We start from the raw sequence: 57,671 nt of genomic DNA, 5'->3' as shown, positions 1-57,671 counted from the left end.
CGGCAATCGATAGACGGTCCGCAACAGGTCGCGCCCCTTCTCCGCCATGACGACTACGCGAGCCGAGGCATCGACGATCCGTTCCATCACGTCGCGCTGCGCGGCATTCGGTTCGGCCAGGACAGTGTGGAGTGTGGTGACGACGGGCATGGTCAAGCGCGAGAGCAGCGCCATGATATGACTCCCGGCCTCGCCACCGAAGATGCCGAATTCGTGCTGAAGGGAGACGACGTCGAAGCGGCCTTCGTTCAGGAAATCGGCTGCACGCGCATAGTCTTCGAGCCGCTGGTCGGAAATCTGGCAGTGCACGGGGAACGGATAGTCGTAGCCGTCGCCATGGTCGTTCATGGCCACGATGGATGTGTCGATATCGGAGGATGCGATCGCCTGCTGCAGATCGGTGGTGAAGGTCGCGATCCCGCAGCGGCGGGGCAGCGAGTTGCCAATGAAGGCGATGCGTTTGGTCGGGCTCATGATCGTGCCTCCGTGGACGGAATCGGGAATACTGCGAATGCTGGAGGCGGCCCGGTCGGCGGTGAAACCGTCTCGCGGAACCTGGGCATGCCGTCGCCGTCGACACGATGCAGAAGGTCGCGGCTAGGTGTTGCCGCGTCATAGGCGACGAGACAGGACAGGCCGGCTTTGCCCGGCACGATGCGCACGCTCTGACCCTCGATGAAGCAGCCTTGGCCAATGCCGATTTGCAGAGCGCCGATCGTGGCGTCGCCGGCGATGGTGACCAGCCAGGTCTCGCATCGGACATCGAGGTCCCAGATCGATCCGGCAGGCAGGTCGATCCGCTCGAAGACGAAATACGGATTGACGACGAGCACGGTCCGACCATCGCTCAGGCGCCCGGCCGGCGCGGCGCGTTGCGCGGGTCCGCGATGAGCTGCCGCGACGCCCTGCTCGATATGAAGTTCACGAGCGCGGCCATAGTCGAACAAACGGAATGTCGTGTCGCTGCGCTGCTGGATCTCGGCCAGCACGAGGCCTGGACCGATCGCGTGGATCGTCCCGGCGGGAACGGCGATGACCTCGCCCGCAGCCGGCTTGTGCCAAGCGACAAGCCGGGCGATCGCGCCATCGGCAATGGCGACCCGCAGTTGCTCGGGGGTGACGGCCGCCGTGAGCCCGACTCCCACCATAGCGTCAGGGGCCGCGGACAGGATGTACCAGGCTTCCGTCTTGCCGCGCGGCAGCCCCATCCCATGGGCGGCGGCATCGTCCGGATGCACCTGGATCGACAGGGGCTCCTGCGTGAACAGGAGTTTGAGCAGTAAGGCGGGCTCCGGCGCGTGTTTATCGCAGCGCTGGAACCAGAGTTCGCCGATCGGAACGCTGGGATGCCCCGTCCCGCTCCAGGGGAGGAGGTCGGTCGACCCCCAGGGCTTGGGGATCAGCTCGATGCAGGCTTGTTCGAGCGCCATTGCGGGCTCCTGGTTCATGCGGCCGGACATGACGACGGGTTGTCGCGCGCGGGCCTTGGGTAGCGGCGGTTCACGGGGCGTCGGCGCAAGCAACCGCGTATCGCGAGCGGCATCGGTTGGCTGGCGCGCATCAGGAGGACGCCAGCCGTGCTCCCGGTTTTGAAGCAATCTTCCGAACGATCGAGCCGTTCGACGCGGCATCGAAGCGCGCGATGGCCAAGATGAGGCGTCAAATGCGCCCGCGGCGGGATACAGCATGCCGGATCAGCGGTGGCCAGCGCGCGGATCCCTCGCCGGTGTCGTCTTAATAAGCGCTGAGGTCAGCCTCCAACGCGCTGGCCAGTTCGCCCGGGCTCACCGCGAACACCTGGGAGTTGCCAAACGAAGAGAGCGACGGTGTGTGCAGCATGGTGGCGATCTGGCGATAGGCCAGAAACGAGGTGGCTGGAATCTCCTCCTCGTCGACCACCACGCGGTAGGTGCCGGCAGGCTGCATATGGTCTATCGCGCTCAGCCTGAACGGCTTCCTGAACGTGACCGTGGTTTGCCGGCTGCGAATGTTCACGTCAGCTCTTCTTCTTCGGCTTTCCTGCAAGTTCGAGCGTCATCGGAAGGCCCTTTGCCGATACGGGCACGGCCGCCGCTTCTTTCTTCTTCTTGGGCTTCTTGGCTTCTCGATTGCCGCGCGTCTGTCCCTTGGCCATACAAATCTCCTCTTGCTGAGCAGGGAGGCGTCATAAACGCCACCATTTCCGCGCTGCTCACGCGGAATGGTTCATGATCGACGGACGATGTCGCTGCGTACGGTTGTCGCCGTTGCGATCGTCTCAGGTCTTGGACATGCCGAGCGTTTCGGCGCAGGCCTTGGCGACGGCCGAGTCCGGTGACGTGCTACCGATCATCGTGGCCCAGCCTCCCTTGGCGATGAAATCGCCCTGGCTCCATGAACTGATCTTCTTCAGTTCGGCGAGGGCTGCATCGACATTGGGTTGCTTCTGAAAATTGCTCACGCAGATCGGAGACAAGGCCGCGACAACGGCATTCTCGGCTCTCAGCTTCGCCACGCGTTCGCTCGACGAAGCCGTCGACCACCCACCCCAGGTAAAGCCGAGAACGGCAAGGGCAACAGCACCGCCAACGGCACCCCAGATGGCAGGTTTGGTTTGAGAGGGGATTTTCATGGAAAATCCTTCCGATTTGCGGAATGAAAATCTTCCGTGAAAGAATGTATCATAGAATTAGAAAATAATCCTGTTTATTTATCTCACGAAGGCGAGATCGAATATTATTTCTTCTCCACGATTTACGTACCTTCCCGATGCCTGAAATTTCAGTTCAGTTGCAAGGAAGTCGGATCATACGGTTCCCAAGCCTTGCTCACTCGAGATGACGCGCTTGACCGCCTGCCGCGTCCGTTGTCTCCGCGAACTGAAGGCACAGCCGGCAGATGCCTCGAAGAGACGTTTCCACGTCGTCGGCGAGCAAGGGGCCCTTGATATCTGCCAACGGACTGGAAACTTGCGACAGTTCGCCGAGGACGAGGATCGCCATCGGCAGACGGCGGCGAAGGCGCCGAAGCGCATACTTCACGTGAGCGGCATTGTGGGGGCCGATATAGCAAAGGCAGATCAAAGCCGGTCCGCGCGCGGCAAGGCGCTCCATACCGGGAGCCAGCAGCGCGGTGGGAGGCAACGCCTCCGCCGCCAATCCATGCTTCTCCAGGATCTGGCCCAGCATGAGCGCGGCTGCCTCATCGAGTTGCGATCGCGCGCCGATGCAGATCACTCCACCTCCGTCTCGAAACGTGTCCTTCAGCTCAGCCGCGGTGAGTACGGGCAGATCGGACGCACCTTCCTGTTCGTTGGTCTGTTCAACCGCCGCCTCGGTCTCGGCGTCTGCGGCGCCGGCGCCGCGCGAAGGGCGACCGTCGTCATGGTCGGACAAGTCCTCGAGGACCTCGCGAATTGTCGCAAGGATCTGGTTTCGCCTGGGAGCATCGAGAACGCCGCGCGCCTCGTCTGCTGCGGCGAGCCGCAAGCCTTCGAGCGCGACCTCGTCATAATAAGCGGATAGCGAGCGCTCTTTCAGAACCTCCTCAGCCTTGTCGGCTGCTTCCGCGGGGTCTCCCGCGAGGATCCGCTGATAGAAGATCTCCGGCGCCGACAGTGCGGGTCTGTCCCCCAGCATCACGTCCAGAAATTCCAGTCTTTCGACATGCCGGCCAAGGACCACGAGACACACGGTCAAAGGGGTTGCCAGGACCAGCCCGATAGGACCCCATAACCAAGTCCAGAATGTTGCCGCGACTACGATGGCGATCGGCGAGAGCCCGGTGGAGCGGCCATAGGCCAAAGGTTCGATCACATGCCCGACGAGTGGCTCGGCGATCACGAACAAGGCCGCCGTCCACACGAGCATCATCCAACCGGGATCGACCGATGCGGCGATCACCATCGGAAAAACGGCCGAGAGGACGGCGCCAAGATAGGGAATGAACCGCAGGATCGCCGCCAGAATTCCCCAAAGCAAGGCGCTGGGAACGCCGATGGCGGCAAGGCCGCAACCAATCACAACACCGAAGCCGGCGTTGACGATGAGCTGCGTCAGAAACAGCCGGCTGAGGCGCTTGCCAGCGTCATCGAACGCGGCCGTAGTCTTCTGCAGATCGTAAGTCCCGGTCAATCGGATGAACCGGTTTCGAAGGTCCTCGCGCTTCAAGAGGATGAAGACCACGAAGATCAGCACGATTCCGGTTGTGGTCAGAGGGTGGATCAGCGGAGCCAGAAAGGCCTGCAGCGTTTCGATAGCGCCGGGTTCCGGTTGATGCACCTCGACGGGGATTGGGCGTCCGTCCCGTGCAGGGCCAGGCGTTTCGCTTGGGACTGGAGATTCCGCCTTGGGACGGTCGAGTTCCTTGCTCAGATCTTGCAGGACATCCGCGGCGCGGCTCAAAACCCCGCTTCCGGCCCCCGAGCCTTTCAAAGCGGCAATCTTGGCGCGGATGGTGCTCTGATAGGTTGGTAGCTCGCTCGCCAATTGAGTTGCCTGGCCAACCATCGCCATCGTCAAGGCCGCCAAGGTCGCGAACGCAATCAAGACGACGACAAAAACCGCCAACGCCCGTGGGGCACGCAGCTTCTGCAGACCTTTGACCAGCGGCGCCAGGACGAAGCTGAACAGGATCGCGAGCGCCACAGGGACGAAAACCTCGCGCCCGAAATAAAGCGCGGCGACGATGAAGACTCCGATGGCTACATTCGAGACGACGTCAGCAGGCGACCTTGTCGATGGAGCTGCGACGGTATGGGTGACCTCAATCGCGGGCATCGATCGGTTTCCTTCAATCTGGACGCCAGCATGAAGCGGTCGACGGAATGGCGACCGCCGGGAGAAGCTAGTTCTTTGGCGATTGCGGCCCTGCGGCGTCGCCGGGAGGCACCGACCATGTCGCCGTCCACGTCTCGCTCAAGGTGCGATTTCGCGCTCTCAAGAACATGCGAAGCTCTGCCGACTGGCCGTCCGGCAGCGTCGCGTCGACGATGGCGCGCACACCTTTCAACGGGGCGTTGAACGTCAGGATCTTCGTGGTGATCGCGCCGGCCGTCGTCGTCGCAACGAGTTCGAGGCGATCGGGTTCGCTCTGATAGTAGGCGAGATCGCCGCCGGCGAAGTCGACGATGAAGCGCTTCGTGCCCTTGCCCTCGGCAACGCCGTCCTCGATATCCGAGCCGTTGAAGGTCTGCTGCACCTGCGCGTAGGGGTGCAGGTGCCAGGTCGTCGACAATGCCGAGATGCGGTAGCGGAACTCCGCCGCCTGCCCGCTGGGCAGCGGAGCGTTCGGCGTCCAACAGGCGACGATATTGTCGAAAGCCTCGTTCACCGTCGGGATTTCGATGAGGTCGATCCTCCCTTCGCCCCAGTCGCCCTGTGGCTGGACCCAGTAGCCCGGCCGGGCATCATAACGCGCTTCCAGATCCTGGTAGCTGCCAAAGTCGCGGTCGCGCTGCATCAGGCCGAAGCCGCGCGGGTTCTTGTCTCCGAAACTCGATATGCGTAGCGCCTTGGGATTGCGAATGGGCCGCCAGATCCATTCCCCGCTGCCGGATTGCAGCGTCAGCCCGTCCGAATCGTGGATCTCGGGGCGGAAATCGGTTCTCTGCGCGAGATCACCCTCGCCGGCCTGGAACATTGAGGTCAGCGGTGCGATGCCGATCCGCTCAATCGCCCGGCGTGGGATGATCGTAGCCGTCACATCCATATCGGTGACGCGGCCCGGGCGGACGACATAGCGAAAGGCGCCGGCGACCGATGGCGAATCGAGCAAGGCATAGATGACGAGCTCGGTCGTGTCACGCGACGGCTCCTCCACCCAGAGCGCCCGCATGAACGGGAACTCCTCGGGACCCTCACCGCCGACATTCAAGGCAAGCGAGCGCGCCGAGAGTCCGTAGCGGTGACCGCGGCCGATCAGCCGGAAATAGCTCGCGCCCAGGAATGAGACGACCTCGTCCTGCACTTTCGGGTCGTTCAGGTTGGTCGTCACGGCAAACCCCGCGAAACCCAGCGCGGGGGAAAGGCTCTTAGGCACGGGGACCTTGCCGTATTCGAACAGACTGGTCGTGAACGGGATAGGAATCGCGTTGCCGTGGTTGATGACGTGAACCTGGACTGGCTTGTTGTGCAGGAAGCCGAGATGGAACGGCAGCAGGCGGAAATCCGAGCCGCCCTCGCGCCAGAAGGCCTTGTCGCGGCGAAAGCGGATTTCACGATAGCTGTCATAGGTCAGGTTCGAGAGCTCGGCCGGGATCTTCGCGCTCTCGGCATCGAAAGGCTGCTTTGCCAACGCCATCGCCTGCTGGACGACATCGTCATAGCCAAAGCCTTTCGCGGAGCCCGCTGTCGCCTGGGCCTGTACGCAACGGTTCGCCAGCATGCAGGCACCGGAGAGCAAAGCGATCATCGCGCGGCGAGACGGTGCGGACAAACTTCCCCCAACCCAAAAAGCCGCAGCCGACATGGTATCGGGCGAGCAAGTTTTGAACGCTCCCCGCTTGTTTGAGTTCCGGGGCGCTCGAAGGCGCCATCACCAACCGGATGATCGCCTCATCGCCGCGGACACTGAAACGATCGAAATCAGGAGTTCCGCCCGCTAGACTTCCGCCTGCCAAATGACATCCGCAGTCTGCGCCACGAGCAGAAGCCCGCCTGAAACCCGTTATTCCCGGAATCCCGGTGCCCACCCCGCCGCTGCGGGCGGGACAAACGGCGCAATTCTTTGCAATGCGAGGCAACAAGAGCTCACGTCGGCAGTTGGCTGAGAGTCACTCTCGAAAGCACATGATGTCGAAACTAGTCGTCCTGATCGTTGAAGACGAGCCTCTCCTCCGGATGGACGCCGTCGACTTCATCGAGGAGGCTGGTTTCGAGGTGGTCGAGGCTGTCCATGCCGAGGAAGCAATCGCGACCCTCAAAGCCCGCCACGACATAGCCATCGTATTCACCGACATCGAGATGCCGGGGTCCATGGATGGCATGAAGCTGGCGCATGTCGTGCGACTGGGCTGGCCGCCCATCCTCATCGTCGTCGCAAGCGGTCGCGTCATGCCGCACGAAGGCGAGCTGCCCGAGAACGTTCAGTATATCAGGAAGCCATACCGGGCAGCCGAAGTCATCGCAGCCTTCCGGTCGACGGCCTGATCAGTCGGCAATGAGCGCGTCGATGGGGCCGCGAAGCGAGAAGACCACTCCGGCCGGCTGATAGTCCATGGCGGCTGCCCCGCTGAAATATCCCGCCAAAGCGCGCTCGATCATGCGCGATCCGAAGCCGCGGCGGGTTGGCGGCTCGACCAGTGGTCCGCCGCTCTCACGCCACTCGAATGCGAACTGACCGTCTTCAACCGACCAGGTTATGTCGATCCGTCCGCCATCCTGCCTGAGAGCGCCGTATTTCGCGGCATTGGTCGCCAGCTCATGGAGCGCGAGCGCCATCGCCAGGGCAGTCTTGGACGAGAGTTCCACCGGCGGCCCGTCGATGCGGAAGCGCGACAGGTCGCTTTGCCCTTTCAGAGACTCTTCGACGAGATATGCCAGGCTCGCCCTCGCCCAGACGGTCTGGGTCAGGATGTCCTGTGCCGAGGCCATCGTGTTCAGCCTTGCGATGAAGGCCTCCTTGAGCGCATCCACCTCGGGACCACCACGGATCGTCTGATTGGCGATCGCCTGAATCATGGCGACGGTGTTCTTCATCCGATGCTTAAGTTCAAGCGCGAGCAGACGCTGGCGTTGCTCGCCCTCCTTGATGGCCGTGATATCTCGCGACACGGACAGGATCGCCTCGGGTTTTCCATCCGGGCCTAGGATCGGGCCAACTTGGACGTCCCAGAACCGTGGATTGCCGGCGGCCGTATTGGCAGCGCCCTGAAAGCGATAGCTGCGACCAGCACGCGCTTCCTCGATCGCGAACTTGGCTTCGGCGTTGCCCTGGTCAGCCCAGAAATCTGGCCAGGGGCAGCCCTTGATAGCATTGAAGTCGCTGACTTCCATGATGCGCTGGCCGCCTTCGCTCATGAAGGAGAGCTTGCCGTCGAGGTCTATGACCTTGATGCAATCGTCCGACGCCGCCAGCAGGCTGCGCATGAAACGGGCGTCCCGAAGTTCCGGCGTCGGCAAAATGTCCCCGATCTCGTTCCCGTCCAGGGAGCGTTCCCGTTTATGCCATCAAGCCCGCTCATCTATTGCTCTCTGATGGTAGAGTGCGAAGGGCACAGAGAAGAAGCGCCCGCCCGTCGACCTGCTCCAGCAGTGTTATGCGAATCTTAGCCTGGAGGGGACGTTGCCCTGTGGTTAGCACCCCCGGTATGGACAAGACCTTCTGCTCGTTCTCCCTGAAAACAGCCAAAATACGTCCAACTTCAGCGGAAAGCTCAAGGCGGATTTGAGAATGTGCCCCTGAATCGATGACGAGCGCCCGCATTGCGCCGTTGAAGAGCAAGATTCGCTTGCTCTGATCAATGATGAAGGCTGGCTCACTCATCAAATCGATGACGCGTTGCCACAGTCCCTTCTGCTTCTGCACCCGGCTCGCTTGAGATTGTTGAGCATACCACTCGACAGCGGCAACGCGCAGTCGCGCGGTCGCATTGCCTGCCCCGTCGCCAACGAGTTGAGCGACCAATGTCGGAAGCCGCTCCTCTCGCTGGCGCGCCATTTGCTCGAGCGCCCGCCAGAATGCAGGTTCTAGCTTGAAGGCACGGCGACGGCCGGCGATTGTCAGCAGGCGAAAACGTTGTTCGAGAACACTGTTCGGACCCGTCTTCTCCTCGGCATTATCCATCAGCGTTCGGTCAATGCCTCATGCCTGGCCCGATTGATAGGCTTGAGCAAGTAGGTGAGAACAGTCTTTTCGCCTGTGATGATATCGACATCCGCAGTCATGCCTGGGATGACAGAATGATTAGATCGCCCGAATTTTAATTTAGTCTCGTCACTTCGAACAAGAACGACGTAGAAAGTTTCCTTTGAATTCGCATCATAGATACTGTCGGCAGAGACCTGCTCAACGATGCCGTTCAAGCCACCATATTGGTAGAAATCGTAGGCCGAGATTTTGATCAAAGCCTTTTGTCCGGCTACAATGAAGGCGATATCGGACGGTTTGACCCGTGCCTCGATCAGCAGCTTCCCATCGGATGGCACGATGTCGAGCAATCGCTCGCCTGGATTGACATAGGCACCCACGGTATTCACTGCCAGAGAGTTCACGACGCCATCGACGGATGAGCGGATATCCGTACGGCGGACGCGCTCTTCCGCACCCCGAAGGGTTTCCTGCACCACAGACCATTCCGCTTTACGAGCCGTCAACTCGGCCAGGGCTTCACGCTGGAATTGCGAGGTTTGCTCGGCGACCTGCAAGCCGGCCTCTCGTAACGCCGCCTCCAGCTTTGCCGATGTTTCCTTGGCTCCACTCAACTGCCCCTTCAGCTCAACCACCTGCCGCTGCGTGCGGATGAGCTCGAGTTGGGAGACCATGTTCCTGCTCGCCATTGGCGCGATGATGGCGAGTTCCTTTTCGGCAAGCACGAGCGATTCTGTGAAACGCTGAATCTGCGCCGTGACTTCTCCCACTTCTCGCTTGCGTTGCTCCAGTCGTTCCTTGAAGCTCTCAATACGTGCGCGGGTATTCTCCTGCCGAGCGGTTAGCAGCTTACGCTCGTTCTGACAGATGGCAGGCACTGCCTCTTCGATATCCTTCGGGCATTCAAATGGCGATTCCGGACCAGCAGTCTCTGTCTCAAGACGCGCAATCTGTGCCCGCAGCGCTCGTCCTTGCGCCTCCGCCTCACCTGCCTTCGCCGCATTTGGCGTATCATCGAGCCGGATCAGGAGCTCGCCTTGGGCAACCCGTTGCCCCTGACGCACGAAGATATCGCGAACCACTCCTGCCTCTGAACTTTGAATGACCTGCGTGCGTGCCGACGGAATGACCTTTCCGGACCCGCGGGTGATTTCTTCGACATGGGAGAAATTCGCCCACACGAGCCCCGCCACGAGGAACGCGCCGATCAGCCGGATCGCCTGTGAGGCCAACCGCGGCGGCCGATCGCGCATACGAAAACTCCGCTTCTCCTTTCCGATGCGAAGCCAGGGAACGGAGCGCAGCCTTTCGCGGCCAAGGATCGACGTCACGTGGATAGCGCTCCCGCGCATGATGACAGGCCCAGCTACGCCGGCCCCAATTCAGCTACCACAAAGGCGGCAACAAGACGAGAAAACTCACTGCGGACATCAAGATTTAACGTAAACGACTTCTCGTTACTGAAATTTACCGAAATTTGCAGGACATTAGCTACGGATCTTGTGGCCTATAGACGTTACGAGAACCACCCAAGAGCGACCTATGACATCCTCCCCTTCCGAGCACGCTGCGCGCGACGAACACAATGGAATGCCCGGCCTCAAGATCTGGGGTGGCATCCTGGCGACCAGCATCGCGGCTAGCGTCGTCGCATCCGGTTCGGCTCTGGCTCTTGGAACACCCCTGCCGCCATGGCTGCCCCTCGGCCTCGGATCGGCCTCCGCGATCGCGCTGGCCGGAACCATGCGCTCCCTGGCCCGGCTGCTTCGGCAGATGAAGGCTGCGAGCCGGGTCCTTGCAGGCGACGGCTCCGCCGCGACCAGTCGTGCAGGCATCGCCGATGATCTGGTAGCGGAAGCGCAGAAGGCAAATGACGAAATCGGCAAATATCGCCTGGAGGTCGAGCGCCTGCAGGATATCGATCCCGTCACCGGGCTTGGCAACCGGAGATGGCTGCAGATCCGGGCCATGCAGGAATTCAGCCGCGCCCAGCGCGAGGACAATGCACTTTCTCTTATCCTGTTGAAGATCGACGGCTACGACATGCTCAAAGCGCAAGGGGTCGGAAGCGCCGTTGAAACTATCGAGCTCCATGTCGCCGACACCCTGAAGAGCTTCGTTCGGCCCTATGATATCGTAGCGCGGGTTTCGGCCTCGGAGTTCTGCGTTCTGCTGCTCGGTGCCACCACGCCCACCGCGATCAGCATCGCACATCGGCTGAAGAATGCCGTTGCCGCTCAGCCGCCGTTGCTGCTTGGCCAGGCCATGCCCGAAATTGCGGTCGCCGCCGTCGAACGATTGCCCAGTGAAACAAATTTCGACGAATTGCTGGATCGGGCCCGCGCCTTTGAGTCCCCGGTTCGCCAGAAGAGTTAGACTCGACACGCCGTTCCGCCCGGCCCCAAGATGCGCAGCTATATTTTACGGGCCTGTCAACGAGCTCGAAAACCAGCGGATGCGCATACGGAAATCGGTGCTCCACCGTGGGCTACGGACGAGAACGCGTTTCTCGAAAGGGATATGTTCAACGAGCAGATCCAACGCTCGAGCTGTCGCCATACATGATCCTGGTTGAGACCATCACAGGTTCAGGCGATGCGGCTATCCGGATCGGCTTAGTTCTTTGCTCGGTCCTGCCGCCGGCTAAAGCTTGAAGGCAGGAAGCCTGGCGTATTTGCCCCGCCATCCAGTTTTGCGGATCTGCCGCTTTCCACTTCATGCACGGCCTTGAACGCAGCCCCGCACCGCCAAGATTCCAAACGGCCCCCGAAGGAACGAGGAATCGGTGGCTCCAAAAACCTGGACGGCACTCGGGAAACCGCATCGCGTGCTGAAGCAATTACTGACCCCTTCTGAATAACTCCATTTATGATGAATTTTTGATATAAAAGTTTCTGCAGATTGCACTTCATTTCTTGCCATTGAATTTATAGAATATAATACGAGTATAAATTCCGGCACCTGCATAAATTTTTATCTGATTATTTCAGCTGATTCAGCTGAATAGCCCGCATCATCCCTCCCTGTTCGGGAGTTGCGATGATGGCCTGGGTAGAACGGCACCTGAAAAACTTGATCAAGGGCGGCTTCGCGGCTCTGTCGATCGCCGCGATCATGGCCTCGAACGCGGCCTTGGCGAGCACCGCCGCCGAGCAGCGTGTCGACCTGACATCGCCAAAGCTCTCGCTGCCATTTTTCGCTGCGGCGTTCCCTGTCGATGGCATGCCGCCCGGGTTGCCTGTGCCACCGTCGGGGGATGCAGGCGCGGCCGGTCTGAGCGCTGGATTTGGCGTTTCCAGTCTTCTGTCCGTCTCCCTTCCTCTCGCCGAGACCGCAACCGAGGCATCGTCCTCGGCCGCAACTTATTGGAAGCGCCTCGGTACAACCTCGTTCCCTTCGGGCAAACGCGATCGCAGTAAGCTCGCGGTACCCCGCGACGTTTTGGGATCGGTCACGCTTCTGATCGCCAACGCGCCATTGACGCAGCGTTGGCGCGCGGTCCTGCAGGAACGGGCGGATTCCTATTTTGAAGGCGAGTGCCAAGCCGAATGGGCCACTTGCGGATCCAGGTTGCGGCAGCAGTTGATCGAGACCGTCGCCGTGGCCCGGCAACAAGACGATCAGGCCGCGATCCGATCGATCAACGCAGCCGTCAACGCTCGACTGAAATACCGCAGTGACTTGGACAACTATGGCGTACCAGACTATTGGGCCACGGCTGGGGAACTGCTTCAGCGCGGTGCGGGCGACTGCAAAGGATACGCCATTCTCAAGATGTGGATGCTGCGCGCCGCCGGTTTCGACCGTTCACAGCTTCGGCTGCAGCTCGTCAAAATTCCGGCTACAGGCCAGGATCATGCCATCTTGGTGGTAAACACCGCAGCAGGGCAGATCGTGCTCGACAACATCGCTCCGGGAGCGCGGAACGACACCGACGTGAAAGAGTACAAGCCGCTACTCTCTTTCATCGCGGGGGAGACTTACATTCACGGCATGAGCCGAAAAGCGTCCTCCTCCTGATCTATCGATCGCATCATCGCTCACCTGGCGAGAATCCGATCTGCCTTCCTTGCGTCGATTTCGCAGCTCCATCTGTCCGCCCGGCATACGGCTGCGGCGAGCTGGCGTTTCCGCACCGCGCTCGACGGCCGACGCAAAGCCATAACATCGGCCGATGCTTTTAGAAGCCATGCTCACCCAAGCGTGCCTGCCTTAGTTGTTAAGCATCCGTAAATTTTCCGCCCCACTGTTATATCATATTATACGGAAACTATTGCCTCGCGATAGAAAACCGGCAAAGCGTATGACCAAGCGTAAGGGCGAGTGGGTGGCATCATGACCGAAGGTCTTGGCGATAGCGGCTTTGAAGGGCTTGTCGAGGCTGCGCAAGGGGCAGCCGTTGGCGTTTCCGATCTTGGTGGCCGCGTCCAGCTGGCGCAGGCTACGACGCAAGCGGAGCCAAGGCCGGCTGACCAGCCGGTATCGCCTCCCACTCAAGTCTCCCCGCCCCCCGTCGCACCGCCTCCCGCGGTGCATTTCGATGCTGCAACTTCAAAGGTCGTCCGCCTTCCCCAGGGAACATCGCTCGAGAACATCGAGATCGCCGGCAAGGACATCGTCCTGAAGCAGGCCGATGGTCGTTCGATTGTGATCGACAATGGCGTTTCGAACGTCCCGACCTTGATGGTAGGCGATGTTGAAGTGCCCGTTGAGACGCTGGCAGCTGTTTTCAGCAGTCAAGGGATCGTCGCCGCCGCAGGCCCCTCGGGCGCACAGGCCTCCAATGTTGGCAGCTCCGGCGGCAACTTTTCGGTCCCAAATGGCAATGTTGGTAGCTTCTTCGGTCTTACGGACCTGCTCCCCCCGACGGACCTGCAGTTTCCCACCCTTGAGCAACGCGAAATCGGCAGCGTGCGCAGGCTTAGCGTTGGTCCGAGCGCACTATCGTCGACCGCTAGCGTAACGCTTTCGGAAGCGGCGCTCTCAAGTGGATCCGACAGCGCCCGTCCGGACGAAATCGGGCGTGCCGCTCTCTCCTTCAACACCGGCTCGCTGCCGGTATCCGGTGTCCATTTTGCTCCCGATCTTGGTTCGTTGCAGACGGAGATAAACGGCCTTCCGGGCGCGGATATCGTTTGGGTTCGACTGTCGGATACCGCCATCGTCGGCCGGGTCGGAGGCGTCGATACCGTCCTGCTCCAGATCGAGCCTGTTTCCGGGCAGGCAACTGGAACGGCGGAGATCGTTATTACAGCCACTTTGCTGGGACCGCTGCCGCATGCACCGGGCGGTGGGCTTCAGACGGTTGATCTTGGCTCGATTAACGTCGTCGTCCAGACGGGGGCTGGGACTGCCCAGGGCAGCGTGCAGATCGCTGTGACGGACGACGGCCCGTCGATCGCGGCGGTGGCCGGCAATGCGCCGGCGCTGACGGTCGACGAGACCACGCTGGGGAGCGATGCGACGGCGAGCTTCGCCGGCGCCTTCACGCCGAGCTTCGGCGCCGACGGCCAGGGCACGGTGACCTATGCGCTGGGCGTCAATGCCGGTGCGAGCGGCCTCGTCGACACCGCGACCGGCCAGGCCGTGGTGCTGGTGATGAACGGCACGACGGTCGAGGGCCGCGCCGGGGCCGGCGGTCCGGTGGTGTTCACCGTGACGGTCGCCGCCAATGGCGACGTGACGCTCGACCAGCAGCGCGCCGTGGTCCATCCGACCGCGAACCCGAACGAGCCGGCGACCCTGTCGGCCGCCAGCCTGGTGACGCTGACCGCGACCATCACCGACAAGGACGGCGACAGCAACGCCGCCACGCTCGACATCGGCGGCAATCTCAGCTTCCTCGACGACGGCCCGTCGATCGCGGCGGTGGCCGGCAATGCGCCGGCGCTGACGGTCGACGAGACGACGCTCGGGAGCGATGCGACGGCGAGCTTCGCCGGCGCCTTCACGCCAAGCTTCGGCGCCGACGGCCAGGGCACGGTGACCTATGCGCTGGGCGTCAATGCCGGTGCGAGCGGCCTCGTCGACACCGCGACCGGCCAGGCCGTGGTGCTGGTGATGAACGGCACGACGGTCGAGGGCCGCGCCGGGGCCGGCGGTCCGGTGGTGTTCACCGTGACGGTCGCCGCCAATGGCGACGTGACGCTCGACCAGCAGCGCGCCGTGGTCCATCCGACCGCGAACCCGAACGAGCCGGCGACCCTGTCGGTCGCCAGCCTGGTGACGCTGACCGCGACCATCACCGACAAGGACGGCGACAGCAACGCCGCCACGCTCGATATCGGCGGCAATCTCAGCTTCCTCGACGACGGCCCGTCGATCGCGGCGGTGGCCGGCAACGCGCCGGCGCTGACGGTCGACGAGACGACGCTGGGGAGCGATGCGACGGCGAGCTTCGCCGGCGCCTTCACGCCAAGCTTCGGCGCCGACGGCCAGGGCACGGTGACCTATGCGCTGGGCGTCAATGCCGGCGCGAGCGGCCTCGTCGACACCGCGACCGGCCAGGCCGTGGTGCTGGTGATGAACGGCACGACGGTCGAGGGCCGCGCCGGGGCCGGCGGTCCGGTGGTGTTCACCGTGACGGTCGCCGCCAATGGCGACGTGACGCTCGACCAGCAGCGCGCCGTGGTCCATCCGACCGCGAACCCGAACGAGCCGGCGACCCTGTCGGCCGCCAGCCTGGTGACGCTGACCGCGACCATCACCGACAAGGACGGCGACAGCAACGCCGCCACGCTCGATATCGGCGGCAATCTCAGCTTCCTCGACGACGGCCCGTCGATCGCGGCGGTGGCCGGCAATGCGCCGGCGCTGACGGTCGACGAGACCACGCTCGGGAGCGATGCGACGGCGAGCTTCGCCGGCGCCTTCACGCCGGGCTTCGGCGCCGACGGCCAGGGCACGGTGACCTATGCGCTGGGCGTCAATGCCGGTGCGAGCGGCCTCGTCGACACCGCGACCGGCCAGGCCGTGGTGCTGGTGATGAACGGCACGACGGTCGAGGGCCGCGCCGGGGCCGGCGGTCCGGTGGTGTTCACCGTGACGGTCGCCGCCAATGGCGACGTGACGCTCGACCAGCAGCGCGCCGTGGTCCATCCGACCGCGAACCCGAACGAGCCGGCGACCCTGTCGGTCGCCAGCCTGGTGACGCTGACCGCGACCATCACCGACAAGGACGGCGACAGCAACGCCGCCACGCTCGATATCGGCGGCAATCTCAGCTTCCTCGACGACGGCCCGTCGATCGCGGCGGTGGCCGGCAACGCGCCGGCGCTGACGGTCGACGAGACCACGCTCGGGAGCGATGCGACGGCGAGCTTCGCCGGCGCCTTCACGCCAAGCTTCGGCGCCGACGGCCAGGGCACGGTGACCTATGCGCTGGGCGTCAATGCCGGTGCGAGCGGCCTCGTCGACACCGCGACCGGCCAGGCCGTGGTGCTGGTGATGAACGGCACGACGGTCGAGGGCCGCGCCGGGGCCGGCGGTCCGGTGGTGTTCACCGTGACGGTCGCCGCCAATGGCGACGTGACGCTCGACCAGCAGCGCGCCGTGGTCCATCCGACCGCGAACCCGAACGAGCCGGCGACCCTGTCGGCCGCCAGCCTGGTGACGCTGACCGCGACCATCACCGACAAGGACGGCGACAGCAACGCCGCCACGCTCGACATCGGCGGCAATCTCAGCTTCCTCGACGACGGCCCGTCGATCGCGGCGGTGGCCGGCAATGCGCCGGCGCTGACGGTCGACGAGACGACGCTCGGGAGCGATGCGACGGCGAGCTTCGCCGGCGCCTTCACGCCAAGCTTCGGCGCCGACGGCCAGGGCACGGTGACCTATGCGCTGGGCGTCAATGCCGGTGCGAGCGGCCTCGTCGACACCGCGACCGGCCAGGCCGTGGTGCTGGTGATGAACGGCACGACGGTCGAGGGCCGCGCCGGGGCCGGCGGTCCGGTGGTGTTCACCGTGACGGTCGCCGCCAATGGCGACGTGACGCTCGACCAGCAGCGCGCCGTGGTCCATCCGACCGCGAACCCGAACGAGCCGGCGACCCTGTCGGCCGCCAGCCTGGTGACGCTGACCGCGACCATCACCGACAAGGACGGCGACAGCAACGCCGCCACGCTCGATATCGGCGGCAATCTCAGCTTCCTCGACGACGGCCCGTCGATCGCGGCGGTGGCCGGCAACGCGCCGGCGCTGACGGTCGACGAGACGACGCTGGGGAGCGATGCGACGGCGAGCTTCGCCGGCGCCTTCACGCCGGGCTTCGGCGCCGACGGCCAGGGCACGGTGACCTATGCGCTGGGCGTCAATGCCGGCGCGAGCGGCCTCGTCGACACCGCGACCGGCCAGGCCGTGGTGCTGGTGATGAACGGCACGACGGTCGAGGGCCGCGCCGGGGCCGGCGGTCCGGTGGTGTTCACCGTGACGGTCGCCGCCAATGGCGACGTGACGCTCGACCAGCAGCGCGCCGTGGTCCATCCGACCGCGAACCCGAACGAGCCGGCGACCCTGTCGGCCGCCAGCCTGGTGACGCTGACCGCGACCATCACCGACAAGGACGGCGACAGCAACGCCGCCACGCTCGATATCGGCGGCAATCTCAGCTTCCTCGACGACGGCCCGTCGATCGCGGCGGTGGCCGGCAACGCGCCGGCGCTGACGGTCGACGAGACCACGCTGGGGAGCGATGCGACGGCGAGCTTCGCCGGCGCCTTCACGCCGGGCTTCGGCGCCGACGGCCAGGGCACGGTGACCTATGCGCTGGGCGTCAATGCCGGTGCGAGCGGCCTCGTCGACACCGCGACCGGCCAGGCCGTGGTGCTGGTGATGAACGGCACGACGGTCGAGGGCCGCGCCGGGGCCGGCGGTCCGGTGGTGTTCACCGTGACGGTCGCCGCCAATGGCGACGTGACGCTCGACCAGCAGCGCGCCGTGGTCCATCCGACCGCGAACCCGAACGAGCCGGCGACCCTGTCGGCCGCCAGCCTGGTGACGCTGACCGCGACCATCACCGACAAGGACGGCGACAGCAACGCCGCCACGCTCGATATCGGCGGCAATCTCAGCTTCCTCGACGACGGCCCGTCGATCGCGGCGGTGGCCGGCAACGCGCCGGCGCTGACGGTCGACGAGACCACGCTGGGGAGCGATGCGACGGCGAGCTTCGCCGGCGCCTTCACGCCGGGCTTCGGCGCCGACGGCCAGGGCACGGTGACCTATGCGCTGGGCGTCAATGCCGGTGCGAGCGGCCTCGTCGACACCGCGACCGGCCAGGCCGTGGTGCTGGTGATGAACGGCACGACGGTCGAGGGCCGCGCCGGGGCCGGCGGTCCGGTGGTGTTCACCGTGACGGTCGCCGCCAATGGCGACGTGACGCTCGACCAGCAGCGCGCCGTGGTCCATCCGACCGCGAACCCGAACGAGCCGGCGACCCTGTCGGCCGCCAGCCTGGTGACGCTGACCGCGACCATCACCGACAAGGACGGCGACAGCAACGCCGCCACGCTCGATATCGGCGGCAATCTCAGCTTCCTCGACGACGGCCCGTCGATCGCGGCGGTGGCCGGCAACGCGCCGGCGCTGACGGTCGACGAGACCACGCTGGGGAGCGATGCGACGGCGAGCTTCGCCGGCGCCTTCACGCCGGGCTTCGGCGCCGACGGCCAGGGCACGGTGACCTATGCGCTGGGCGTCAATGCCGGCGCGAGCGGCCTCGTCGACACCGCGACCGGCCAGGCCGTGGTGCTGGTGATGAACGGCACGACGGTCGAGGGCCGCGCCGGGGCCGGCGGTCCGGTGGTGTTCACCGTGACGGTCGCCGCCAATGGCGACGTGACGCTCGACCAGCAGCGCGCCGTGGTCCATCCGACCGCGAACCCGAACGAGCCGGCGACCCTGTCGGCCGCCAGCCTGGTGACGCTGACCGCGACCATCACCGACAAGGACGGCGACAGCAACGCCGCCACGCTCGACATCGGCGGCAATCTCAGCTTCCTCGACGACGGCCCGTCGATCGCGGCGGTGGCCGGCAATGCGCCGGCGCTGACGGTCGACGAGACGACGCTGGGGAGCGATGCGACGGCGAGCTTCGCCGGCGCCTTCACGCCGAGCTTCGGCGCCGACGGCCAGGGCACGGTGACCTATGCGCTGGGCGTCAATGCCGGCGCGAGCGGCCTCGTCGACACCGCGACCGGCCAGGCCGTGGTGCTGGTGATGAACGGCACGACGGTCGAGGGCCGCGCCGGGGCCGGCGGTCCGGTGGTGTTCACCGTGACGGTCGCCGCCAATGGCGACGTGACGCTCGACCAGCAGCGCGCCGTGGTCCATCCGACCGCGAACCCGAACGAGCCGGCGACCCTGTCGGCCGCCAGCCTGGTGACGCTGACCGCGACCATCACCGACAAGGACGGCGACAGCAACGCCGCCACGCTCGATATCGGCGGCAATCTCAGCTTCCTCGACGACGGCCCGTCGATCGCGGCGGTGGCCGGCAATGCGCCGGCGCTGACGGTCGACGAGACGACGCTCGGGAGCGATGCGACGGCGAGCTTCGCCGGCGCCTTCACGCCGAGCTTCGGCGCCGACGGCCAGGGCACGGTGACCTATGCGCTGGGCGTCAATGCCGGCGCGAGCGGCCTCGTCGACACCGCGACCGGCCAGGCCGTGGTGCTGGTGATGAACGGCACGACGGTCGAGGGCCGCGCCGGGGCCGGCGGTCCGGTGGTGTTCACCGTGACGGTCGCCGCCAATGGCGACGTGACGCTCGACCAGCAGCGCGCCGTGGTCCATCCGACCGCGAACCCGAACGAGCCGGCGACCCTGTCGGCCGCCAGCCTGGTGACGCTGACCGCGACCATCACCGACAAGGACGGCGACAGCAACGCCGCCACGCTCGATATCGGCGGCAATCTCAGCTTCCTCGACGACGGCCCGTCGATCGCGGCGGTGGCCGGCAACGCGCCGGCGCTGACGGTCGACGAGACGACGCTGGGGAGCGATGCGACGGCGAGCTTCGCCGGCGCCTTCACGCCGGGCTTCGGCGCCGACGGCCAGGGCACGGTGACCTATGCGCTGGGCGTCAATGCCGGTGCGAGCGGCCTCGTCGACACCGCGACCGGCCAGGCCGTGGTGCTGGTGATGAACGGCACGACGGTCGAGGGCCGCGCCGGGGCCGGCGGTCCGGTGGTGTTCACCGTGACGGTCGCCGCCAATGGCGACGTGACGCTCGACCAGCAGCGCGCCGTGGTCCATCCGACCGCGAACCCGAACGAGCCGGCGACCCTGTCGGCCGCCAGCCTGGTGACGCTGACCGCGACCATCACCGACAAGGACGGCGACAGCAACGCCGCCACGCTCGACATCGGCGGCAATCTCAGCTTCCTCGACGACGGCCCGTCGATCGCGGCGGTGGCCGGCAATGCGCCGGCGCTGACGGTCGACGAGACCACGCTGGGGAGCGATGCGACGGCGAGCTTCGCCGGCGCCTTCACGCCGAGCTTCGGCGCCGACGGCCAGGGCACGGTGACCTATGCGCTGGGCGTCAATGCCGGTGCGAGCGGCCTCGTCGACACCGCGACCGGCCAGGCCGTGGTGCTGGTGATGAACGGCACGACGGTCGAGGGCCGCGCCGGGGCCGGCGGTCCGGTGGTGTTCACCGTGACGGTCGCCGCCAATGGCGACGTGACGCTCGACCAGCAGCGCGCCGTGGTCCATCCGACCGCGAACCCGAACGAGCCGGCGACCCTGTCGGCCGCCAGCCTGGTGACGCTGACCGCGACCATCACCGACAAGGACGGCGACAGCAACGCCGCCACGCTCGACATCGGCGGCAATCTCAGCTTCCTCGACGACGGCCCGTCGATCGCGGCGGTGGCCGGCAATGCGCCGGCGCTGACGGTCGACGAGACCACGCTGGGGAGCGATGCGACGGCGAGCTTCGCCGGCGCCTTCACGCCGAGCTTCGGCGCCGACGGCCAGGGCACGGTGACCTATGCGCTGGGCGTCAATGCCGGTGCGAGCGGCCTCGTCGACACCGCGACCGGCCAGGCCGTGGTGCTGGTGATGAACGGCACGACGGTCGAGGGCCGCGCCGGGGCCGGCGGTCCGGTGGTGTTCACCGTGACGGTCGCCGCCAATGGCGACGTGACGCTCGACCAGCAGCGCGCCGTGGTCCATCCGACCGCGAACCCGAACGAGCCGGCGACCCTGTCGGCCGCCAGCCTGGTGACGCTGACCGCGACCATCACCGACAAGGACGGCGACAGCAACGCCGCCACGCTCGACATCGGCGGCAATCTCAGCTTCCTCGACGACGGCCCGTCGATCGCGGCGGTGGCCGGCAATGCGCCGGCGCTGACGGTCGACGAGACGACGCTCGGGAGCGATGCGACGGCGAGCTTCGCCGGCGCCTTCACGCCAAGCTTCGGCGCCGACGGCCAGGGCACGGTGACCTATGCGCTGGGCGTCAATGCCGGTGCGAGCGGCCTCGTCGACACCGCGACCGGCCAGGCCGTGGTGCTGGTGATGAACGGCACGACGGTCGAGGGCCGCGCCGGGGCCGGCGGTCCGGTGGTGTTCACCGTGACGGTCGCCGCCAATGGCGACGTGACGCTCGACCAGCAGCGCGCCGTGGTCCATCCGACCGCGAACCCGAACGAGCCGGCGACCCTGTCGGTCGCCAGCCTGGTGACGCTGACCGCGACCATCACCGACAAGGACGGCGACAGCAACGCCGCCACGCTCGATATCGGCGGCAATCTCAGCTTCCTCGACGACGGCCCGTCGATCGCGGCGGTGGCCGGCAACGCGCCGGCGCTGACGGTCGACGAGACGACGCTGGGGAGCGATGCGACGGCGAGCTTCGCCGGCGCCTTCACGCCAAGCTTCGGCGCCGACGGCCAGGGCACGGTGACCTATGCGCTGGGCGTCAATGCCGGCGCGAGCGGCCTCGTCGACACCGCGACCGGCCAGGCCGTGGTGCTGGTGATGAACGGCACGACGGTCGAGGGCCGCGCCGGGGCCGGCGGTCCGGTGGTGTTCACCGTGACGGTCGCCGCCAATGGCGACGTGACGCTCGACCAGCAGCGCGCCGTGGTCCATCCGACCGCGAACCCGAACGAGCCGGCGACCCTGTCGGCCGCCAGCCTGGTGACGCTGACCGCGACCATCACCGACAAGGACGGCGACAGCAACGCCGCCACGCTCGATATCGGCGGCAATCTCAGCTTCCTCGACGACGGCCCGTCTGCGCCGACGCCTACGTATGCGCTCCTACAAAATGGTATCAATCATTCGGGCACATTCGACCTCGACCAGGATCACACCTTGGCCAACAATTACGGCACCGATGGCGGCACAGTGACATTTGCCGTGGCAGAAGGCGCCGACAGCGGGCTGAAATCAAGTGGAGCAGCGATCTACTACCATCTGTCGAATGGTGGCCATACGCTGATCGGTTACACGAACAGTGACGGGACGCTCTCCTACTCCGCAGGCGATACAGCCGTCTTCACCATTACGCTTGATCCAGCAACGGCGCACTATTCAGTGGCCATGAACGGAACGGTCGACAGTCTCACTTCGGTCAATTTCAGCGGCAATGGTTACGCATTCGTCGGCGGCAATAAGGCTTGGACGGGCTTCGTCCCGACGGGAGACTCGGTCTCCGGTCCCAAAGACAACAACAGCTCCGATCTTCTGCTGACGGGAATAGGCGGCACCGTCAACACCAGCGCAAATAGCGGCGGCATTGGCGATGGAGCTTCCGTTGGATCAGGAGAAACCTTCCGCGTTGATTTCGTTCAAGATTTGCGCAACGGAGTGGGCGGAGGGTACCTCTTCGATCAGCACTATACGACGAATAACACGACGGCGACGTTTACCGCGACAAATGGATCAAAGATTCTGATCTCCGCATATGATGATCACGACACAAACACTAACCTTGTTGGCGAAACAAACCCCGCCGACAGATCGATAGATACAATTTCGCAGGTCATCGTCGCATATGGCAACGATTCTTGGATTTTCACATCAAGCGGAAGTCATGTTATTGGAGGGCATTCTTACACCGTTACATTTAATGCGGATGGAAACGGAAGCGTTTCAGTCGACGGCATTTACGGCACGAGCGGCAACCAAGCCGTAGGAACAAATGTCGCCATCTCAACTGCGAGTGGATTCAACAGTGTTGAGTACCAATATCTGAGCGGAGGCACATTTAAGATTGGCGAGTTCGGATCCGCCGTTCCGTCATCGGCCCCAGTCAGCTTCAACGTCCCCATCCAAGTCGTTGACGGAGACGGTGACGCCGCCAGCGCCGCCCTTGGAATAACCCTGACCTCTAGCGGGATACAGGACCATTCTCTAGACGGCTCTGGCGCTTCTCACATCTATACAGCTAGCGCCGCGCTGGGCGAGAGTATCGTCGGCTCCGATTACAACGACACCCTGAACGGCGACGCAGCAGCAAACGTCCTCTTCGGCGGACTCGGCAACGACACGCTGATCGGCAATGACGGTAACGACGTGTTGATTGGCGGGGTCGGCACCAATACGCTGACTGGCGGGGCTGGAGCGGATACGTTCGTGATCGATCCGTCGCATCTGACTGTTTCTGCCTCGGACCTGATCACCGACTATAGTGGGAAGGGCGGCCAAAGCGACGTGATCGATTTAAGCACATTGCTGGCGTCGCTGGGCGCCAATGCCCCCACGACTGCAGCGCAAGTCGATGCGGTGGTCAATGTCGTCGCAGTCGCTGGCGGCGGCGCCTCTCTTCAGGTTAATGATCACGGAACTTCCGCAGGCGGAACCTTCGTCGAGGTTGCTCACTTCTCGACAACGCCCGCTTCTGGCTCTGTTCAAATTCTCTATGATGACTCAAACACTCATGCCAAGCTGACAACAACCGTCACCTAATCTTATCGTCGAACTCGAGCCGCATGGCACGCGGCTCGAATTTACTCTCAAATTCTTGTCGACGCAGAGGCGACAGCCGATTCGCCTCTGCCGGTATTCCTCTTTTTTCACCGGTTGCCATTTTACAACACCTACCCTTAAGCTGCAGCTACCCCGCAAAACGTTACGGCAACGTCTTCTCATCCTCCGTCGGTCGATGTTATTTAGAACGGAACAAAACAATGAGCGCGCGGAGTATGCCAATGCGCCTTCCCTTTTTAGTCTGCGCGCTGCCCATGCTACTCCTTCCGCCCCTTGGGGCCCACGCAGCTGACCTGATCAAAGCTCCTCCAACCCGAGGCCTGCCAGCCATCTGCCAGGCCCAAGGCCATTCTGCATTGGCGCGAGAGCAGGATTTCTCTGTGATTCAGAGAGAGATTGACGCACGCTATGCTGAAGCGCGAGCGGTTTCCGTAGCGATATCGACCGAGGCCAGCCGTTCAGAGCGGATCACCTGGGCTTACGCCTCCCGCACGGCCTGCGGCATTGCATCAGGGATGCTGTCGTATCGCGAGCTAGATCCCGATCGGCTTTGGAATTGTGAATGTTACCATGCGCGGATGCGCGCAACCATGAGTCGGTAGCGCAAAGTCATCATCCGTTCAGGATAGCGCGCTAAATATCCGTTTCATGTATGACGTTAGACATTGCATGAACGATTCTCGTATTCTCTCTCACCCATAGTCAAGGGCCGTGGGTTATAGATCTCGAATAGATCACCGGGGGGCGTTGAAGTGAGTTTGAACAGGCGAGGCCCTGCATCGCGAGCGATGCTGCTGAGCGTAGTTATCGGCGCGTTTCCGATTTCAGCTGCGACGCGTGCTTCTGCGCTCACATTGCGCGAAGCCATCGCAACCACGATTGATTCAAATCCGCAGATCGGGGCCGCGATCGAGAATCGCGAGGCAATCGAGTTCGAGCTGCGTCAGGCTCGCGGGCTTTATATGCCGCGCGTCGATGCCGAAACCTCGATTGGAGCCCGCGATCTCGATCGCCGAGGCAGCGCCATCGATAACCTGACGGGCGCGCGCGCCAAGACGGGCTATTCTCCGGTCGAGATCGGCATCGTTGGAACATGGCGACTTTTTGACGGCTTCACCACCGATGCTGAGGTCGAACGGCAGGCGTCGCGCGTAGATGGTGCCTCGCATCGGGTACTGGAGCGTTCAGAGTTTTTGGCGCTTGAGGTTGCGCGCGAGTATTTCGATATCCTGCTACAAGAGCGTCTCGTCGGACTTGCTTCACAGAACGTGGGCTACCTGCAGGATACGGCACAACGTATCCGCGGCAATGTCAGCAACGGCTCTCTCACCGATGCGGATTTGAGACAAGGCGAAGAGCGAGTGATCGCAGCTCGCGCGCGGGTAATCGAAGCCAAACAAGCTCTTAACGAAGCCAAGGTGCGCCTACAACGGCTTGTGGGCAAGCCGTTTGTCAGGGGTGCGCTACCGCCTTCGATGGCCGCCAGACTGCCCAAATCGGTCGAAAGCGGGCTTGTTCTCGCAGTGCGGAACAACCCTCGCATTCACATCGCTACCGCCGATATCGATGCGGCCCACGCTCTTGTGAAGAAGGCACGCGGCAAGATGCTGCCGGAGATCTTCCTCGAGGGCAGAGCGCGCGCCGGTCGGGATATCGACGGCGTACAGGGGCGCACGAACGACCTGCAGGCACGCGCCGTCATGCGCATGAATCTCTACAATGGCGGCATTGACCAAGCCGCAATCCAGGAGCAGACGCGACGTGTTGCGGAAGCTCAGCACAATCGGGACCAGATTCTGCGCGAAGTGCGCGAAGCCGTGAAACTCTCGTTTGAACGGCGACAGCGGCAGAGTGAGCTGTCAGGCGTCCTCGGTCAGCAGGCCGGCGTTGGCGATCGGCTTGTGACAGCCTATTCTGAACAGTTCCAGGTCGGGCGCCGTTCGCTTCTCGATCTGCTGGACGCACAGAACACGCGCTACAATGCAAAAGTCCTGCACGAGACCGCCCAGATGGCTGCGCGTTTCTCCGAGTATCGTATCCTGGCTTCGACTGGCCAGTTAGTATCGGCTTTCGGGTTACGCGCACCGAAACAGGCTGAGACCTATGCTCGCACCGAGGCTGGTGTCCCGCCGACCGCCGATGCAGAGACATTGCCACGCTATTCGCCGAACAAGGGACGGCTGACCGTTCCTCCTCCGGCGCTTTAAGTCTTGGCCGAGAGGCAGATTGCCATGCACGGCACATCAGTGCCACTCGAGGGAGGTGCGCAAGCGCCTCCCTTGTCGATTTCAGATCTCAGTGAAAATAGCGACCCTCTGCTGCTATGCCTTGTGCAGTTGGCGACGCTTTTCGAGCGCCCAACTGCAGTCTCGATTTTGACCGCTGGGCTGCCCGTCAGCGAGGATGGGCTTTCTCTAGAGCATTTTATCCGCGCAGCCGAGAGAGTTGGGCTACGCGCTGATTGGGTGCGGTTTGACGCTGGCGCGCCGGTGGAAACCGATTTTCCGGCTGTGGCCTGGGTGCAGGAAGGAGCACCAGTTCTCCTGCGCTCTTTAACCCCGGATCGTAGGCATGCCGAGATCTACGCGCCGAGACAGCACATCACCTCAACGGTCCCCGTCGAGGCGCTGAAAGGTATCGATGGAGGCGACATTCTACGATTTTCGCCGAACCTGACGGCGACCGACCCCGCCGGTGAAGAAACTCTCGATGTCGACAAGAATTGGCTTTGGGCCGCCATTCGCCCCCATTGGCGCAGCTATTTCGAGGCTTTCTTCGCATCTGCTTTCGTGAATTTGCTGGCTCTCGTCGGCCCGCTCTTCACCATGAACGTTTATGATCGCGTCTTGCCCAACAAGGCGATCTCGACCTTGTGGGTTCTGGCCATTGGAGCAGCGACGGCACTGATCTTCGACGTGCTCCTGCGCTCTGCGCGAGCGTTCCTCGTCGATCACATGGCACGGCAGCTCGACATCCGCATTTCGAGCCTGCTGATCGAGAGGATCATGAACACGACCCTCCAGGCCAACACGCCGACCACCGGCATCACGGTCCAACGAATCTCGGAATATGAATTCCTGCGCGAGTTCATTGGGTCCAATACCGTCATCTATTTCGTCGATTTCGTTTTTGCCTTCATTTTTTTAGGCGTCATCTTAGCAATTAGCCCATATCTGGCGCTGTTTCCCGTCTTCGCGATCGCCTCTCTCGTCCTGCTCGGCTTCGTGGTGCAGCGCCTGATCGCGGCGGAAATCGGAAAGGCTGATCAATCAAGCTCGCATCGGCAATCTTTAATGGTCGAAATCGTCGCCGGCTTGGAGACTATCAAGGCTGTTCGGGCAGAAGGCATTTTCCTGCGGCGCTGGCGCGATATCACCACCGTTGCAACGAACACGACGCACCGAATCAAGAACTATGCGGCATTCGCCGCGAACCTGTCCTACCTTCTTCAGAACATCGTGACGGTCGTCACCATCGTGGTGGGCGCCTACCTTTTTGATCTTGGGATGATTACGACTGGCGGCATCATCGCCTCTGCCATGCTTGGCAGCCGCGCTATTGCGCCCCTCGCTCAGATCGCGCTGATGCTGTCGCGCGTGCGCCAGGCAGTCAGTGCCTATCACAGCCTCGATGCCATTATGAAGCTGCCTGATGAACGTAGCGACAAACGTATGCTGGTGTCGCGCGTCATCGAGCGTGGTGATATCGAATTTCGAGCTGCCAATTTTACGTATGCCGGGCAAGTTCGTCCGGTTTTGAACGGAATCAATATTAAGATTCACCCTGGCGAACGGGTTGCCATTCTTGGGCGCATTGGCGCGGGTAAGACCACAGTAGGCCGGCTCCTAGGACGTCTCTACGAAGTCGATTCTGGAGAGCTGCTGATCGATGGTGTCGACATTCGTCAGTACCACCCGCAGGAAATTCGATCTGCGATCAGCGTCGTGACGCATGATACGCACGTTTTCAACGGCAGTGTCCGGCAGAATTTACGCCTGTCCAATCCTAATGCCTCCGACGCAGAGCTTTTGGAGGTCGCGAGACTGTCTGGCCTGGCGGATTTCGTTCAAGCGCATCCAGCAGGTTTCGAACGGCAAGTCGGCGAGCGCGGACAGCAGCTCTCCAGCGGGCAAAGGCAAATTCTCGGACTGGCTCGGGCGCTGCTCTCGCCGGGTCGGATCATCTTTCTCGATGATCCGACAAGCTCCATGGATACCGCTACAGAGCGACAGTTCGTGACGCGTTTCAAAGAAGGATTGCGTCCCGACCAAACACTGATCGTGACGACGCATCGCAACGCGGTTCTCGCCTTGGTCTCACGCGTGATTGTCGTTGACGGTGGACGCGTGGTTGCGGATGGTCCTGTGGAGAAGATTTTGCGATTACTCAACGAGAAGGCTGGTGGCGTCTGATCGCTCACCTCAAACTGTGCCATGCTGCGGATTGCGTGCCGCCAGATGCAGGGATGTGGACGGTGATGTGATGTCACGACTCGCCAAGGCCAAACCTGGGTCAGCTTGGTCCGGCCGCTGGCGGCGTGCTGCGTTATTCGCGGTATTGTGGATAGCATTTGGTCAGGCAGGGTCAGCCTTCGCCCAAGGTCGAGCTGACGTAGGTAAAAGCACGACTGCCTCTCCTCCCGCCTGTCACGTTCTTAATATGATAGAATGGGATCTCTCGGAGGCCTTGAAGAAATGCGGCGATGCCGCGAGTTTATTCAAATCAGAATTGTTTCATTCCCGACAAATGGGCAATCTCTTCACAGCTGGCACACGGTCCGACGGACTTTTAACTCTCTTCGGACAAGGGCGCTTTGGGACTAAATTTTCACTGAACGTAGACGAACCTTATCTCACGCAGGACAAGAATGTAGATCGCGCCTTTGCAAGGACCAAGCAACCGGTTCTAGGCGGAACCGTTCGCGGCGGGTTGATTGAAGACAACACCGACGACCTCGGTCAGCCCACCGTCAAGGGCGGCAAGGTAGCCTGGTCGGCCACTCCCTCCACACCTGGCATTGACGACCGGGCTTCTGGCGTGATCGGGATACTTACAATCAATGAGAGCGCGGTCTCTCTGAGCCTTTCCCTAGCGCCCACGGAGGCCGGTAAGGGCTTGGCGATGACAGTCAAACTTGCCGGCGAAAGCGGTGCAGAGTTTGGAATTCCACGCACGCGCCGGACCGGTGAACGCTCGGGAGAGCCGCTTGACATGGTCGGGCGCAACCCAACCGACGGCGAGCTCCTGTTTGTTCCTTCCGCGGATACGCAGGCTGTGAAGAATATTGTATCCGCTCTGCTCCGGAGCCAATGGATTGATGTGCCCGTGAGGCCTCAGGGGGGAACTTCATATACCTTAACGATGGAGTTGGCGCGCCCCGGACACGAGTTGATCTCGCGCGCATTTGAAAACTGGAACTTACTGAAGGAAACGCGTTAGACAGCGAGGCTTGCCTTTCTGCCGATTACAAAGCGGTTTTATCCTGAATGGCGCGCCATTTGGCTGGAGGTCCACCCCTTCCGGCCCGTCATCGTCGACCCCGCGCCGGCGGATTCGGCTAGCGCGCTGGACGTCGATGACGGCCGCCCTGTTCTCGCCGCACGGCGCGGCCCAGATTTCCTTGCCGTTCCTGGTGAAAGACGGCGGGACCTGTGGACCAGGCTCCGCAACCATTCGCACCTATGGTGCAAGAGCTGCAGCGAAGACCGACGCGATCGCCTCGAGCCTGCGTGCATAGTCCTCGGCGCCCGGTGCGGTGCCGAGCTTCGCTCCTGCGGCGGCAAAGAGCAGGCTGGCAACCCAATCCTCGGCGCTGGCCGAGAGACGCGACAAGGCAATCTCTCCGCGTTGTTCGGCCTGCAAGAGCAGGTCACGGGCAAACGTCGTGAAGATCCGTTCGAAAGCCTGCAATTGGCGCGTCGCGATGGTGTTCATCACCGCCTTCAGCTCGACGAGATGCTCGCCGGTGCCGAAACTGGCATAGGCCTGCCCGTGATGGGCCTGGAGCAGTGCAGCGAGCCGCTCCGGAAACGGCCCCTGCGCTGCGACCACCTCACGGCAACGTGCTTCGACGCGGCGCCCGAGCAGGTCCAGCATGGCCCGGAAGACGTCGTCCTTGCCCTTGAAATGCAGGTAGAGCGTCGCCTTGGCGAGCCCGGCCTCCCTGGCGATGTCGTCCATCGAGCTGCGCTTGTAGCCATAGCGGGCAAACAGCCGCAGCGCCGCATCGGCGATCTGGTCGACGCGGGCATGGGCATCGTCGACGGGGAGCGGGCTGGAACTTTCGCTTTTGTTCGGCATTGCGGCGTCAGTAGTCTTGACAAAATCCAAACTGCGCGCGACCATCCTCATTAGACTCAAATCGTCTAAATAGTCCAGTCGCGCGACCCAGGGCTACGGATCCATCGCCCGCCATCTGGTATGTCAGATCGGGCCATCGAGGGCGAGCCCTCGATCCGCACCATGGTGCCGCGCTGCGTCTTGCCAGCATCGGAGGCAACCATGGTCTCTCTCAAGGTCAACGGGACGGCGCATACCGTCGATGTCGACGACGACACGCCCCTGCTCTGGGTCATCCGCGACAATCTCGGCCTGACCGGCACCAAGTTCGGCTGCGGCGTCGCCCAATGCGGCGCCTGCACCGTCTTCATCGACGGCCAGCCCCTGCGCTCCTGCGTGACACCGGCCTCTGCTGTCGGCACCAGCGAGATCACCACGATCGAGGGCCTCGCTGGCAAGGAGGCGGATGCCGTCCAGGCCGCCTGGACCGCGCGCGACGTGCCGCAATGCGGCTATTGCCAATCCGGCCAGGTGATGAGCGCCATCGCCCTGCTCAAGGAAAACAGGAAGCCGAGCGACCGCGATATCGACCTCGCGATGAACGGCAATATCTGCCGCTGCGCCACTTATGTCCGTATCCGCGCCGCGATCCATGACGCGGCCCGCGCGCTGGAGATCTGAGCCATGACCGCGCATGACCCCAAGCTTTCCCGCCGCTCGCTGCTGGCCGGCGCCGGAGCCCTCGTCATCGGTTTCCATCTGCCGCGCGGCGCCAAGGCCCAGTCCGGCGCCGGCGCAGCCTATCGGCCGGGCGGCAACGCCACCTTCGCGCCGAACGCCTTCATCCGCGTCGCGCCCGATTCCACCGTGACCGTGCTGATCAAGCATATCGAAATGGGGCAAGGCCCGTTCACCGGCCTCGCCACGCTCGCGGCCGAAGAGATGGACGCGGCCTGGAGCCAGATGCGCGCCGAGCATGCGCCTGCCGACGTCAAGCTCTATGCCAATCTCGCCTTCGGCGTGCAGGGCACCGGCGGCTCGACCGCCATCGCCAATAGCTGGGAGCAGATGCGCAAGGCGGGCGCCGCGGCGCGCATGATGCTGGTGCAGGCCGCGGCCGATAGCTGGAAGGTTCCGACCGGCGAGATCAAGGTCGAGGAGGGCGTGATCAGCCACGCCTCCGGCCGCAAGGGATCGTTCGGCGAATTCGCTGAAGCCGCCGCCAAGCTGTCGGTCCCCGAGAACCCGCCCCTGAAGCCGGCCTCGGCCTATAAGTTCATCGGCAAGGAAGGCGCGGTGAAGCGCCTCGACAGCGCCGACAAGTCGCGCGGCAAGGCGCAGTTCACCATCGACATCCACGCGCCCGGCATGCTGACGGTCGTCGTCGCCCGCTCGCCGCGCTTCGGCGGCAAGGTCGCGAGCTTCGATGCGGCGGAAGCGCTTAAGGTCAAGGGCGTCGTCGATGTGAAGTCGATCGGCTACGGCGTTGCGGTCTATGCCAACGGCATGTGGCCGGCGCTGAAGGGGCGCGAGGCGCTGAAGGTGACCTGGGACGACAGCGCCGCCGAGAAACGCGGCAGCCCGGAACTCATCGCCGAGTACCGCAAGCTCACCCGTCAGCCGGGCACCGTCGCCGGCAGCCATGGCGATGCCGAGGCCGCGCTGGCCAAGGCGGAGCGTGTGATCGAGGCGGAGTTCGTCTTCCCCTATCTCGCGCATGCCCCGATGGAGCCGCTCGACGGTTATATCGAATGGGACGGCGAGAGGGCCCATGCCCGCTTCGGCAGCCAGTTTCAGACCACCGAGCACCAGACCATCGCCGGCGTCCTCGGGCTGCCGCCGGAGAAGGTGACGCTGGAGACGATGCTCGCCGGCGGCAGCTTCGGCCGGCGCGCGCAGGTCAGCCAGCATCTGGCGGCCGAACTCGCCACGGTCGCCAAGACGATCGGCCCGAACCGCCCGGTCAAGGTGGTCTGGACCCGCGAGGATGATCTCACCGGCGGCTATTACCGCCCGCTCTTCGTCCATCGTTTCCGCGGCGCGGTGAAGGACGGCAGGATCGCGGCATGGTCGAGCACGCTCGTCGGCCAATCCTTCTTCCTCGGCACGCCGATGGAGCCGATGGTCGTGAAGAACGGCATCGATGCGACCTCGGTCGAGGGCGCCAACGAGATCTTCTACGAAGTCCCGGATTTCCGCTGCGAGGTGCATAATCCCAAGGTCGGCGTGCCGACCCTGTGGTGGCGTTCGGTCGGCCACACCCATACCGGCTATGCCGTCGAGTGCTTCGTCGACGAATTGCTCCAGGCGGCCGGGCAGGATGCGGTCCAGGGCCGGCTTGCCTTGATGGGCGACAGGCATCCGCGCGCAGCCGGCGTGCTCAAGGCCGTCGCCGAACTCGCGGGCTGGAAGGGGCCGGGACCGGTCGACGGCCGTGCCCGCGGTGTCGCCGTGGTCGAGAGCTTCGGTTCCTTCGTCGCCCAGATCGCGGAGGTCTCGATGGGGCCGGAGGGCGAGCCGAAGGTGCACAAGGTCTGGTGCGCGGTCGATTGCGGCGTCGCCGTCAATCCCGACATCATCCGGGCGCAGGTCGAGGGCGGCATCGGCTTCGGCCTCGGCCACGCCCTCTACGGCCAGATCACGCTCGACGGCGGCCGGCCGGTCCAGACCAATTTCCACGAATACCGCTCGTTGCGCATCCACGAGATGCCGGAGGTCGAGGTGGCGATCATCGCCTCGACCGAAAAGCCGAGCGGCATCGGCGAACCCGGCGTGCCGCCGATCGGCCCCGCCGTCGCCAATGCGCTCGCCGCGCTCGGCCATGGCCGGCCGCGACAGCTGCCGATGCAGGGAGGCTCGGTCTGATGAGCCGCAACCTGATCCTCGCCGCAGGCGCGGCGCTCGCGGTTTGCCTCGGTGGCAGCGCCCTGACCTTGGCGCAGAATGCCGGGCAGGCCCAATCCGGCAGCGCGGTCTTGCGCCCGGCGTCGAGCTTCGCCTCGATCGCCAATCAGCACGACCGCTCGGTCGCACTGTTCAACGAGATGGGCAAGGTGCTCACCCATCCGCGCTGCATGAACTGCCACCCCGCGACGGAGCGGCCGCGCCAGGGCGATCTGCGCAAGCTTCACGAACCCGTCGTCGTGCGTGGCAAGGACGGCCACGGCGCGACCGGCCTGCCATGTGCAACCTGTCACGGCAAACAGAACTTCGATCCGGCAGGCGTTCCGGGCGATGGGCACTGGGCGCTCGCTCCGGCCTCGATGGCCTGGGAAGGCAAGACGATCGGCCAGATCTGCGAGCAGTTGAAGGACCAGAACCGCAACGGCAGCCGCGACGCCGCGGCGCTGATCAAGCACGTCACCACCGACACCCTCGTGCTCTGGGGCTGGAATCCCGGCAAGGGTCGCACACCCGCTCCCGGCACGGCGGCCGAATTCGGTGCTCTGATGCAGGCCTGGGCCGATAGCGGCGCGGCCTGTCCGGCACCGTAGCGGGCACAACGCAGCCCGCCCCCTGCAGACGCAACCTGGCCGGCGTCGCCCGGCCAGGAGCGCATTCGCCCCTTCAACGCGACCGTCCACGCGACGGCCGTTTCGTCATGCGGACAGGCAAACTGGGATGGCACGATTCCTGATTGAGTGATCCCTGATCATTCAACCGGGAACATCGGCAAGGCATGGTGCCCAATCTGCGTATCCTTATCGTCGGCGCGAGCCAGGTCAGGGCTGCGATCATGACGGAAGGCCTGCGTGGAGCTGGCTACCAGCAACTTGTCCACCTCACCGCAACCACGGGGCTCGTTGCTGCCATCGAGGCCCACGATCCCGACGTCGTGGTGGTCGACCTCGAGAACCCCAGCCGCGACGCCTTGGCCGACATGCTCCTGGTCAGCCGCCATGTCCGCCGCCCGATCACCCTGTTCGTGGACCAATCCGACGCGGCCTCGATCGAAGCGGCGGTCGAAGCCGGTGTTTCCGCCTATATCGTCGACGGGCTGAAGAAGGAGCGGATGCAACCGATCCTGCAGATCTGCATCAGCCGCTTCAACGCCGTCCGAAAGCTGCGCGAGGCGCTCGACGAAGCCCGCTCGCAGCTCGAGGATCGCAAGACGGTCGACCGGGCCAAGAGCATCGTCATGCGGCTGAAGAGCCTCTCCGAGGACGACGCCTATGCCTTGATGCGCCGCACCGCGATGAACGAGAAGCGCAAGCTCGTCGACATCGCCCGCTCCCTGATCACCGCCGCGGAGATGTTGAAATGACGGTCCTGCACCTGCGGGTCGGCTCCACGCCGCCGATCAACGCCGCGAAGCTCCCTCCTCCCGCTCGATTTGAAGGCATTTTCGTCTCTGGAGAATTATTGCCCATGAATTAGGCAGTCGCGCCGGAATTGTGCACCGCAACAATGCTCGCCTGCCCCGGCCCGTGGGCGTCCCGAACGCGCAATCTCCCGCAACTCAAGCCCGGCTCCGCTGGCGAAGCGGTTGGCATGATCCTTGTAGAATATGTTGCGACGCGGCCAAAGCTGCCCGCGCCATCCCGATCCGGAAGACACAGCAACGTCGCTGTCGAATGCGCCTGCCAGGCGTTTTCGCGCGGCGTTTTCGCGTTCGGGGTGGCTTCAGGCGGGCAGCCATTCAGCAATCGGGAGGCGATCCATGACGCATAGCTCCACGACCGACATCCGGACGGTCGCTGCCCGGCAGACGAGCGCAAGCCGCCGCGACTTCCTGCACCTGTCCGGCACTGCCGCGCTGATTGCCGCGGCGAAGGCGGCCCTGCCCTCCGGCGCCTTCGCGCAGGCGACAGGCCCCGAGGTCAAGGGCACGCGGCTCGGCTACATCGCCCTGACCGACGCCGCGCCGCTGATCATCGCGAAGGAGAAAGGCCTCTTCGCCAAGCACGGCCTGCCCGACATGGAGATCGCCAAGCAGGCCTCCTGGGGCGCGACGCGCGACAACATGGCGCTCGGCTTCAAGGCGAACGGCATCGATGGCGGCCACATCCTGCGCCCGAAGACGCATCTCTATGCGACCGGCAAGGTCATGCAGAACGGCCAGCCGCTGCCGATGTACACGCTGCTCAACCTCAACGAGGACGGGCAGGCGATCTCGGTCTCCAACGAATACAAGGACCTGAACGTCCAGAAGGACGCCTCGCCGCTGAAGCAGGCCTTCGAGCGGAAGAAGGCTGCCGGCAAGGAACTGACCGCCGCGATGACCTTCCCGGGCGGCACCCACGATCTCTGGATCCGTTACTGGCTCGCGGCCGGGGGCATCGACCCCGATACCGAGATCAAGGTCATCGTCGTGCCGCCGCCGCAGATGGTGGCGAACATGAAGGTCGGCACCATGGACTGCTTCTGCGTCGGCGAGCCGTGGAACGAACAGCTCGTCAACCAGAACATCGGCTACACCGCGCTGACCACCGGCGAGCTCTGGTTCAAACATCCCGAGAAGATCCTCGGCATGCGCGCCGATTTCGTCGACGCCAACCCGAAGGCGACGCAGGCCATCCTGATGGCAGTGATGGAAGCCCAGCAATGGGCCGACAAGATGGAGAACCGCCAGGAACTCGCCGAGATCGTCGGCAAGCGGCAATGGTTCAACGTCCCCACCGGGGACATCAACAAGCGGCTGCTCGGCGATATCAACTACGGCAATGGCCGCGAGGCGAAGGGCACCAATCTCTACATGAAGTTCTGGGGCGAAGGCGGCGCGACCTCCTATCCCTGGAAGAGCCTCGACACCTGGTTCGTCACCGAGAACATCCGCTGGGGCAAGTTCGACCCGACGATCGACATCAAGGCGCTGGTCGACAAGACCAACCGCGCCGATCTCTGGCGCGAGGCCGCGAAGACGCTCGGCGTCGCCGGTGCCCCGACCGCCGATTCCCGCGGCGTCGAGACCTTCTTCGACGGCATGAAGTTCGATCCCGCGGCGCCGCTGGACTATCTCAAGGCGCTGAAGATCAAGCGGGTGGCCTGACGCCATGGCCGAGCCGCTGATCATCGTCGGCAATGGCATGGCCGCGACACGGCTGGCCGATGAGCTCAGCCAGCGCGCGCTCGGGCGCTATTCCATCGCCGTGATCGGGGACGAGCCGCGCCTCGCCTATAACCGCGTCCTGCTCTCGCCCCTGCTGGCGGGCGAGATCGGCGGCAGCGAGATCGAGCTCAAGCCGGCGGAGTGGTGGCAAGCGCGGGGCGTCTCGACATTCTACGGCCGCGCCGTCACCGCGATCGACCGCGCCGCTAGGACGGTGACGCTGAGCGACGGGCTCAGCCTGCCCTATGGCAAGCTCGTCCTCGCCACCGGCTCGCGGCCGCTGATGCCACCGGTGCCGGGCTTCGAATTGCCCGGCGTCGCCACGTTCCGCGACGTCGCCGATGCCGCGCGGTTTCGCGCGGTGGCGGCGGGCGCACATGTCGTGGTGATCGGTGGCGGGCTGCTCGGTCTGGAGGCGGCTTACGGGCTCGCCAGGATCGGCGGCAAGGTCACGCTCCTGCATCTGGCCGACCGGCTGATGGAGCGCCAGCTCGACCGCGAGGGCGCGAGCCTGCTCGCCGCTGCGATCGCCGCGCGCGGCATCGACATCCGGCTGAATTGCACCGCCGAGCGCTTCGTCGGCGAGGGTCGGATCGAGGCGGTGGAGTTGCCCGACGGCAGCGCGATCCCGGCCGATCTCGTCGTCGTCGCCATCGGCGTGCGCCCGCGCGTCGAGCTCGCAGTGGCGGCGGGGCTCGACGTCAATCGCGGCATCGACGTCGATGACGGGCTTGCCAGCAGCGATCCTGCGATCTTCGCCATCGGCGAATGCGCCGAGCATCGTGGCCAGACCTACGGCCTGGTCGAGCCGGCCTATGAGCAGGCGCGCGTGCTGGCGGCGCGGCTCGCCGATCGGAGGGAGCGCTATACCGGCTCGCTGCTCTCCACCAATCTCAAGGTCTCCGGCGTCGGTGTCTTCTCGGCCGGCGAATTCGATGCCGGCGAGGGCACCGAGACGGTCGTGCTGCGCGATCCCGCCGCCGGCATCTACCGCAAGTTCGTGCTGCGCGACGGCCGGCTCGCCGGCTGCGTTCTGGTCGGCGATACGCAGGGCGCGCTGTTCTATCTCGGGCTGATCCGATCGGGACAGGATATCTGCGCGATCCGCACCGACCTGCCTTTCGGCGAAAGCTATTGCGTCAGGGAAGCCGCCTGATGCGCCATGACGCTCCCCTCGCCCCGGCCGCGACGCGCACCACCTGCCCTTATTGCGGGGTCGGCTGCGGGGTTCTGGCGACCCCGGACGGGCGGGGCGGGGCGACCATCGCAGGCGATGGAGAGCATCCGACCAATCGGGGACGGCTCTGTTCCAAGGGCTCCGCGCTCGGCGAGACGCTGGGGCTCGGCCACCGCGTGCTGCACCCGCTGAAGCGCAACGCGGCGGGCGGCTATGACCGCGTGAGCTGGGATGCCGCACTCGATGCGGTGGCGAACGGCTTTCGCGCGATCATCGACCGCGACGGGCCGGAGGCAGCCGCCTTCTATCTCTCGGGCCAGCTCCTGACCGAGGATTACTACATCGCCAACAAGCTGATGAAGGGCTTCATCGGCTCGCCCCATGTCGACACCAATTCGCGGCTTTGCATGTCCTCGACGGTTGCGGCGCAGCGCCGGGTCTTCGGCTCGGACACCGTTCCCGGCGCCTATGAGGATTTCGACAGCGCCGATCTGATCGTCCTCGTCGGTTCGAACACGGCCTGGTGCCATCCGATCCTGTTCCGGCGGATGCAGGACAACCGGCGCGAGCGCGGCGCGCGCCTCGTCGTGCTGGATCCGCGTGTCACCGCGACGGCGGAAGATGCCGATATGGTGATGGCCTTGAAGCCCGGCTCCGATGCCGCGCTCTTCGCCGGGCTGCTCGTCCATCTCACCGATCGCGGCCTCGTCGATCGCGGCTATGTCGCGCGCCATGTCGCGGGTTTCGACGAAGCGCTCGCCAATGCGCGGGAGATTGCGCCGGACATCGCCTCGGTTTCCGCCTCGGCCGGCCTGCCGAAGGAGCGGATCGCGGCCTTCTACGAACTCTGGGCCAGCACGCCACATGTGGTCACGGCCTGGAGCCAGGGCGTCAACCAGTCGGCGCAGGGCACGGACAAGGTCGCCGCGATCCTGAACTGCCACCTTGCCACCGGCCGGATCGGACGACCCGGCTGCGGGCCCTTCTCCCTCACCGGCCAGCCCAATGCCATGGGCGGGCGCGAGGTCGGCGGGCTCGCCAACATGCTCGCCGCCCATATGGGCTACGCGCCGGACGAGATCGACCGCGTCCGCCGCTTCTGGCAGGCGCCCAACATCGCCCGCCGCGAGGGGCTGAAAGCCGTCCAGATGCTGGACGCGGTCGCGGATGGTCGCATTCGCGCCCTATGGGTGATGGCGACCAACCCGGCCGTCTCTCTCCCAAATGCCGACAAGGTCAGCGCCGCGCTCGCCGGGCTGGACCTCTTCATCGTCTCAGAGAACGTACTCTCGAACGACACCCTGGCGGCCAGACCCCATTACATCCTGCCGGCGGCGGCCTGGGGCGAGAAGGACGGCACCGTCACCAATTCCGAGCGGCGGATCTCACGCCAGCGCGCCTTCCTGCCGCTGCCGGGCGAAGCGAAGCCGGACTGGTGGATCATCGGCGAGGTCGCGAAGCGTCTCGGTTTCGGCGAGGCCTTCGCCTATGCCGGCCCGCACGAGATCTATGCCGAACACGCGGCGCTCTCCGCCTTCGAGAACGACGGCACGCGCGATTTCGACATCGGCGCCCATGCCGGCCTCGACCGGGCCGGCTATGACGGGCTTCGGCCCGTGCAGTGGCCTGCGCCGTCACGGCAGCCCGGCGGCACCGACCGCCTCTTCGGAGACGGTGGCTTTTTCGGCCCCGAACGACGTGCGCAGATGCGCCCGCTCGCCGCACCTAAACTCGCCGCGCAGGCGAGCGGCGATTTCCCGCTGCTGCTCAACACCGGCCGTGTCCGTGACCACTGGCACAGCATGACGCGGACCGGCTTCAGTCCACGGCTCAGCGCCCATATCGCCGAACCTTCGGTCTCCGTGAATCCCGCCGACATCGCGCGTTTGGGGTTGGCGGAAGGCGGCTTCGCCCGCCTCGCCAGCATCCACGGCACCGCGATCCTGAGGGTCGTGGCCGATGGCGGCGTGGCCGAGGGAGCGGCGTTCGCGCCGATCCACTGGTCGGGGGAGACGGCGTCCGACGCGCGCATCGGCGCCCTGACGCAGCCGCTTTGCGACCCCTTCTCGGGCCAGCCCGAAATGAAGGCGACACCGGTTTCGGTCGCGGCGGTCGCCTATCGCTTCGAAGGCTTCGTTCTGGCGCGCGAGCCCTTTGCCCTGCCGGCGGAGAGCTGGTGGGCACGGCTTGCCGTGCAGAGCGGCGAGGGCAGGCTTTTCGCCACCAACCTGTCCATCGATGCAATCGCGACCCTGATGCGCGAGCGTTTCGGCACGGACGAACTGACCGAGCTGATCGACCGCGACGGCGGCAGCTATCGCTGTGCCGTGCTCCGGGATGGCCGGCTCCTGGCCGCTTTCTTTCTCGCTCCTGCCGGCCGCGCCCCGCTCTGGGACACGGTCAAGGCCATCTTCGCCGACCCAACGGCAGCCGTGGAGAGCCGGCTTGCGCTGCTTGCCGGGCGCGATCCCGGCGGCACCGATCCCGGCCCGACCGTCTGTGCCTGCTTCGGCGTCGGCCTGAACGCGATCCGCGCTGCCTTCGAGGCCGGCGCCGCGACGGCCGAAGAAATCGGCCTTCAGCTCAAGGCGGGGACCAATTGCGGCTCCTGCCTTCCCGAAATCCGTCGCATCCGCTCGCAGGCCGGCGCAAGCGAGGCCGCATGACGCATGCGACGGAAAAGCTCGATCAGAGGCAAGAGCGCGATCAGAGGAGAGACTGGAACATGGGTCTGCCTGTCTTGAAAGGCGCGGCTGCCGGCTCGACGGTCGTCACGCTCCCGGGAAAACCGCCCGCGATTCTGCCCCTACCGGCCGGACCCGCGAAGTCCTTCGCGGCCCGGCTGGCTCCCCTTGCGAAAGGCGCGCTTGCCAACCTGCTGCCGCCATTGATCACGATCGCGCTGATCCTGCTGTTCTGGCAGCTCGCCGCCTCCGGCCCGCAATCCTCGCTTCCGACGCCGAGCAAAATCTGGGAGGAGGCGAAGGACCTGATCGTCGAGCCGTTCTACTGGGCGGGCTCGCAGGATATCGGGCTGGGCTGGCGCATCCTCGTCTCGCTACAGCGCGTCGCCATCGGCTTCAGCCTGGCCGCCGTCGTCGGCGTGCTGCTCGGAGCGCTCGTCGGCCAGTCGGTCTGGGCGACGCGCGGACTCGACCCGATCTTTCAGGTGCTGCGCACCGTGCCGCCGCTCGCCTGGCTGCCGCTCTCGCTCGCCGCCTTCCGCGACAGCCAGCCCTCGGCGATCTTCGTGATCTTCATCACCGCGATCTGGCCGGTGATCATCAACACGGCGGTTGGCATCCGCAACATCCCGCAGGATTACCGCAACGTCGCGCAGGTACTGCGGCTGAACCAGATCGAGTTCTTCTTCAAGATCATGGTGCCATCGGCCGCGCCCTACATCTTCACGGGCTTGAGGATCGGCGTCGGCCTGTCATGGCTTGCCATCGTCGCGGCGGAGATGCTGACCGGCGGTGTCGGCATCGGCTTCTTCATCTGGGATGCGTGGAACTCGTCCCGCCTCTCCGACATCATCGTGGCGCTGGTCTATATCGGCGTGGTCGGCTTCCTGCTCGACCGCCTCGTCGCCCTCGTCGGCCATGTCGTCACCCGCGGCACCGCGACCAACTGAGGGGACGACGCGATGAGCTATCTGAAGATCGACCATGTCGACAAACGCTTCCAGCGCGGCGCCGCGACCACGGAAGTGCTCAAGGACATCAGCCTCGTCATCGACAAGGGCGAGTTCGTCTCGATCATCGGTCATTCCGGCTGCGGCAAGTCGACCCTGCTCAACATTGTCGCCGGGCTCACCCCCGCGACGACCGGCGGCATCCTGCTCGAGGGCAAGGAGGTCAACGCGCCGGGGCCGGACCGCGCCGTGGTCTTCCAGAACCACTCGTTGCTGCCCTGGCTCACCGTCTACGACAATGTCGCGCTCGCCGTGAACAAGGTGTTCGGCCGGACCAGGAGCAGGGCCGAGCGGCATGACTGGATCATGCACAATCTTGACCTCGTCCAGATGGGGCATGCCAGGGACAAGCGGCCTGCCGAGATCTCCGGCGGCATGAAGCAGCGCGTCGGCATCGCGCGTGGTCTCGCCATGGAGCCGAAGATCCTGCTGCTCGACGAGCCTTTCGGGGCGCTCGACGCACTGACCCGCGCGCATCTGCAGGACTCGGTGATGCAGATCCATGCGGCGCTCGGCAACACCATGATCATGATCACGCATGACGTCGACGAGGCGGTGCTGCTCTCGGACCGGATCGTGATGCTGACCAACGGCCCCTCCGCCCGCATCGGCGAGGTGCTGGAGGTGCGCCTCGCCCGCCCGCGCCAGCGGCTCGAGCTGGTCTCGGACCGGCACTACATCGCCGCGCGCGAGGCGGTGCTGAAATTCCTCTACGAGCGCCATCGCTTCGTCGAGGCAGCGTGACGGCGACGGCCATGAGCGACGATTTCACACCCGACCAGAAGCGCTATCTCGAAGGCTTCGTCAGCGGCATGCAATCGGCCCGCACAGCGCGGGGCCTGAGCCCGCTCGGCGGTGCCTCAGGCAGCGCTTCAGCCACGCCAGGCGGTCCCGACAGGGAGCATGCCGAAGCACAGGCGAGAACGATTGCCGCTGGCGGCAAGCTCGTCGATCAGGAGAAATGGAAGGCCGCCGAGCACCCTTTCGACGCTTATGCCCGGTTCAAGGAGCAGGCAGGGGCCGGCACCTATCCCAAGCCCGAAGACAATTTCCGCTGGCGCTATCACGGCCTGTTCTACGTGGCACCGGCACAGAACAGCTATATGTGCCGGCTGCGCATCCCCAACGGCATCCTCAAGGCCTGGCAGTTCGCCGGCGTCGCCGATCTCGCGGAGCACTTCGGCGGCTGCTACAGCCATGTCACCACCCGCGCCAATCTCCAGATCCGCGAGATCGCCGCCGAGAATGCACCGCTTCTGCTGGAAGGGCTCGCCGATCTCGGCCTCACCGCCAAGGGCTCGGGCGCCGACAACATCCGCAACGTCACGGGATCGGCGACCGCCGGTATCGACCCGCTCGAACTGCTCGACACCCGTCCGCATGCCCGCGCCTGGCACCATCACATCCTGAACGACCGCTCGCTCTACGGGCTGCCGCGCAAGTTCAACGTCGCCTTCGACGGTGCCGGCTCGGTCGCGACACTGGAGGACACCAACGATATCGGCTTCCAGGCCATCGAGGTCATGGACGGGGCCGCGTTCGAGGAGCGGCCGGTCGCGCCCGGCATCTGGTATCGCCTCGCGCTCGGCGGCATCACCGGCCACAAGGACCTTGCGCGCGACACGGGCGTCATCGTCGCCCCATCCGACGCGATCGCGATCGCCGATGCGATCATTCGCGTCTTCATCGCCAACGGAAACCGCACGGACCGCAACAAGTCCCGCCTCAAATACGTGCTCGATGCCTGGGGCTTCGACACATTTCTCGCCGCCGTCGAGGAGAAGCTCGGCCGCCGGCTGATCCGGCTCGATGGCGCCTTCGTCAAGCCACGCCCTTCTTATGACCGCCTCGCCCATATCGGCGTCCACGCGCAGACCCAGGCCGGCCTGAACTGGATCGGCGTGGCGCTGCCGGTCGGCAAGCTCACGGTCCAGCAGATGCGCGTCATCGCGTCGATCGCGCAAGGATGTGGTGATGGCGATATCCGCCTCACCGTCTGGCAGAACCTGCTGATCTCCGGCGTGCCCGATGCGAAGATCGAGGACGTGCTCGCCCATCTGCAGGCCATCGGCCTCTCCGCCGAGACCTTGGTTCTGCGCGCCGGGCTGATCGCCTGCACCGGCGCGACCGGCTGCAAGTTCGCCGGCGCCCATACCAAGGAGGATGCGCTCGCCATCGCCGCTCATTGCGACCCGCGCATCACGCTCGACACGGCCGTCAATATCCACCTGACCGGCTGCCACAACTCCTGCGCCCAGCACTATATCGGCGATCTCGGGCTGATCGGCGTCAAGGTTCCGGTCAATGACGAGGGCGACACCGTGCCCGGCTACCATGTCTTCGTCGGCGGCGGCTTCGGCGTCGAGGGTGGGATGGGCCGGGAGTTCCGGACCAATGTGAAGGCACAGGATGCGCCAGCCCTGGTCGAGGCGATCCTGCGGAGCTGGCAGGCACATCGCGCCGCACCCGACGAAAGCTTCGTCGCCTTCGCCCGCCGCCACGAGATCGCGGCACTGCAAGCCATGGTCGAGCAGATCGGGGATGCGGCATGACCGTCCAGAGCCCGAGCCCGATCGTCCAGGTCCTGCCGGAAACCGCGCCCTTCAGCGAGGAGCAGCGCTCCTGGCTGAACGGCTTCTTCGCCGGGCTGCTGTCGCTCGACAATGCCGGCGTGACCGCGCTGTCACCAACCGAGAATGCTGCCGTCCTGGCCGAGGCCGAGGATGGCGCGCCCTGGCACGACCCGTCGCTGGAGATGACCGAGCGCATCAAGCTGGCCGAAGGCAGGCCGCTGCCGCGCAAGCTCTACGCCGTCATGGCCCAGCAGGATTGCGGGCAATGCGGCTATGTCTGCGAAAGCTACTCCGCCGCCATCGCGTCCGGCGCCGAAAGCCGGCTCAATCTCTGCGCACCGGGCGGCAAGGAGACACTTCGCCAGGTCAAGGCGCTGATGGAGGTGCCCGCCGCTGCCGCCGCGAGCGCTCCCATCGATCCTGCGCCGGCGGCAGAGCCCGGGCCGAAAGGGCGCTGCCGCGAGAACCCGGCACTCGCGACCTTCCTCTCGCGCCGCAAACTCAACGGCGAAGGCTCCGAGAAGGAGACCTGGCATGTCGAGTTCGACCTCTCGGAATGCGGCCTCGATTACGTCGTCGGCGATGCCTTCGGCATCCTCGCGCAGAACGATGCCCGTCTGGCCGATGCCGTGATCGCCCTCCTAGGCGCGCGGCCGGATGCAGAGATCGGCGACAAGCCCCTGCGCCAGAAGCTCATGGAGGATTGCGCGCTCGGTCCCGCGCCCGATGCCCTGTTCCAGCTCATCTCCTATGTCACCGGCGGGGAGGCCCGGGCCAAGGCCAGGCGCCTCGCTGCCGGTGAGGATCCCGATGGCGATCTCGACCGGCTCGACGTGCTCGGGGCGCTGCACAAGTTCTCCCAGGCACGGCTTTCGGCCGAGGCCTTCGTCGAGGCGCTCGATCCGCTCCAGCCGCGGCTCTATTCGATCTCCTCCTCCTACAACGCGACCCCCGGCCGGATCTCGCTGACGGTCGATGCGGTGCGTTACAAGGTCGGCTCGCGTCCGCGCTGGGGCGTCGCCTCGACCTTCCTCGCCGAGCGCGTGCGCGCCGGTGACAAGGTGCCGATCTATGTCCAGCGCGCCCACGGCTTCGGCCTGCCGGCCGATCCGGCGACGCCGGTGATCATGTGCGGCCCGGGCACGGGCGTCGCGCCGTTCCGCGCCTTCCTGCACGAGCGGCAGGCGACCAGGGCGCCCGGCCGCAACTGGCTGTTCTTCGGCCACCAGCGCCGGGCCTGCGATTTCTTCTATGAAGATGAGCTGCAGGCGATGAAGGATGCGGGATTCCTCTCCAACCTGACGCTCGCCTGGTCGCGCGATGGCGAGAAAATCTATGTTCAGGATCGCATGCGCGAGCGCGGCAGCGAACTCTGGTCATGGCTCGAGCAAGGCGCGCATTTCTACGTCTGTGGCGATGCCAAGCGGATGGCCCGGGATGTCGAGCGGGCCTTGGTCGACGTCGTCGTGACGCATGGCGGGCGCTCCGCCGAGGACGCGATCGCCTATGTCGCCGCGCTGCGGAAGGCCGGCCGCTATCAGGCTGATGTCTATTAGAGGTTCATGCTCTCAACGCCATCAAAGGGCCAGGCTAGCGCCGCAGCGCCCTTCGATCCTGACCGTCGTCCGGTCGGAGGCGGTGGAAGATCGGCCGGAACGCTGGTAGAGTGGATCGATGCGGGAGAACCGGCACGGCACGATGCGCAATCTTATCGCTGCGATGGCGGCTCTGCTGGCCATGCTGCTCTCGCTGCCCGCCCATGCCCAGTTCGACGCGACGCCCGGCAATGGCCCCTTGTATCCGGGCGGGCCGCGGCAAGGCCTGGGGCCACCGTCGATCACCGACCATGTTCCGGATATCCGATTGCATTCGAGCCAGGGCGGGATTCCGGGTGCGGGGCCGGCCATCGGCTCCGGTGCCAATACTTTGCGTCCGTACGAACCGTCCCCTACCAGGCTCTATCGCAGGGCCGACCGGACGAGCGGGCTCGGGCGTCATTGCCGAACGGCATCGCGCCAATGCACGCTCCGACGACCAGCCGCTCTGGGCGACGATTGCTCATGCCGCACGCCCCGGAATGGACGCAGGCACGGCCAAGTCGTCCGGTAGCTGCTTCCTGCAAAGCCGCGCCTCAGCTCCGCGGCGCGATGAATACGAGGTCATGCAAGCTTTATCGGCCAAACAGGAACTGCGTCGTGCCTTCCGGCATATCGAGCAGGAATTGCCGACCCGGATGGCGGCGGCCCTGAGATGGTTGCGCCATCCCCGCTCGCGGCTGGTCCGCATCCCTGCCGGCATCGCCCTCATCGCCGGAGGCGTATTCTCGTTCCTGCCGTTGCTGGGGCTGTGGATGCTGCCGCTCGGCCTGCTCCTGCTCGCAGCCGACGTGCCGTTCCTGCAGCGGCCGATGGCGCGCTTCGCGCTCTGGTGCGTCCGTGCGCTCAACCGCTTCCGGGCCTGGCGCAAGCGGGATTGAGCCCGCCGCGGTCAGACAATCAGCTCGGTGATGGGCAATCGCGCACGCTGCGAAGCGGCGTCCGGCGGCACCCGACCCAGCCGGAAGACGTTGACGAGCCTGCGCCCGGCCGGCAACGGATGGCGCGCGACGAGGGCGGCATTGCTGACCGGCCAGTCGGCAAGCACCGAGATCGGGCAGGCACCGAGCCCCTGCGCTTCCATCGAGAGCCAGGCCCGGTAGAAGGCACGGCCCGTCTCCAGCGGGTCCTCGCCCAGCGGCCGGTGAAACAGCGCGATCGCGCCCGATGCCTTCTTGGAACGCTCCCGCGTCAGCGGTTCGGCAAGACCGAGGCGTTTCAGCAGCGGGAACAAGGGCCCGAGCACGAGGGATGCTCCCATCGCCTCGACGCTGCCCAGCGCCATCGCCTCCGCATTGAGGCCGTCGCGGCCATAGCGCGGATCGTGGCGTGACAACCGCATCCAGGCGATCAACTCACGCCGATGCGCATCTTCACACAGGAAATGGAAGCCGGCGCGGTCCGCCAGCTCCGCGATCTCCACCACGGCAGAGCCTGCCGGGACGACGAGGAGATCGGGCGCGGCGGCAAGCCTTTGAAGGGCTTCCTGGAGTTCGCCTGCAGCCGGCAGAAAGCGACCGCGCCAGGAGCATCGGCCTGCGACAGCCGAGGCGAGCGAGTCCACCGCCCCGCCGGGGCCAAGCGTCAGACGGGCGATCACGCGCAGCCCCGAGACCTCATCCGAGTCATCGCCCAGCTCCATACGCGCGATCCGAAGGCCGTATCCGCCACAGGCCAGCGACAATCCTTCGATCGCCGCGCCATGCGAAAGCCGGACATCATGGCCGGTCGGGTCCGCAGCCGGCAGGCGCCTCTCGCCATCCTCCAGCACGAGCACCGTGTCGGCCGCGAGCAGGCGCCAGCGCGTCGGCTGGATGTTGTGGACGCTCGGCGCCAGGCTCGCCTCGGCGATCAACGTCCGGAAGAGATCGCTATCGAGCATCGCTCAATCTCGCAGAGGCTTGGCGAAGAGATGCAGCCGATGCAGCGGTTTGGCACCGGCCTTCTCGGCCTGGCGCAAGCTCGGTCCGTTGACGTCGGCGATCCAGGTGCCGCCGAGCTCGGTATAGCCGGCGGCCTTGAGCGCGCTCGCGACCTTGAACAGCATCGCGCCGTTGAGACCGCGATTATGGAAGGCGCGATTGACCGATTGGTAGACGATGACCGCGCGCCGGTTGGTCCAGCGATGCTGCAGGAAGCGGAAGGGAAAGCTCAGACCCATCCGCCCGCCCGTGGCCTTCACCAGCGGGTTGAGATCGGGGATAGCGATGATCGCACCGACCGGCTCGCCCTTGTGGTGGACGACGGTCGAGATGCGCTTGTCGATCACCCACATCATGTCGCCGGCCTGGAAGCGATATTCCTCGGCCGTGGGCGGCACGAACATCGGATTGGCGTCGAAGCCGTCATTGAGGATGAGCCGGGAATCCTCAAGCCTCTCGGCGAAATGGCGGCGGTCAATCGGCATCCAGCGATAATCGGGATCGGCGAGGATCGCCTGCTGCTTCGGCCCGAGCAGCCCGCGCGGATCGATATCGGCGAGATCGATCCGGAAGGTCGTCATCGGAAAGGTCGGCGCGTAGCCATTCGCTTCGAGCAGGCGCGCGATATACGGCGGGCTCCAGAGCATGTCGGTGAAGGGCGCGTTGTCGAAGCCGCCGGTGACGACACCGGCTTGCTGCATCGCCGTCAGATTGAAGTTGCCGACGAGTTCGCCCATGCCGCGCTCGCGCGCCCAACCTTCCGCTGCGCCGAGCAAAGCCGCAGCGATCTCGGAATCGTCGGCGCAGTCGAAATAGCCGAACTGCGCACGCCTCGTGCCGTGCCGGGCATTGGAGGCGTCGTGGATCGTCGCGACGATGCGGCCGAGCGGCCGGCCGTCGCGCAACGCGGTGAACAGCTCGAAGCGGCCATGGCCCTGCGTCACCAGCGGATTCCTGGCAGGGTCGAGCATGCGGTCGAAATCGGACCACATCGGCGGAACGTAGCCGCTGTCGGGCGGATAGACATCGGCGGTGACGGCGAAGGCCGCCTTGCGGTCGTTGCTGCAGATCTCGATCATGCGGTTGTCTCGCTCGGCGCCGTTGCCAGCAGGCGGCGCACCAGCGCCAGCGCCGTCTCGGTCGCCGGATCAGCGGAGACCACCGGCACGGTCACCAGCAAGAGGTCGAGCGGCGCTTCGCCGAGCACGAGCAGATGGCTCGCGGCATGGGAGGCCATCAGTGCAGCAAGCCGCTCGGCAGCCGGATCGGTCGCCGGCCAGGGCCAGCCGCGCCCGGAGGCGTGCAGCACGCCAATGCCGTGCAGGGCCGGCCGCAGGATGGCGGGGTCGTAATCGGCGAGCGCCGCTTCATCGAGCCGGCGCGCGCTGCCGAACAAGGGGTGCGTGGCGAGCTGGGCGATCAAGGCCTCTCGTGTCTGCGCCCGCGACCGAGCAAGGGAATCGAGGATTCCGGGCGCTTCCGCATCGAAAGCGCTCGACAGCGCATCGACGGCTAGCGCGATGGCGAGCACCCCGGCGAGTGCGACGGCACAGAGCCGCGCGGCATGGGCGAAGCCGGCATCGGGCGTGACGAGCGCCGTCGCGAAACCCAGGAGCAGCGCAGCCGCGACGCGCAGGCTGAGCATCGCGAAGCGCTGCCGCCGGGCCGGAGCGGCCCCGCCGGTCACCAGCAGGATCGAGACCAGCAGCAAGGCGCCGACGCCGCCGAGCCTCACCGGCAGACCCGGCAGCAACTCGCGAAAATCGCTGAGCGCGAAGGGCAGGATCAGGAAGGCGCAAAGCCCAAGTCGCCAGACGCTGGTGTTCTCGGACACGGTCAGCGAGGCCTGATCCCGCCGGAACAGCAGGAGCCCGCAGAAGGCAATCGTCAGGAGCTGGAAGCCCGCCAGCGCCAGATCATAGGCCCGGCCCGGCTCGTCGAAGCCGAGGAGACCGGCGAGAACCAGCAGGAGCGATCCGGCAAGCACCGCGATCTTACCGGGACGCGGGGCATGCCGGCGCAGCATGCCCTCGGTGACGATCAAGGCTCCGAGCGGGAACAGCGCGGCACAGGCCAGCGCCAGCCGGCTGAGCAACACGCTGCCGCTCCACCAGCCGAGCGCGCGCAGGAGGAAGAGCGCGGCGACCAGCCCCATCGCGACGAGGAAGCGCCGCGCCAGCGCGCCGCGCGGATCACGGCGGCGCAAGCTCATCATCGCGACGGCAAGCCCGAGCGCGCCACAGAGATCGACGATCGAATCCGCGACAAGGCCGGGATTGGCGAAGCCGCCGGTCATGGCCCGGCCACCATTTTCGTCAAAGCCCGCGCCACGAAGGGCTTCAGCAGCGCCGCAATCGGCGCCGGCCAGGGCCGCTCGACCGCCGGCCGATAGGGATTGAAGAACCAGCCGCGGCAATCGGTTCCAGTTTTCCGACCCAACGTCAGCGCGATCGCCTCATAGGCCATCATCATGCCCGTCGTGATCACCATCGGCGCGAAGGACATGCGGCTGCGCCGGCCGGCTGCGACCTCGCCGGCAATCGCCAGATCGACATGATGGCGCGAGCACGAATGCAGCATGACATGCGTGACCTCGCAGAGCATGGCAGCACGCTTGTCGTCCTCCGACAGCGCCCGCCAGTCCTTTCCGACCGTCGGGAAGCCCAGTCGCTCCTCGGGACGGGGATCATCTGGGCGCACCACGATCACCGAAGGCAACGGCGCCATATAGGCATCGATCACGGTCGCGCCAGCTGTCTTGGCCGTGCGATAGAGATGCAGGCCCGCGGCGATGTCGTCCATGCCGTTGACGATCACCGGACAGCGACGGGCGATCTCCGGCAGGCGCTCGACCCATTCGGCGCCAAGCACCTCGATCTCGATTTCCGGGTTGATCGCGCGCGCAGCCTCGGCCGCAGCTTCCGCCTTCGGCCGGCCGATCGTGCCGGCATTGGCGAAGACCTGCCGGTTTAGGTTCGATATCTCGAAGACGTCGATATCGGCGATGACGAAGCGGCCGACCCCAGCTCGGACCAGAGCCATGAAGGCCGCCCCGCCCATGCCGCCGACCCCGCAGACGAAGATCGTCGCCTGCCGCAGCCGCGCTTGCTCGGCCTCCGAGACGAAACCGATATTGCGGGTGGCGAAGAGCTCGTAGCTGAAGCCGGGGATCATGGTTTCGTCCTTGCCGTGCGCGGACGCAGCGTACCGAAACGGCGGCTATCGTCGAGCCAATGCACCAGCGGCAGCAGGAGGCGCTGCACCAGCAGGAAGGCCGAAGCGCCGAGCAGTCCCGGCAGCGATGAACGTGGCACCTGGCCGAGCAGGTAGCTCCGCGCCGCGGCTAAATCCATGCGGCCGAGCTGGAGCACGTCGTCGCCGCGGCCGTAATCGAGCTTCTCGCGGCAGAATGCGTTGTAGCGCTCCTCGCGGTGATGCGTCGCCTGTTCGAAGCTCTTCTTCAGGTCGTCCGAGCCGCCCGTATAGGCATCGGTGATGATCGAATGGCCCTCGTCGAACCCGGCCTCGGGGCCGACGCCGAAGACATGGCGGTGATCACGCATGATCTGTCGTGCGAGCGAGAGATGCGCGAAGCTCTGGCGGCTGCCGGGATCGGGCGAGGGATAGACTTCGGAAAAGGTCTCGCAGACCATGCCGACGACGCCCGGCACCTGTGTGACGTTGGAGATCCAGCGCGGCCTCAAGCCGCCGCGCACGAAGAGCACCAGCACGGTCAGGCCATAGAGCACCCAGGAGAGGCCGCGGCCGCGCACTTCGGGATCGACCATGACGAGACCGAGATGCGTGACCTGCTCGGGCTCGCCCGCGAGCGTGAGCGGCATCTGCGCCAGCGCATTGAAGGCGATCGGCCGGCCGGTCGCCGTCTCGCTGATCAGAGTGACGATGCTCTGGCTCAGGCGCTCGCGCTCGCCGGAGAAGACGCCATAGGTCAGCGCCCCCTGCGCCAGCGTCCGGCCCGCCACCATCCGCAACTGCTCGACCAGCGCGGCGAGCTCCGCATCATCCAGCACCAGGCCCGGCCGCTCGATGATGCGGGTCTGCTGGCCCGGCGCCGTCGCCAGCGTCAGGTCCAGTGTCGGCCGGGTCAGCGCCTTCAGCCAGAAGCCGAGCATCAGGCCACCACCGGGGCGGGCGCGGCTGCCCGCTCCTTGACCAGCCTGGCGATGCCGGCGAAGTCGAGCTTGCCGGAGCCGAGCACCGGCACGGCCGGCACGACCACGACCTCGGCCGGGATCATCAGGTCCGCCGCGCCCCTGGCCTTGGCGAAGGCCTGGAAGGCCGCGCGCGTCGCGTCCTTTTGCTGCGTCACCAGCACCAGCCGCTCGCCCTTGCGGGCATCGGGGAGGCTGGCGACGCCGGAGAGCACGCCCGGCCAGCATTCGGCGGCGAGCGCCTCGACCGCGGCAAGCGAGACCATCTCACCCGCGATCTTGGCGAAGCGCTTGGCCCGGCCCTTGATGGTGACGAAACCGTCCTTGTCGATCGCGACGATGTCGCCGGTATCGTGCCAGCCCTCGGGCGGCGGTTCGAGCACGCCGGGATTCTCCGACTTGAGGTAACCCAGCATGATGTTGGGGCCGCGGACATGGAGCCGCCCGCCCTCCTCGACGCCCGGCATCGGTTCGAGCCTGGCTTCCATGCCCGGCATGATTCGGCCGACCGTGCCGAAGCGGTTGAACATCGGCGTGTTCAGCGCCAGCACCGGCGCGGTCTCGGTGACGCCATAGCCTTCGAGAATGCGCAGGCCGAACTTCTCGGCATAGGTCCGCCGCGTCGTGTCCTTCACCGGCTCGGCGCCGGCCACGATGTAGCGCAGCGAGCGCAGGTCGTAGGGGTGGGCGGCGCGGGCATAGCCGGTCAGGAAAGTGTCGGTGCCGAACAGGATCGTCGCGTTCGAGCCGTAGACCAGTTCCGGTACCATCCGGTAATGCAGCGGCGAGGGATAGAGATAGACCGGCACGCCCGAGACCAGCGGCAGGATCAGACCTGCCGTCAGGCCGAAGGAGTGGAAGACCGGCAGCACGTTGAAGACCTTGTCGCGCCGGCCGAAATCGATCCGCGCCGCCGCCTGCGCCGCATTGGCCAGCATGTTGGCATGGCTGAGCACGACGCCCTTGGGCGCGCCCTCCGAGCCCGAGGTGAACAGGATCGCGGCGCGGTCCGAGCCCTTCGCCTTCTCGATCGCCTCGCCATGACGCCAGAGCGCCGAGAGCTTATCACCCGTCGAGACGGTGGCGCGGACGTCTTCGAGATAGACGATCTTCACCTGCGCCGAGAGCGCCTCGATCAGCGGCCCCATCCGGCCCTTCTCGACAAAGGCGCGGGAGGTGACGATGGTCCTGACCTCAGCCGCCTTGCAGGCGGCGGCGATATTGCCGGCACCGGCCGTGAAGTTGATCATCGCCGGCACGCGCGCCGCCGACATCAGCCCGAGCAGCGTCACCGCCGCGCCGTTGGCATTGGGCAGCATCACGCCGACCGCCTCACCCTTCGCCGCGAGCGGCATCAGCTTGCGACCGAGCACCTCGGCGCCGATCAACAGGCGCTTGTAGGTCAGCGTGCCCGTGATCGGGTCCTCGACCGCGACGCGGCCCTTGCCGTTGAGCTTCGCGGCCTCAGCGACAGCCTCGAAGACGCTGCGGTCGATATCGGTGGTGCGGAAGATCAGGTCCGACATGATCTGGTAGAGCGCGGCACCCGCCGCCTGGCGGCGCGGCTTGCCCTTCAATTCGTCGGGCACGGTCAGCGCGACGGGGTCGAGCACGGTGACGCGCACCTTCGGGAACCAGCGGCGGCGGACCTGCTCGCGGGTCAGGCGCGAGAAGATCGTCGCTTCCAGCCCCTCGATGCGGACCGGCACGATCGGAACGCCGGATTTCTCGGCGATCATGCCGACGCCGTCATAGACCTTCATCAGGCTGCCGGTGACGGTGAGGCGCCCTTCCGGGAAAATCACCAGGCTCTCGCCGTTCTTGACCGCGTTGATCAGCGAGCGCGTCGCCAGCGGACGCGAGGGATCGAGCGGCATGGCCCGCGTCAGCTTCAGGAAGGGCTTCACCCACCAGCGCTGGGCGATGCCATGGTCGATGGCGAAGACCGGCTCCTTGTCGAGGATCGAGAGCGCCAGCGCGGCGTCGAGGAAGGAGACGTGGTTCAGCGCGATGATGGCGTTGTCGCCGGCCTTGGCGATGTTCTCGCGACCGGAGACCTCGACGCGGTAGAAGGCGCGGAACAGGATCGAGAGGAAATCGCTGAGCGGATTGGTCGGGAGCGTCCGGAAAATCCAGACGGAGGCTGCGATGGTCAGCGCGCCGATCAGCATGAAGAGATGGCTCAGCGTCAGACCAGCCGCCTGCAGCAGGGCGACGACCGCCGCGCCGGCGACCATGAAGGCAGCCGAGAGCACGTTGACGGCAGCGACAATGCGGGCCCGCTTCTCGGTCGGCGCCCAGGCCTGCGTCGCTGCGAAGGACGGCACGATGAAGATGCCGCCGGCGATGGCGAGGCCGGCCAGGTCGATGCCGACGCGCCAGGCGGGAGAGCTGCCGAAGAAGACGCCGATATCCTGCGCCGGCTGATGCGCAATGACCCCGGACACGGCCCAGCCGAGATCGAGCGCGAACAGGCCCATGACGATGCCGGCCACCGGCACGGGCAGGAGCACGATGCGCCCGCTCGCCAGGAAGGAGCCGATGCCCGAACCAATGGCGATGGCGATGGCGAAGGTGGCGAGATAGGCCGAGACGACCATTTCCGTGCCGCCCATGCCGTTCTTCACCAGTGCCGGCAGCAACGCCATCACGACGGCGCCGATCAGCCAGAAGAGCGAGACCATGACGCCGGTGCGCCAGAGCCGGGCATCGGCCCAGAGATCCCTGAGGAGGTCGCGGGTCGAGCGCAGGATGTTGCGGTCGATCACGAGATCGGGCGCGGCGGGGCCGGTCTTCGGGATAAACAAAGTCGCGACCCAGCAGGCGAACGCGAAGACCATGATCAGCAAACTGAGTTGCGCCGCATCGCCACCCTCGCGTGCCGTCAGGCCGCCGGCGATGGTGCCGAGCAGGATGGCGATGAAGGTCGCGCCTTCGATCAGCGCGTTGCCGGCCGGCAGTTCCTCACGCTTCAGGTGATCCGGCAGGATGCCGTATTTGATCGGCCCGAACAAAGCCGCGATGACGCCGAACAGGAAGAGCGCGACGAAGAGCATCGGCACGGAATGCAGCGTGAAGCCGAGTGCCGCGACGCCGGCCGCACCGATCTCGGCGAGCTTCAGGCGCTGCGCCATCATCGCCTTGTCGAAGCGGTCGGCCATCTGACCGCCGATGCCGGAGAGCAGGAAGAAAGGCAGGATGAAGAGCCCGCCCGCCAGCGTCACCAGCGCTTCGCCATGCGAACCGGCGAGCCGGTAGAGGATGATGAAGACCAGCGCGTTCTTGAGAAAATTGTCGTTGAAGGCGGAAAAGAACTGCGCCCAGAACAGCGGCGCGAAGCGCCTTTTCAGCATCAGGGTGTCGAACATCATGCACTCGCGCGGTTCGAGGAAGGTTCGCATCGCCCCCGCAAAGCAATCCTTGCCGGCGGCGGGCGATGCGATCTTGCGGTTAAGCGGAGCTTACCGGCGAGGTTCACGGCGCCGGCTTGCCGGCATCCATCAGCAGGCGTTCGGTGCGGGCGTCCTCGATGCGGTTCACCAGCCTGGACGCCTCGTGCATGTCGCGCACTGTCTTGGTCATGGTGATGCAGGACTGGACCAGCATGACGCAACCCATGGCGAGATAACCCCTGGCCCACCAGTCGAGCGGCAGGAACAGGATACCAGCCGCGACCATCGCGCCGGCCGCGAAGAAGGAGGCGTAGGTGAAGCTGACCCAGGCGCCGCTATGCGGCTGAACGTTCTGGTTCATGATGACGATCTCCCTGTTTGAAATGCGATTGCCGCTCGATCAGTTCGCAGGGGCGGGCGCACGCTGGCGCAGGCGCTCCAGCACATCCTCGGCGGTCGTCCGCACCCGGGGGCCGAAGCCCTTGGCCGCCAGCTTTTCCGCGACGGAAATTGCGGCGGCGCCATCGAGTTCGTCGAGCGCGGTCTCCGCGGCTTCCGCCTCGACCTGGCGCTCGCGCAGCCGCTTCAGCGTCTGCTCGGCCTCGGCCAGCGTCGCTTCATGCGTGGGGCCGGGCTCGATCCGCCCCTGCCGCATCTGGCGCACGGCTTCCGAAGCACGGGCGATCCGCCGGCCACGATCGAGCTCGGCGATCCGTGCCTGAGCCTGAGCGACATGGCGGCGCAGGCGGAGGATTTCCGCAGCGAAGAGCGCCTGCGCGCTTGAAGCCGCCTCGCGATCAGCCTCCAGCGCCGCAATCGCCTCGGCGCCCTCCCGGGCGAGGCTTTCGTCGCCAGCGCCCAATGCAGCCGCGACGCGGTTTTCCAGATCGGCGATGCGCGTGCTGCTTGAGGCGAGGCGTTCGGTCTCCTGCCGGTCCTGCGCGATTGCGATCGCCAGCGCTTTCTTGGCGCGCTCGAAGGCGCCGGCTGCGTCCCGCAATTGCTGGTCGAGGATCAGAAGGGCGTTGCGATCGGCGAAGCGCTCCTCGGCGACGGCGGCGCCGCCACGAACGAAGGTGAGAAACATCTTGAGCATTGGCTTTCCCCTGCTATGAACGTTGTTCACGAATGAATCGATAGCGCGTTCATGAACGTCGTTCAAGAATTATTTTGAACGACGTTCACAGTCAGGCGACAGACGACCGAGGCGAGAACGCAGAGATGACCACCACGGCAGCGCGGCGTGACCGGCAGCGCGACCTCCTGATCGATGCGGCGGAGCGGGCCATCGCCGGGAAAGGCCTTGCGGGCCTGAAGGCGCGCGAGCTCGCGCAGGAGATCGGCTGCTCGCTCGGCGCGATCTACAATCTCGTCGCGGATATGGACGAGCTCGTGCTGCGGGTCGGCTCGCGCACCCTCGCCCGGCTTGACGCGGCGCTCAACGCCGCATCCCCACCCGTTTCGTCACAGGAACAGGCCACGGAAGCCCTCGTTGCCGTCGCCCTCGCCTACTCGGCCTTCGCCCGCGACAACCTGCAGCTCTGGCGCGTGCTGTTCGAACACCGCATGGCTGAGGGCGCCGTGGTGCCCGACTGGGCCGTCTCGGAGCAGATGACGATGTTCCGGCACATTCTCCAGCCGCTGGGCACGCTGGTGCCGGATCGCAGCGCGGAGGACCGCAACCTCCTGGGCCGGACGCTGTTCTCGGCCGTCCATGGCGTCGTCGCGATCGGATTGGAGGAGAAGCTGATCGCCGTTCCCCGCCCCGAACTCGACCGCCAGATCGAGGGGCTGGTGCGGTTGGCCTGCCGTGGCCTATCTGCCGCGAATTGAGGCCAAGGCCGTTAACCTGCATTAACTTTCACGGAGCCCGGTGCAGCACCCATCTTGAAAGCACCAATGAAGTGCTTTATATAAAGAGCATGGTCAAGAAGCCTCAAACCACGATGGCGCTTCTGCTGACGCCCAGCGACGAAGATCGCGAGGCGCTGAACGCCACCCTCGCCGCCTATCGCCAGGCCATGGCGATCCTCGACGGTACGACGGGCGCCAATCTCGTGGCGCTGCACGAGGAAGCCTATGAGGAGATCCGGGCGCAAACCGGCCTGCCCTCGCGCATGGCGACCTTGGCGCTGCGCGACCACAGCCGGCAACAACCGAACGTACCCACCGTCGAAATCCCGCTCGACTCCAAACTCTTCGCCATCAAGGGCCCGGACAGCATCAGCATCGCCACCATCAACGGGCGGATTGTCGTCCCCTATTCGGTGGATGGCTATCGCAGCGGCTGGAACGACTTTGCCGAGGCGCGTCTGTCCTTCCAGGGATCGACGATCAGTGTCCTCGTTGCTGTCCAGGCCGGAATTCACACACACAGGGAGAGCACGATGTCCAACGAAGGAATCCTTGCCCGCCTCGGTCGCGTGATCGCCGGCGTCGTCAACAATGCGGTCGACGCCGCCGAAGGCGCCAACACCACCGCCGTCGCACAGCAGGCCGTGCGCGAGATCGAGAAGATCGCCGAGGAGGCCCGGGCCGCGCTCGGCGTCGCGGTTGCCGCCGGCCATCGTCTCAAGGCCAAGGCTGCCGATCTCGATGAGGAGATCCGCGACCTCGACCAGAAGATCAAGACGGGGCTGGAGAAGGGCCGCGAGGATCTCGCCCGCGCCGCGACCGGCGTCCAGATCGACCTCGAAGCGCAGCGCACCGCGCTCGCCAAGGCCGTCACCGAGAATGCCGGCGAGATCGCGGAAGCCGAGGCCACATTGCGCAGCATCGCCTCGGCCCGCGCCGATGCGATGAAGCGGCTCGACGATGCCAGGCGCGCCGAACGTGCCGTCGCTGCGAGCGATCCCTCCACCCCCTCGCAGCGCAACGATCAGCGCCTCGCCGCGGCCCTTTCCGCCGTCGAGCGTGTCACCGGAGTTCCGGCCAAGCCGATGACGGGCGCGGCGGAAGTGGATGAGCTCGGCCGCATCCAGCGCGAGGACGCGATCGAAGCCAGGCTCAGGGCGTTCCGGGAAGGCCAGCGCTGATGAGCGACATCATCCAGCCGGGCACCGCGCCCTTCTGGGTGGCGCTGATG

The 57,671-nt window shown here is 65.4% G+C and carries 42 protein-coding genes (2 of these 42 only partly in view); 22 read left to right on the top strand and 20 right to left on the bottom strand.

The features are described 5' to 3' along the window. The 7 genes from FHT98_RS15210 to FHT98_RS15185 form a co-directional block, all read right to left on the bottom strand. On the bottom strand, positions 1-474 hold the 5' portion of the coding sequence (locus FHT98_RS15210; protein WP_091858760.1) for a glycosyltransferase family 4 protein. It extends 1,794 nt beyond the left edge of the window; 474 of the gene's 2,268 nt are visible here — the first part of the coding sequence; it begins with the start codon at positions 472-474; its stop codon lies off the left edge, out of view. Then, complete coding sequence (locus FHT98_RS15205; protein WP_185745173.1) at positions 471-1,460, bottom strand: class I mannose-6-phosphate isomerase; 990 nt, start codon at positions 1,458-1,460, stop codon at positions 471-473. The genes FHT98_RS15210 and FHT98_RS15205 overlap by 4 nt, the downstream gene beginning before the upstream one ends. Positions 1,461-1,734: 274 nt before the next feature. Then, positions 1,735-1,995: a hypothetical protein gene (locus FHT98_RS15200; RefSeq protein WP_091858763.1), complete on the bottom strand. Its 261-nt coding sequence runs from the start codon at positions 1,993-1,995 to the stop codon at positions 1,735-1,737. A gap of 1 nt (position 1,996) precedes the next feature. After that, entirely contained in the window at positions 1,997-2,134 is a 138-nt protein-coding gene (locus FHT98_RS26210) for a hypothetical protein (RefSeq protein ID WP_170843444.1), read from the bottom strand. Between the two features lie 123 nt (positions 2,135-2,257). After that, positions 2,258-2,611, bottom strand: a complete 354-nt coding sequence (locus FHT98_RS15195; RefSeq protein WP_061966608.1) for a hypothetical protein — start codon at positions 2,609-2,611, stop codon at positions 2,258-2,260. 196 nt (positions 2,612-2,807) lie between these two features. Continuing rightward, positions 2,808-4,757 carry an AI-2E family transporter gene (locus FHT98_RS15190; protein ID WP_142114545.1) on the bottom strand — a complete coding sequence of 650 codons (1,950 nt, stop codon included), beginning with the start codon at positions 4,755-4,757 and terminating at the stop codon, positions 2,808-2,810. Between the two features lie 67 nt (positions 4,758-4,824). Beyond that, positions 4,825-6,363, bottom strand: a complete 1,539-nt coding sequence (locus tag FHT98_RS15185) for an OpgD/OpgG family glucan biosynthesis protein (protein WP_248309234.1) — start codon at positions 6,361-6,363, stop codon at positions 4,825-4,827. Between the two features lie 404 nt (positions 6,364-6,767). Between FHT98_RS15185 and FHT98_RS15180 the strand changes: the two genes are divergently transcribed. Next, entirely contained in the window at positions 6,768-7,127 is a 360-nt protein-coding gene (locus tag FHT98_RS15180; protein WP_142115778.1) for a response regulator, read from the top strand. Here the strand turns inward: FHT98_RS15180 and FHT98_RS15175 are convergent, their stop codons facing one another. The 3 genes from FHT98_RS15175 to FHT98_RS15165 all read right to left on the bottom strand — a co-directional run bounded on the left by FHT98_RS15175 (position 7,128) and on the right by FHT98_RS15165 (position 10,118). Further along, positions 7,128-8,066 carry a sensor histidine kinase gene (locus FHT98_RS15175; protein WP_061966604.1) on the bottom strand — a complete coding sequence of 313 codons (939 nt, stop codon included), beginning with the start codon at positions 8,064-8,066 and terminating at the stop codon, positions 7,128-7,130. Positions 8,067-8,157: 91 nt separating this feature from the next. Then, the gene (locus tag FHT98_RS15170) at positions 8,158-8,763 is read right to left on the bottom strand and encodes a ribbon-helix-helix domain-containing protein (protein ID WP_142114543.1); all 606 of its coding nucleotides are present in this window, start codon (positions 8,761-8,763) and stop codon (positions 8,158-8,160) included. Continuing rightward, positions 8,763-10,118 (bottom strand): HlyD family type I secretion periplasmic adaptor subunit, encoded by a 1,356-nt coding sequence (locus tag FHT98_RS15165; protein WP_248309232.1) that lies wholly within the window; start codon positions 10,116-10,118, stop codon positions 8,763-8,765. The genes FHT98_RS15170 and FHT98_RS15165 overlap by 1 nt, the downstream gene beginning before the upstream one ends. A 211-nt stretch (positions 10,119-10,329) precedes the next feature. On the opposite strand from FHT98_RS15165, the gene FHT98_RS15160 reads away from it, so the two are divergent. Both FHT98_RS15160 and FHT98_RS15155 read left to right on the top strand, forming a co-directional pair. Then, on the top strand, positions 10,330-11,163 hold the full coding sequence (locus FHT98_RS15160) for a GGDEF domain-containing protein (RefSeq protein ID WP_082617310.1): 834 nt from the start codon (positions 10,330-10,332) through the stop codon (positions 11,161-11,163). Positions 11,164-11,826: 663 nt separating this feature from the next. Continuing rightward, positions 11,827-12,807: a transglutaminase-like cysteine peptidase gene (locus FHT98_RS15155; protein ID WP_142114542.1), complete on the top strand. Its 981-nt coding sequence runs from the start codon at positions 11,827-11,829 to the stop codon at positions 12,805-12,807. Positions 12,808-13,338: 531 nt separating this feature from the next. Here the strand turns inward: FHT98_RS15155 and FHT98_RS15150 are convergent. Further along, positions 13,339-13,683, bottom strand: a complete 345-nt coding sequence (locus FHT98_RS15150; RefSeq protein WP_142114541.1) for a hypothetical protein — start codon at positions 13,681-13,683, stop codon at positions 13,339-13,341. Between the two features lie 468 nt (positions 13,684-14,151). Between FHT98_RS15150 and FHT98_RS15145 the strand changes: the two genes are divergently transcribed. The 4 genes from FHT98_RS15145 to FHT98_RS15130 all read left to right on the top strand — a co-directional run bounded on the left by FHT98_RS15145 (position 14,152) and on the right by FHT98_RS15130 (position 29,172). After that, a complete protein-coding gene (locus FHT98_RS15145) occupies positions 14,152-23,712 on the top strand; it encodes a DUF5801 repeats-in-toxin domain-containing protein (RefSeq protein ID WP_142114540.1) in 9,561 nt (3,186 codons plus the stop codon). A gap of 809 nt (positions 23,713-24,521) precedes the next feature. Beyond that, positions 24,522-25,940, top strand: a complete 1,419-nt coding sequence (locus tag FHT98_RS15140; protein ID WP_061966466.1) for a TolC family protein — start codon at positions 24,522-24,524, stop codon at positions 25,938-25,940. 72 nt (positions 25,941-26,012) lie between these two features. Further along, positions 26,013-28,145: a type I secretion system permease/ATPase gene (locus FHT98_RS15135; RefSeq protein WP_162766206.1), complete on the top strand. Its 2,133-nt coding sequence runs from the start codon at positions 26,013-26,015 to the stop codon at positions 28,143-28,145. A 274-nt stretch (positions 28,146-28,419) separates the two neighbouring features. Then, a complete protein-coding gene (locus FHT98_RS15130) occupies positions 28,420-29,172 on the top strand; it encodes a hypothetical protein (RefSeq protein WP_142114539.1) in 753 nt (250 codons plus the stop codon). 240 nt (positions 29,173-29,412) lie between these two features. Here the strand turns inward: FHT98_RS15130 and FHT98_RS15125 are convergent, their stop codons facing one another. Further along, positions 29,413-30,033: a TetR/AcrR family transcriptional regulator gene (locus FHT98_RS15125; RefSeq protein WP_162766204.1), complete on the bottom strand. Its 621-nt coding sequence runs from the start codon at positions 30,031-30,033 to the stop codon at positions 29,413-29,415. A gap of 201 nt (positions 30,034-30,234) precedes the next feature. On the opposite strand from FHT98_RS15125, the gene FHT98_RS15120 reads away from it, so the two are divergent. The 12 genes from FHT98_RS15120 to FHT98_RS15065 all read left to right on the top strand — a co-directional run bounded on the left by FHT98_RS15120 (position 30,235) and on the right by FHT98_RS15065 (position 45,981). Then, positions 30,235-30,693, top strand: a complete 459-nt coding sequence (locus tag FHT98_RS15120; protein WP_142114538.1) for a (2Fe-2S)-binding protein — start codon at positions 30,235-30,237, stop codon at positions 30,691-30,693. A 3-nt stretch (positions 30,694-30,696) separates the two neighbouring features. Then, positions 30,697-32,877 (top strand): xanthine dehydrogenase family protein molybdopterin-binding subunit, encoded by a 2,181-nt coding sequence (locus FHT98_RS15115; RefSeq protein ID WP_142114537.1) that lies wholly within the window; start codon positions 30,697-30,699, stop codon positions 32,875-32,877. Beyond that, positions 32,877-33,506, top strand: a complete 630-nt coding sequence (locus FHT98_RS15110; protein ID WP_349236271.1) for an Isoquinoline 1-oxidoreductase subunit — start codon at positions 32,877-32,879, stop codon at positions 33,504-33,506. The genes FHT98_RS15115 and FHT98_RS15110 overlap by 1 nt, the downstream gene beginning before the upstream one ends. 185 nt (positions 33,507-33,691) lie before the next feature. Next, the gene (locus tag FHT98_RS15105) at positions 33,692-34,276 is read left to right on the top strand and encodes an ANTAR domain-containing response regulator (protein WP_142114536.1); all 585 of its coding nucleotides are present in this window, start codon (positions 33,692-33,694) and stop codon (positions 34,274-34,276) included. A gap of 396 nt (positions 34,277-34,672) precedes the next feature. Beyond that, positions 34,673-36,001, top strand: a complete 1,329-nt coding sequence (locus tag FHT98_RS15100) for a CmpA/NrtA family ABC transporter substrate-binding protein (protein ID WP_142114535.1) — start codon at positions 34,673-34,675, stop codon at positions 35,999-36,001. Positions 36,002-36,005: 4 nt separating this feature from the next. Then, the gene (locus FHT98_RS15095; RefSeq protein ID WP_142114534.1) at positions 36,006-37,217 is read left to right on the top strand and encodes an NAD(P)/FAD-dependent oxidoreductase; all 1,212 of its coding nucleotides are present in this window, start codon (positions 36,006-36,008) and stop codon (positions 37,215-37,217) included. Next, on the top strand, positions 37,217-39,904 hold the full coding sequence (locus FHT98_RS15090) for a nitrate reductase (RefSeq protein WP_142114533.1): 2,688 nt from the start codon (positions 37,217-37,219) through the stop codon (positions 39,902-39,904). The genes FHT98_RS15095 and FHT98_RS15090 overlap by 1 nt, the downstream gene beginning before the upstream one ends. A 59-nt stretch (positions 39,905-39,963) precedes the next feature. Continuing rightward, positions 39,964-40,872, top strand: coding sequence for a nitrate ABC transporter permease (gene ntrB, locus FHT98_RS15085; RefSeq protein WP_142114532.1), 909 nt, complete (start codon positions 39,964-39,966; stop codon positions 40,870-40,872). Positions 40,873-40,884: 12 nt separating this feature from the next. Beyond that, complete coding sequence (locus FHT98_RS15080) at positions 40,885-41,676, top strand: ABC transporter ATP-binding protein (protein ID WP_142114531.1); 792 nt, start codon at positions 40,885-40,887, stop codon at positions 41,674-41,676. Positions 41,677-41,687: 11 nt separating this feature from the next. Further along, positions 41,688-43,484 carry a NirA family protein gene (locus tag FHT98_RS15075; RefSeq protein WP_142114530.1) on the top strand — a complete coding sequence of 599 codons (1,797 nt, stop codon included), beginning with the start codon at positions 41,688-41,690 and terminating at the stop codon, positions 43,482-43,484. Then, positions 43,481-45,061, top strand: a complete 1,581-nt coding sequence (locus FHT98_RS15070) for a sulfite reductase subunit alpha (protein WP_142114529.1) — start codon at positions 43,481-43,483, stop codon at positions 45,059-45,061. Before FHT98_RS15075 ends, FHT98_RS15070 begins: the two co-directional genes overlap by 4 nt. 605 nt (positions 45,062-45,666) lie before the next feature. Continuing rightward, on the top strand, positions 45,667-45,981 hold the full coding sequence (locus FHT98_RS15065; protein ID WP_061966453.1) for a hypothetical protein: 315 nt from the start codon (positions 45,667-45,669) through the stop codon (positions 45,979-45,981). Between the two features lie 11 nt (positions 45,982-45,992). Here FHT98_RS15065 and FHT98_RS15060 read toward each other — a convergent pair whose 3' ends face one another. From FHT98_RS15060 to FHT98_RS15025, 8 genes are all read right to left on the bottom strand, one after another. Continuing rightward, entirely contained in the window at positions 45,993-46,982 is a 990-nt protein-coding gene (locus FHT98_RS15060) for a nitroreductase family protein (RefSeq protein WP_248309231.1), read from the bottom strand. Positions 46,983-46,985: 3 nt separating this feature from the next. Beyond that, positions 46,986-48,101 (bottom strand): GNAT family N-acetyltransferase, encoded by a 1,116-nt coding sequence (locus FHT98_RS15055; protein WP_142114528.1) that lies wholly within the window; start codon positions 48,099-48,101, stop codon positions 46,986-46,988. Further along, positions 48,098-49,318, bottom strand: a complete 1,221-nt coding sequence (locus FHT98_RS15050; RefSeq protein WP_142114527.1) for a hypothetical protein — start codon at positions 49,316-49,318, stop codon at positions 48,098-48,100. The genes FHT98_RS15055 and FHT98_RS15050 overlap by 4 nt, the downstream gene beginning before the upstream one ends. After that, the gene (locus FHT98_RS15045; protein WP_142114526.1) at positions 49,315-50,196 is read right to left on the bottom strand and encodes a ThiF family adenylyltransferase; all 882 of its coding nucleotides are present in this window, start codon (positions 50,194-50,196) and stop codon (positions 49,315-49,317) included. The genes FHT98_RS15050 and FHT98_RS15045 overlap by 4 nt, the downstream gene beginning before the upstream one ends. Next, on the bottom strand, positions 50,193-51,155 hold the full coding sequence (locus FHT98_RS15040) for a hypothetical protein (protein WP_142114525.1): 963 nt from the start codon (positions 51,153-51,155) through the stop codon (positions 50,193-50,195). Before FHT98_RS15040 ends, FHT98_RS15045 begins: the two co-directional genes overlap by 4 nt. Continuing rightward, on the bottom strand, positions 51,155-54,562 hold the full coding sequence (locus FHT98_RS15035) for an acyl-[ACP]--phospholipid O-acyltransferase (RefSeq protein WP_142115775.1): 3,408 nt from the start codon (positions 54,560-54,562) through the stop codon (positions 51,155-51,157). Before FHT98_RS15035 ends, FHT98_RS15040 begins: the two co-directional genes overlap by 1 nt. Before the next feature lie 106 nt (positions 54,563-54,668). Beyond that, positions 54,669-54,947, bottom strand: coding sequence for a YiaA/YiaB family inner membrane protein (locus FHT98_RS15030; protein WP_061966449.1), 279 nt, complete (start codon positions 54,945-54,947; stop codon positions 54,669-54,671). A gap of 39 nt (positions 54,948-54,986) precedes the next feature. After that, positions 54,987-55,682: a PspA/IM30 family protein gene (locus tag FHT98_RS15025; protein WP_142114524.1), complete on the bottom strand. Its 696-nt coding sequence runs from the start codon at positions 55,680-55,682 to the stop codon at positions 54,987-54,989. Between the two features lie 125 nt (positions 55,683-55,807). Here FHT98_RS15025 and FHT98_RS15020 point away from each other — a divergent pair, with 125 nt between their 5' ends. From FHT98_RS15020 to FHT98_RS15010, 3 genes are all read left to right on the top strand, one after another. Beyond that, positions 55,808-56,419 (top strand): TetR/AcrR family transcriptional regulator, encoded by a 612-nt coding sequence (locus FHT98_RS15020; protein ID WP_091862199.1) that lies wholly within the window; start codon positions 55,808-55,810, stop codon positions 56,417-56,419. A gap of 113 nt (positions 56,420-56,532) precedes the next feature. Further along, complete coding sequence (locus tag FHT98_RS15015) at positions 56,533-57,621, top strand: PspA/IM30 family protein (RefSeq protein WP_185745171.1); 1,089 nt, start codon at positions 56,533-56,535, stop codon at positions 57,619-57,621. After that, a protein-coding gene (locus FHT98_RS15010) for an OB-fold-containig protein (protein ID WP_142114522.1) crosses the window boundary here: on the top strand, positions 57,621-57,671 show its 5' end (the start). Its footprint extends 600 nt past the window's final position; 51 of the gene's 651 nt are visible here — the first part of the coding sequence; the start codon lies at positions 57,621-57,623; the stop codon falls past the right edge of the window. Before FHT98_RS15015 ends, FHT98_RS15010 begins: the two co-directional genes overlap by 1 nt.

Origin of the sequence: Allobosea sp. AK1 (genome assembly GCF_006714945.1) — a bacterium.
Lineage (GTDB): Bacteria > Pseudomonadota > Alphaproteobacteria > Rhizobiales > Beijerinckiaceae > Allobosea > Allobosea robiniae.
This window is presented reverse-complemented; position numbering and strand designations above follow the sequence as displayed.

Coding starts and splice junctions, on each gene's coding strand:
- FHT98_RS15205 (WP_185745173.1), bottom strand. CDS start 1,460: ATGTCCGGCCGCATGAACCAGGAGCCCGCAATGGCGCTCGAACAAGCC.
- FHT98_RS26210 (WP_170843444.1), bottom strand. CDS start 2,134: ATGGCCAAGGGACAGACGCGCGGCAATCGAGAAGCCAAGAAGCCCAAG.
- FHT98_RS15195 (WP_061966608.1), bottom strand. CDS start 2,611: ATGAAAATCCCCTCTCAAACCAAACCTGCCATCTGGGGTGCCGTTGGC.
- FHT98_RS15190 (WP_142114545.1), bottom strand. CDS start 4,757: ATGCCCGCGATTGAGGTCACCCATACCGTCGCAGCTCCATCGACAAGG.
- FHT98_RS15185 (WP_248309234.1), bottom strand. CDS start 6,363: ATGCTGGCGAACCGTTGCGTACAGGCCCAGGCGACAGCGGGCTCCGCG.
- FHT98_RS15180 (WP_142115778.1), top strand. CDS start 6,768: ATGATGTCGAAACTAGTCGTCCTGATCGTTGAAGACGAGCCTCTCCTC.
- FHT98_RS15175 (WP_061966604.1), bottom strand. CDS start 8,066: ATGCGCAGCCTGCTGGCGGCGTCGGACGATTGCATCAAGGTCATAGAC.
- FHT98_RS15170 (WP_142114543.1), bottom strand. CDS start 8,763: ATGGATAATGCCGAGGAGAAGACGGGTCCGAACAGTGTTCTCGAACAA.
- FHT98_RS15160 (WP_082617310.1), top strand. CDS start 10,330: ATGACATCCTCCCCTTCCGAGCACGCTGCGCGCGACGAACACAATGGA.
- FHT98_RS15155 (WP_142114542.1), top strand. CDS start 11,827: ATGATGGCCTGGGTAGAACGGCACCTGAAAAACTTGATCAAGGGCGGC.
- FHT98_RS15140 (WP_061966466.1), top strand. CDS start 24,522: ATGCTGCTGAGCGTAGTTATCGGCGCGTTTCCGATTTCAGCTGCGACG.
- FHT98_RS15125 (WP_162766204.1), bottom strand. CDS start 30,033: ATGCCGAACAAAAGCGAAAGTTCCAGCCCGCTCCCCGTCGACGATGCC.
- FHT98_RS15120 (WP_142114538.1), top strand. CDS start 30,235: ATGGTCTCTCTCAAGGTCAACGGGACGGCGCATACCGTCGATGTCGAC.
- FHT98_RS15115 (WP_142114537.1), top strand. CDS start 30,697: ATGACCGCGCATGACCCCAAGCTTTCCCGCCGCTCGCTGCTGGCCGGC.
- FHT98_RS15110 (WP_349236271.1), top strand. CDS start 32,877: ATGAGCCGCAACCTGATCCTCGCCGCAGGCGCGGCGCTCGCGGTTTGC.
- FHT98_RS15105 (WP_142114536.1), top strand. CDS start 33,692: ATGGTGCCCAATCTGCGTATCCTTATCGTCGGCGCGAGCCAGGTCAGG.
- FHT98_RS15100 (WP_142114535.1), top strand. CDS start 34,673: ATGACGCATAGCTCCACGACCGACATCCGGACGGTCGCTGCCCGGCAG.
- FHT98_RS15095 (WP_142114534.1), top strand. CDS start 36,006: ATGGCCGAGCCGCTGATCATCGTCGGCAATGGCATGGCCGCGACACGG.
- FHT98_RS15090 (WP_142114533.1), top strand. CDS start 37,217: ATGCGCCATGACGCTCCCCTCGCCCCGGCCGCGACGCGCACCACCTGC.
- ntrB (WP_142114532.1), top strand. CDS start 39,964: ATGGGTCTGCCTGTCTTGAAAGGCGCGGCTGCCGGCTCGACGGTCGTC.
- FHT98_RS15080 (WP_142114531.1), top strand. CDS start 40,885: ATGAGCTATCTGAAGATCGACCATGTCGACAAACGCTTCCAGCGCGGC.
- FHT98_RS15075 (WP_142114530.1), top strand. CDS start 41,688: ATGAGCGACGATTTCACACCCGACCAGAAGCGCTATCTCGAAGGCTTC.
- FHT98_RS15070 (WP_142114529.1), top strand. CDS start 43,481: ATGACCGTCCAGAGCCCGAGCCCGATCGTCCAGGTCCTGCCGGAAACC.
- FHT98_RS15065 (WP_061966453.1), top strand. CDS start 45,667: ATGCAAGCTTTATCGGCCAAACAGGAACTGCGTCGTGCCTTCCGGCAT.
- FHT98_RS15060 (WP_248309231.1), bottom strand. CDS start 46,982: ATGCTCGATAGCGATCTCTTCCGGACGTTGATCGCCGAGGCGAGCCTG.
- FHT98_RS15055 (WP_142114528.1), bottom strand. CDS start 48,101: ATGATCGAGATCTGCAGCAACGACCGCAAGGCGGCCTTCGCCGTCACC.
- FHT98_RS15050 (WP_142114527.1), bottom strand. CDS start 49,318: ATGACCGGCGGCTTCGCCAATCCCGGCCTTGTCGCGGATTCGATCGTC.
- FHT98_RS15045 (WP_142114526.1), bottom strand. CDS start 50,196: ATGATCCCCGGCTTCAGCTACGAGCTCTTCGCCACCCGCAATATCGGT.
- FHT98_RS15040 (WP_142114525.1), bottom strand. CDS start 51,155: ATGCTCGGCTTCTGGCTGAAGGCGCTGACCCGGCCGACACTGGACCTG.
- FHT98_RS15035 (WP_142115775.1), bottom strand. CDS start 54,562: ATGTTCGACACCCTGATGCTGAAAAGGCGCTTCGCGCCGCTGTTCTGG.
- FHT98_RS15030 (WP_061966449.1), bottom strand. CDS start 54,947: ATGAACCAGAACGTTCAGCCGCATAGCGGCGCCTGGGTCAGCTTCACC.
- FHT98_RS15025 (WP_142114524.1), bottom strand. CDS start 55,682: ATGCTCAAGATGTTTCTCACCTTCGTTCGTGGCGGCGCCGCCGTCGCC.
- FHT98_RS15020 (WP_091862199.1), top strand. CDS start 55,808: ATGACCACCACGGCAGCGCGGCGTGACCGGCAGCGCGACCTCCTGATC.
- FHT98_RS15015 (WP_185745171.1), top strand. CDS start 56,533: ATGGCGCTTCTGCTGACGCCCAGCGACGAAGATCGCGAGGCGCTGAAC.